Genomic DNA, 57,671 nt, shown 5'->3' with positions numbered 1-57,671 from the left:
GCGGAATGACTGCGCTACGAAGCACCAAGACACACATGCATTCTGATTTCTCGCCAAGAGCGGCCGGCGAGGATCCGCCACAACGCAATACACCGAAATGGTGGCTGGCCCCGGCCGTCATTATTCTTTTACCAGTCCTGGGATCGTTCACCGCGTGGGTATCCCTGATCGGTTGGTGTGCGGCTGGTAAGTGTCCGGCCGGCTCACTGCTGAATTTGCGCGGATTTCTTGAACCTGCCCCTTTCACCATTGCCGGCGTGACGTTGCTTGCGGTTTGGTACGGCAGCGTTGTGGTGCTCGCAACGATCGGTTGGCGGTTGGGACTGGGCACAACGCCGGCGCGAGAGTTCGTCGAGCGAACCACCAGCACGAACTTCGAGCGGCGCTACTTTTTCCTCGTCCTTGCAGTATCCACGATCGGCGTGGCGTATGCGTACTACCGAATCACCGCGGCGACATCCATTGTGGACGCTTTGACCACGCAGACCGGGAATGCCTTCACCGAGGCACTACCCGACTCGGCCGGAATCGCGACGCTTCGATACGCGACCATCCTCGCTGCGCCCATCAGCGTTTACCTCTGGCGAAAAAAGGTGCTCCATCCTGGATTAGTACTGTGGGCCGTTCTTCTCCTGGTGGCGAACTCGATGGTCGCCTCCCGCCTCTCGCTACTGATGGCGGTCGTGGTGTACGTCGTCTTACAGACAGCGGTACCCCGCAAATCCACAAGCGTGGACCGTAGATCTCTACGGCCTTGGCATATCGTCACTGCTGTAGCGATCATGTTCCTGATGCTCACCGCGCTCAACTACGTCCGGAACGGCAACTATTATCGCGATGCGGGAGTCTCGAACCCGGTCGCGATGAACCTCTATCAGTCCGGCGCCTATCTCGCTGTGCCGGCCCAGGTATCCATCGGCGTGTCGGATGCGATCATGCGCGGCACCTTCGACAAGCCAGGGAGTGTCGCCGCTTCCGTGTCCGCCGCGCTGCCCAGCTTTCTGGTCCCGGCGCATGAGGTCAGAGCAAAGGAGTCGCTTGGCGCAGACTCCTACGATTTTTCGGTCTCGTTTGCACCGAATTTCACAACCAACTCTGAATTCGCTGACATCTATACGGATTTCGGAGCGTGGGGATGGCTCTACACGCTCCTGCTGTTTCCACTGGCCGGCTACGTTTTCGGCCGGTTCCTGACATACGGTCCGGTGATCGCCGGATCGGCAGGAGTTATCGCCTACTGTTTTGCCGAGGTATGGCGGATTCAGCTACTTACGCAAGGAATTACCGTTTTCCTGGTCCTCCTGACGCTCGTCTGCGTGTTCGTGGCGGCGCGAGGACAGTCTCCCGGCAAGCTGGAAGACATGGTTTCGAGAGGAAATGTGAAGTCAAGTGACTGACAAGTTTGCGGGGACTACCTACCGACCGGGCAATGTGGGCAACGAATGGCTCCGCTCAGCGGTTGGCGCAGTTCGCAACCGATGGATCATCCTGCTTGTATGCGCGCTGTTCGGGGGCTTCCTGGGAGCGATCTTGACCAGTGTGCAGTCGCCGAGCTACGAATCGTCCGCGGTGATCTACCAGACGCCTCACTTCGGCGATACCGACGGTACAAGTCGTCAGCGTACTGAGGCGTACACGAAGTTGCTGAGCTCCGATTTCCTCATCGAAACCGCTCTGGCGAACACTGGATTGGAGATGTCGAACTCTGACGTGCGCGAAATGACCACGGCCAGTGCCAATGTCGGAAGCGCGATCCTGACGGTGACCGTGCGCGCGGAGGACGCCGATACCTCGGCGGAGCTGGCTAATGCTCTAGCGCAGGCACTTCCCGGTGCGGTTGCTGTTTTGGACGGGAGCACACCTGCACAACCTGCCCCGGATCAGTCGGAAACCGTGGTTCCGGACCCAGTGCGATTGTCGGTGATCAGCCCGGCGGTGCCCGACGACGCTGAGGGCGGACCGCAGTATGTGCGCAATACCGCACTCGGTGTGATCGCCGGGCTTTTGGTGGGGTTGCTCTACACATATCTGCGCAGTCACATGAGCCGGAAAGTTCAGGATGTCGCCGCTCTCGGCAAGTTTCTGTCCGGGCCGGTGCTGGCCGGCATTCCTGCGGACAAAGCGTTGGAAACCGGTGTTGTCGACTTCTCGGGAGAGAGCCCTGCCGCAGAGGCATTCCGCCGTCTCCGCACCGTGATCGCCGACCACGAACCCGGTCGGGGCGAATGCCGAACCATCATCATTTCGAGTGCAGTCACCGGCGACGGTAAGACAGCGGTCGCGCTGAACCTCGCAATCGCTCTCGCGGAGAGCGGCAATGAGGTCGTATTCGTCGATGCCGCAGGAAGAGACGAAGCGAATGTGCGCTCCGGACGCCACTCTGATCATGGAAAGAACGCATCACCAGCCGGTCTGATCGATTACCTACACAATGGTGACGACATCGACCGATACATCTCTGCGAGTTGGCATCCGAAGCTCTCGTTCATCCCGGCGGGACGCACCGCGCCCGGCAAGTCCGAACTACTCGGGAGCACTCGGATGCGCAACGGACTCGCAGATCTCGCTGCTCGCGCAAACTACGTCATCGTCGATACCGCACCGATGGCTGACAGATCGGACGCCCTTGTGCTGGGACGCTGGGCCGACGGTGTCCTGCTCGTGGCGCGATCTGACCATACGAGGTACGCCGAACTGGGTGCCGTCATCGAACATTTGTCGTTGGCCGAATTACGAGTCTGGGGCGTCGTACTTAACGACTCCCCGAGGCCACTGGCACGCAGCGCACGCAAACGCGGCGCACGATTGTCAGCGGCAAAGCTGCTCACACGCGAGTCCCGCCCGATCAAAACAAACGTCTGACAGAAAACCGAGCGGCATCGAATTGGTCATCGGCAGGCGACGAAGACCGGCTCTCCCTTCGGCGGAGTGGTTGTCACGGTACCAACGCTCACTTCCGGGTTCGTAGGCGTGCCACCGACACAACTGTCACTGAAGATCAAAACCGGTAGCCACGACGAGGGCGCTTGCTCCCACACCAAATCCGCAGCAACCACTGTCCCGGATGAGCCCTGGAACACGGCGAATGGTCCGCCGGCTTCGGAACCGAGCGGCGGACCCGTCACAGTCACATTGAGCTGATCTATCGTGAACTGTGCCGAGTTGTCGGCTGAGAACGCCACCGCAGACTTCGCCGTCGTGATGGAGACGGTTCCCAGTGAAACATCTTGGGTCCTCTGCAAGCCGACAGCTCCGGTACCCGGACCTATTTCGCTGTCGATCACCGTGCAATCATTCAGCAGAATCCCGGTAACGGGCGGGGTTGCAATAGATTCCACGAGAACCGACCAGTAAAGACAGTTGTTGACGGCAACGCCCGTTACCTCTAGGTCGAACCGGCTGAAAGTGTCGCCAGTCGACCCGTTCGGTCTTGCGAGTACGTGCAGCCCTGTATGAGAATCCTCAACGGTGATCCCATCTAGCTGCACGCCGCGCGATGCCACGTAGTGCCACCCGGCGCCCGAGTCCGGCGATGCCGAGTCGACTATGACACCTGCGCCGTTCGATATCCCATCGACCACTACTGCAGCTACCGTTGATCGATTTACCCCGGCCAAACGCACTCCGTTTGCCGCGCCGCCCGACACTTGGACATCGGTGACATCGAAGTCGGTGTTCGACCACTCGGTCAACGCAGGGAAGGAAAAGGTCTCGGAAGCGCTGTCGAACTGGGCTTCTCGAGAGTAGTAAGTCACCAGTGCCAAACCGTCGTCACCAGTGTTCGTTGCTGAATACCTTTCGACGGTTCCGCGTCGGCACGCGTTGAAATGGAGTCCGTCGGCCATGGTGTTCTCGACGTGAAGTCCGTCAACAGTGATGTCGGAAACGCCCATCATGATCACACCTGCCTGCGGGCTCGACTCGACTCTGCAGTTGCTCAGCGTCACCCAACTAGCCGGCCTGCCCGAGCCGGTCCAACCATCGGGGACTGCCGACGTGTCCGATGCGTAACCCACGACCCTGATACCGTCGCCCATCGACCGCAGCGCCGGGTGGCTTGCCCACCGCACCGCGACGTCGCGAAGAGATACGCGCTCCAGCGGACCACGCAGCACGACGCCGTGACTCGTGCCGGCACCGTTGTCGTCCAGGTTGTCCATCAGAAGTTCGGCACCGGTGTCGAAGTCGATCGAAACGTCAGAGATCCCCACTATCGAGATCGCCGCCCCGCTTGCTGGATGACGCTGAGCAAAGCGGTACTGACCGGACGGAAAAAGTAAGACGTCCCCGGATTTCAGTTCGGCGACGGCATTGCCGATAGCAATCGAGTCATCTTGTGTCCCATCACCAACCGCACCGAAATCGCGGACATCGATGATGTCACCACCATTCACTGCGCGGCGAACGGCGTTGAAGGGTTCTGGCAGAGCGGCAGGGAGTGCCAACGCTGCCGGAACTATTCCGAGAAATTTGCGGCGCGACAGCGCCGACGACCAGTTAGCCATTGGGTGCCTCACTCAGGAAGGAACATATCTTCTCGGCAGTAGCTGTCGACACGATCTCGGACTGGCGCTGCTTGACGTGCAACTCTCCGCGATGGCTCAACGACGCTCTGGCGTCTTGATTGTCGCAGTACGTTTTCACGAGTTCGGCCAAGGCTTCGGAATCGTGCGGATCGAAATACTCTGCTCCGTCGCCGCATGTTTCCCTCAACACCGCGATGTCAGAGGCCAGTACAGCGGTACGCGACGCCATTGCCTCCAGCGGCGGAAGACCGGCGCCTTCGAAAAGTGAAGGCATCACTAACAAATCCGCCTGAGCCACCAGAGCGCGCAGACTCTCGAATGGAAGACGGCCAGTCAACTGCACACGTTCACCCAGGCTTGCCACAAGCTGGTTGATTCGGTCGTCGAGTGTTCTGAGTGATTCATCGCCACCGGCTATCACCAGTGTGTGTGGGATGGAATCCGAGATCGTCGCAAATGCGTCCAGAAGTACCGGCAAGTTCTTGTGCCGCTTGATATTTCCGACATACAAAATATAGGGGCGTTCAATTGGCGACGACGCCGAGTCAGCTTCAGAGAACCACACGTCGTCTACAGGGATCGGCGTCACCAGTACCTCGGATGAGGGTGCGATGGCAGCCATAGAACGGGCTGTTACCTCGGACGGGGTGAAAATCGTTGCGGCCCGACGTGCGCTGAGTTTCAGCATTGTCCACGCGTACGCGTTCTTTGCGCGATTCTGGTCGCTCAGCTTCTTGTCTTCGATATGGAGGGTGTCATGCACCGTGGAGAAGTATCGAACGTCCCGATTACGAGGAGACGTTAGTGCAAAAGGAAAGGGGTAGTGCGGAACCCACAGTGCCTGCGGACGGGTTGCCGACAATGCGCGACGCCACACGCGCTGTTCACGCATTGAATACATTCGGGCATCCGCAGGATCCGCGAAAATCACACGGGTTTCTTCGCGTGTGTCAGGTGCCGCGTTTCGATCAGCGAGGACGGCCAGCCTGAATCCACGCTCTTTGAGCACCTGTTCGAGCACAGGAATTTGCGTCCTGATGTAGGTGCCGATACCACTCTGACGAATGTGTCGGGCATCGAACAACAGATCAACCGACTCGCCATCGCGGCTCGCCTGACCGGCACGGGGAGTATCCATAAGTGAATTGTTGCAGGTCCGTCAATTTGATGGACACAATGACGCCCTGTCAAATGTCCGATTTCGTAGATGAAATGGTACCTTCAGCACGAAGGAACTGATCTTGTCGGATCACCGGCATTTTCAGGTACATTCACGGCAGCAAATAGCGACTTCGGCTGGGTATCAACAAAGCTCGGTCGGCTGGACCACCAGATATAAGGGCAGACACCAAATAACTGTCACACGTCGAGGGAGTCTCGAAGCAAACATGAAGGAACCCAAATTAGCGATAGTGCACGAGCGATTCACCGAGATCGCGGGTTCCGAACATGTGGTTGAGCAACTGTCCTTGACCTGGCCGCACGCAGCCGTCCACGTGCCTCTCGCCCGGCCTGCAGGCATACCAGCAGGACTTTCATCCCCTCCTGTGACCACCTGGGTCGACGGTGCCTACCGAATGCTGGGAAGGTCTTCTTACGCACCGCTGATGCCGCTGCTGCCCAGCGCTTTTCGCGGCATGAAACTGGAAGAGGTCGATGCGGTAGTGGTGAGCCACCATGCATTCGCCACACAAGCGGCCTTCGCCACCGACGCCCCGGTGATCGCATACGTACACAGCCCGGCGCGCTGGGCCTGGGATCCAGCCTTTCGCGCGCAAGAGTCGGGAGGCGCAGCTGGCGCTGCCGTGCTCGCAGCATTGGCGCATGTCGCGCGACGCGGCGAGCTGAAAGCTGTGAGTCGACTCGACCAGGTAGTCGCGAACTCGACCGAGGTTGCCGACCGGATTCAACGCTGGTGGGGCAGAGAAGCAGTGGTGGTGCATCCACCCGTGGACACCCATGAATTCACGCCTGATTTCTCGATCGAACGGGAAGATTTCTTTCTTCTCGCCGGACGCATGGTGCCTTACAAACGGCCAGACCTTGCGATTAGGGCCGCACGGCAGTCGGGTAAGAAACTCATCGTTGTGGGCGATGGCCGATGGATGGACGTCTGCAAGCAGCTAGCTGCCGAGGACACCATCTTTGTCGGGCGAGTCCCCCACGACCAACTACTGGATCTTTACCGGCGGGCACGAGCCCTGCTGATGCCCGGTGTCGAGGACTTCGGCATCGTCCCGGTCGAGGCGATGGCCACCGGAACCCCGGTGATCGCTTTGGGCGAAGGCGGGGCGCTCGACACAGTTATCCCAGGCAAGTCCGGTGTTCTCGTGTCCCCTGGCGACGACACGAAGGTGGTCAGTGGTCTCGCAGAAGCAATGGAGACCTTCGATCCAAACGATTTCGATGCAAAGGTAATCCGCGCATGGGCCGAGACCTTTTCGCAGAAGGTCTTCGGAGAGAAGATGACCAGAGTGGTTAACGGCGTTCTGAGTAGCCGGTGACTCAAGCGATCGAAAATACCCAGCGTCGGCTATTACTCCGACTGGCGTTCTAGTTTCTTGAGATTTCGTCAATACGTCATCCGCATTGAGAAGACAACACGGCAAGAGGTGGGTTCGGGTATTCCCAATCTATCCGGCGCACAAGCATGGCCAAGCGGCATCATGGCTATCGATTCCCCCACCCTCGCGCAGACGATGAGCTGGATCTGTCATCGCATCTGGGAGGAAGCAGTACCCGTCACCGCGCACGACCAGCCATGGGGAAACCCTGGGACCCCATTTTGCACCTGATGAACTCCGGCATGACGATGGAATCAGCATCAACCGCACTCGGGATGACCGCCCGAACCGGGCGCCGCCGAGTCGCCGACGCGATGTGAACCACTACGGCGTCGTCAGCCACTTCTCCCTCGGCGCCGCCTGGAGCGCATCACACCACCGCCAACACACCGGCACGTAGCAACCGGCGACGTCCGAAACAGCATTGTCCTTCGACCCACGTAACAGGTTGGAAAGCAACGTCGTTGAGGATGCACACTCGATCAACCGCGAACAGTCGGCGAAGGTGGGACTGTTTCCAAATCGGTGTTTCGGCCCGACTAGCTGAGTGAACGCTCAGGCGAGTAGGTGCCGAGATGACGCCGCTGGAAGATGGGACGAAGAAGAGGGCCGAGTCCTCCGCGGAAGCTGCGGCGGCTGCCGAGCTGGTCAGGCTGGCGAAGGAGCTGGGGCTGTCGCTAACCGGTCTCGCTACTCTCGTGGACGGTCAAACCCCCGACCCAGGAAGCCCAGGGGCCGGGGGTTAGTCGATCGTCATCCGCATTGAGCACACAACACGGAGACCCACCATCGGTGCCGAGCTGCCCCCTCATGACTAACCCCGCACTTTCACGGTAGGCCGCCTAAGGACAGATCGCTCGTCTCACCGAAAATTTTGTAATGTGTTTGCAATCCAAATACCTGGGGTAAAGGGTTTGAAGGTCGGGACACGCAGATCCGAGAGTGAACACGGACCTTGGATCGCGCGACTTAGGCTCCCGGCGGTTGAGCACACAGCCGCCAGGAGCCGCCTGCTGGTATTCGCTGAACTGACAAGGCCTCCAGTCCTTTACGCAAGAGTGGACTCATCGCCAGTGCCGATACCGCGATTCGCGTCTGCGCCTTCGGGGCCCGACGGGCTCACTAGGCGATGGTCGTTCCGTCGGGCCAAAACGGTTATGCCCACGCTGTTCGCTCTATAAACCCGAAGAGACCCGCCGAGGTGTCTGCGCGTTCACCCCGGCGGGTCGGCGCGCCTGAACTGTCGGGGACCGACGCGCTCGGATTGGCCCATCAGGCGACCGGCCAGGGCCGAAGCCTGTGAGTCAATGTGTGTCGGATCCGTGGAAGGCGCGACATTCTCCGATCGCTCGCCCGCCGATTCGACACCTCGAACATATTCCGCATGCACGAATCAATCGTGCAGATTGCGCAGAAATCCACCAAATGGACGAAACGGCCTCTCCTTGCCCCATACAACGGCTGGGGTCAGGCCCGTTCGGCGCTGGCGTTGGGGACCCGGCCTGGCCATGTTGTGACCGGGTCCCGTCGAACGCCACTCATGCTGAGCACACAACACGAATGACCAACAACATGTCAGATTCGACCCCTCGATTGAATCCGACCCATCGAACGTATTCCGCAAGCATCAGGCAAACACGCAGATCGGACAAAAATCCACCAAACGTACGAAGATGGCCCCAACCTCAGGGGGAGATCAGAGCCAATCTTGACGTTGCAGGGAAAGGGTCGAACCCCGAACACGGACAGACGGAGGGCTGGCCCTGCGCGGCTGAACTGACTACTCAGAATCGCCGCAGCAAAGAAATGCTATCCAATTCTGTTGTTACGCAAACCCCGCGCCTCAGTCGTTCGTGACCGCTGATTCATCCGCGGAATAACCCGGCGCATTCTCTCCGAGACGGCCGCGGACAATCATCCCAGCGCTCAACGATCGACCCTGGTTCACGACACCTACGGGGCATTGTTCTTCACCTTGTGGCCATCCCTCACCTGCACAGCCCCCGATTGGGCCTTCGTCAACAACGATCAAGAAGGAAATCGCATCCACACATGCACGTCGACATCGAGGGCGCCACACGCATCGCCCGCCTCGCCGCAGAATTCGACTGGACCTAGGCCGTCGACGACCTCGAACTTTTCTGCGCACAAGCTGGATGGGAGTTCGTTGAATTGGATCAAACCGGCGCCTCGATTCGGACCGGCCTCCGTGTCGATCGGCCCGAATCGATAATGTTCGGGCGTAACCGTTCGATGCACTACATCTCGATGCACCACATCTCAACTTACGTCTCGGACGTGGCAGATGACGCCACGCCCATGACAGTGGTGCGCCCGCTGCTGGACGAAGGGTTCACGAACCTCGATACGGCATTTACCGCACTCCTGGGGACAGTCACGAGCGCCGAAAGCGGTCATTTCACTGCACCTGAGTGTCAGTGCGATCTACCTAGTTTTGAAGAGTCCGAAGTATCAGGCATGGGTGGATGAACCCGAACCGGAGGACGAGGACGAGGACTAGGACTAGGACTAGGACTAACGATCGAGGTCGGCGAGATCGACCGCAACGGGATACCTGTTTGTGCGTCGAACGCGACTATGGAATCGAGGCCGAGTCCGTCCGGTGGCATCGCGAATTCCCATGCCGGGCGCCCGTTCACCTCCACTGCATCGCCGATCGTGTCCGGTGGGAGTAGATCGGTGAACCGTGTGGACGGCCACAAGAGATGGACGAGGAGGAGTTGTTCAAGGTAGATCTCGAGGCTGTATCCGCTGCTTCGTCGTTGGAGTGTTCCGTCGGCGCGGAACCATGTCTGCTGTTGCCGGTTCTGCAGATACAGCGTTCCCTGCTGGTCTGCCAGACGGATGCAGCTGCGCGGTTTGTATCAAATTTCGAGTTGAGCGCCGGGACGGCCACGAGATCGTGTCTTGGTGATGACGGCATGCAGCGGGGTTCGATCCGCGTCCCAGTAGCGGTGCGCGACTGCGCTCCACGATGACGGCTTGTTGTCCTCCGGGAGGGTGTGGGGGTCGGGGGAGGTAGGTTGTCGTTCCCTGGGGACGACGGCGACGGTGAAGACGCCCGCCTCGAACACCGCAGCGGGTGCGGCTACGCCAGTGATCCGTTCCGCCAGGGCGAAGGCGCCTTCCACTGCATGCTCGCCAGGGTCACTGCTCGCGTCGTCGTCGATGCCGATGCCGCCGACATCGAGAATCAGGTCCACGAGCCGTTCGTCCCCGATCACCGGGTTGGAACCGAAAAGTTCGACATGGGCGACCCGTTCGCCGTTGGGCCACCAGACGAATTCGCTGTCGGCGTTCACACTGAGGTAGTGCGAGACGACCTCACGATCGGGGAGCAGTGGCAGCATCAGCTCATCGGTGACAGCGAATGTCCCGCCGTTGAGCTGCAGCAAGAAGGTGTTCTCCTCGTCCACCAAGGCGACGGCAACCACATCGCTCGGACCGGGGACTTCGGATTGTTCCGCGAGGTCAAGTGCCACCCCGCTGAGTTCTGCGATACCGATCGCTTCCGTCGCGTGTGCAGCGCCGAGCGTGTCCAACACCTGCGCGGGGGTGCGGCCGGGGACGGCGGCGACGCCATACCCGAGAGCGAGACTGCCGTCCCGATACGGTTGGAGCCAGGAGTAATCGCGGTAGGTAGGCACAGCTCTACAGTTTCACGGATCGCTTCATCAGGCAGCGAACGCCGAAGTGCCTGCGGTATGCGAAATGCGCAACGTACTGCCGAAACCGAAGGCGGTCTGCACTCGAACATGACAGGTACTCGAACGAGAAGTTGCCCAATGCGCGATGAGGTTAGCGACCGAGTTGGTTCTCGAAGCTCCAAACATGGCTGCACCGAATATCATTCGCAGACAAAGAGGTCTTCAGGCTCACTGAAATCAGAGAAAGAGCGGCGAGCCGTGTGAGGTGTTCCCCACTCGGACATCGGGTTTGAGAATGATATCGATCGCGTACTGTCCACGCGCAGCTCGTTGCACCGTGTGCACGTCACTCCAGCGGAGGTAGCCGAGATAGGCGCGGCCGAGTTCCATCAGCATCCCGTCGTCATCGATCGATATGCGGAACGCGCCGAGGTACCGCAGCGAGATGACGGGGCTCACTGCGAGGGAGAACGCGCTCATCACCATCCACCAGTTGGTGTTGAAGGAACCGATCACCAGATCGGTTCGGCCGGTACCAGTGTCGGCGCGGCCGGCGTAGTTCAGGCCGATGCCGAGGAACAGCAATCCCAGGCCGAGCATCGCCAACCACAGCCAGCCCGCCGCAGCCCACTGCCGCGCTGCCGTGAGAGTGAACGTTCCGCCGCCGCCGCCGACCACGCCGGACACATCTGCCGCTCTCGGACGCAGCGCCGCCACGGTCAACATGGAAACACCGGCGAGGACGCCGCACAGCGCCCCGGTGATACCGAGTGCGTACCGGGCGGTGGAGGTGGCCTCCTACATCACGATCGCCCCGACGCCGACGATAACGCTCATGATCATCACGCCCAGGAAGGCGACGAAACCCCATCGCCGCTCCCACTGCGCATACAGCGCCTCCGGGAGATCCTCGTACAGATCAGTCATGGCACGGCTCCTTCGTCGGGGCGTGTTCCTCGAACCCCAGGTTTGTCGTATCGGTTCACGGGCCGTTTGTTCCGATCGATGATTCGTGTCAGCCACAGCATGTAGACGTAGTCGAATCCGTTGGGGTGCTTCTTCATCAGGAAAGGAGTCCACAGCCACGCCATCCATACCGCGAGGAAACCACCCAACACCAGGTAGGCAAGGATCGACCGCTGCGTATCAGCGAGCCACAGGAAAACGATCGCCGCTACCCACGAAGACCAGTAGATCAATCCGGCGTGGCGACTGTGCATCACCGGCGGCGTCGAGACGATCATCGCCATCACGGCCGCGGCACCAGCCGCCACGGCGAAGAACGTGGTCATCGCGGCAACTCGAATTGTCCTGCAATTCCGGTACGCGCGCTCATCGATTTCCGGTCTTGCCGCGGTGTGGTGAGGAAAAATCATGGGGGACATCGAAATCGACCGCGTTGTAGCGTGTACCCCGCGATTCGTCCGTCGGCGAGACGTCCGCAGGGAGTACGGTGTAGTCGATCGGCGCCTTCTCATCCGCCATGCCTGTCGATCCTTTCAATTCATCACCCGCGAAGGATGTTTCGCCGATTCGACTAGCCCAGTCAGGGACGGGTGTAGCCCTTCTCCTTCAGCAACTGCTCAGCCCGCCCGTACCCGGCATCAGCCGAAGCTGTCATCCAACGCCGACCCTTCTCCGTGTCCCCACTTGCCAGATACGACGCCGACAGCAGATACATCGCTTCACCGCTACCCGCCGCGGCTGACTTCTCCAACCACACCCGCGCCCGGCCATGCACACGCGCCTTGATGAAATGCCTGCCCAAATGATTCGTCGCCCGGACGTGACCGGCACTGGCAGCCTTCTCCAACCACGCGAGCCCGGTGCGTTGGTCGGTATCGAGAAGCTGCGCACCGACTTCGGACATCGCGGCCGTGCTTGTACATTGCGTCCGGATCACCTGCCTGTGCTGCGGTGCGGGTCGCCTCAGGGTCGTCGCTGACCATCATCATCGGAAGCCGAAGGATCATGTCGTGAGCGCGCCTGTCTCCGGCATTGTTTGCTGCCTCGAACCACGTTCTCGCGGCGACGAAGTCATCTGCTCGCATCGAGATAAGTCCCATCCAGAACATCGAGATGGAGCTACCGGCCTCCGCTGCACGGGTGAACCACACTGCGCCGCCGCCGAAATCGTCACGCGAACACATCACTAAGGCCACAGTAGTCATGGCGCCGACGTCGCCCGCTTCGGCGCTGCGAGTCACCAAGTCGAGCCGCTCGTCAGTGAAAGCGGTGGTGTCTGGGAATGTCAGCTCACCGATCAAGTCGAACATGGTCGCCGCCCTTTCAGAGAATCTTGATGGTGCTGTGAAGCTGTTCGACGTCGTCGATCAGTTGCTGGTCGGCGTCGTCCGATGTCGAGGTGGTCAAGACGACGATCGCCAATCCCTTGCCGTCGGTGCGGGGGACTACTACGCCTGTCGACTTCGAGCGGCTCCAGACGCCTTCGAACTGTTCCTGGCTGGACTCGATGATCATGGCCTCGTATCCACCTACTGTGGTGGGCCGTATTGACCTGTCGGCGCCTGAGGCCGGTGCGGTCATGGCATCGACTTCCATCTGCAGGAAATCGGCAGCGCTGAGATCGGGGTCAGGCGCGTTCTTCGCAGAGAATCCTGCGAAGTACATCGTTCCGAGCACGGTAGCCGTCTTCGGCGTGTGGAGGGTGAGTATGTCGTCGATACCGGGGAGAGTCATCCCTCCCGGCGTCCAGCCGTCAGGTTTGACGACAGACCATTTCGGTGGTCCGACTTCTTTTGGTTCGCTGACGAATTCGATACCTCGGTAACTCTGTGTGTCCGACTCCGAGATAGCGGAGGACACGCTTTCGTTGCTGCTGCAGCCTGCCATGACGGGAAGGAACACTGTCGCACTGAGCACCAACGCCGCGAGTGCTTTCTTCATCGTGGACTCCTCGTCGTGGCTGCACCACGCCGCGCATTGCACAACGTGTAACCCGGATTGTCGGGTTCTGGACATCCAGTCAACGATATCCTGCAAACAAGTAGCAACCGGCGCTACTTACTTGAGAGTCAGATCACAAGAATCGGAGATTCGACAACGGAGAACGCGTCAGCGTTCTCGGGAATACGTTGCCTCTGAAGAACCCACTCCCCACCCTGATGGCGATCGCTATGCCCCCCATGTCACCCCTCAGATATCCCGGCAAGTCCGTCAATCTGCGGCCATGCGATGGGAGTCGTTCCGGCAGGGCAGCTCCCGCTTCAGCGCTACGAAGATCTATCACACCAGTCGTGAACCTTTCGGTAGCCTGATCTCCCGTCGTTCGGTGGGCAGGCTTGCCGCGGCACGGATGCCGCGGATGTCATCGGCAGTCAACGGCGCGGACAGATCGCGCTGGATGACCACGGTGCCGTCCCGATACGGAAATGCCTCCACGGTGGGCGGGAGCTGGGTTTCGTCGACGGGGAACTCTTGACCCAAATAGGTGCAGCTGCCGATCGTCGCACCGCCGGGCACGTACCTCTGAAGCCGCGACTCAGCTCGCCGGTAGAGGACCGCTGTGGGGGCGTCCCAGATATCAGTCAGCCCTTGAACGAGGTTCAATGCCAGTGTGATCCGAGATTCGTCGGCGAAAGTGCAGATGAAACTTCCCGTCCCTGAAGTGCCCCCGAAACCGGCCACCACGTGAATATCGCCGGCATTCGAGTACAGGCTTAGGTGTTGTGGGAGCGAGAGTGGATACATTCCACCGGTGGCGTGGCGTGATCGCCGCTTCTCGATCAATGAGGCTTCGATCGATTCTTCCGTCGGCGGCACCAGGATCTGCCGAACGTTCGAGGCGAGTATCTGCTCGACCGTCGCCTCGGGGGGGAGATCGTCGCCTACCGACTGATAGAGGTCGACACCGAAGACCGGGTCGATGTCGCGAAGTAACTGCAGCGAACGAACAACGAGAGCGGCGGTGACACTTTCGGATGCTGGCAGCCCCTCAGGCGAGATGGCTCTCAAGGTCAGTCCGTCCGTCATGGTTCGGCGCAGTGATGTCGACGGCATTTCCACTTCTTTCCCGTCGCGGATCAGGCGAATCGTTCGCTGATCTGCGGGTCGTAGAGTCGGTAGCCGAGTGAATGCATCGCGCCGATGATCTCGTTGGCATGCTCGCCTTGGGAGCTGTAGCCGATGAACTCGACCAACTGCTCACCAATGGACACGTCATAGGCCGGCGTTCCTTCGGGGTCAGTCCCGGGCGGGCGCAGGAACTGCCCGTCCCACATCCAGCCTGGGAGATCCTCCGCAAACGCCCGCAAGACACGGTCCCGGTCCACCACGTCGACACTATTGACAGGTTGCTCGTCGTTCAGACGCGTGTAGACGCTGCCGGGGTCGAGACCATCGCCTCCGGCCCAGAACGCCAGGTTGCAGCTCATGGCGCCTAGTATGCCTGCTGCTGACCGTCGGGGCGGTGCTGTCGAGAGGGCCGTCATATCCTTCTGACGTGAACGCGATGAATCTTCCAGGTGCCGGACAGCGGGTTGTCCGTATCGAGGTCGGTCACGCCCTACAATTCGAAACTGACGCGCACGTTCGATACTTCGTCGAGGAGAACCCCGTGCTCACCCTTCCCGACGACACCGAAGTCACCATCAGCCTTCCGGCACCTGCATCCGCATCCGGGACAGACATCGCAACGGAACTGACCGGCGCGACAATCGAACTCGGCACCTGCACCGCAGACGGATCACTCGTCGTATTGTTCGACTCCGGGGCCGTACTGTCGGTGCCACCGTCGCCGGATTTCGAAAGTTGGAACGTCTCCGCGCCAGGGAACGTGCTCGTCGTCTCGACACCCGGTGGCACGATCGCAGCGTGGAACTGGCCCAGCACCGACTGACATGGCTATCCGTGAAACCGGGACCGACGCCCGAGCACTACTCCCAAGACCATAAATTTGTCGCACAATTCATCCCCGCAGGAACCTTCCCGGCCACCAATCGCGAGGACAAGACACATGGCTCCGGACAACCCGCACGATCCTTCACCCGAATCGCCAGATCCTCACACTCTGATCCTCGAAGTAGCCGACGACTACGTTCACGGCCGAATATCCCTGCATGCCTTGACGACCGACTACGAATCGATCGTCGACAAGTACGAGTACGAACAACGCGATCGCCACGAAGACCTACGCTGGGCATGGCTGCAGATCGAAATCATGAACGCTCTACGACACGATGACCCGAGCCGCGAACCGCAAGACGAGGACGAAGTGCGCGAAACCATCGACGGCTTCGTGACCACATTCCAGTCGATCCATTCCGCCCGAGCCGTCGCCGATAGCGCTGGCAATCAGCAGGTTCGATCGACCGCAGGTCCATCGATGATCCTCACGATCAAAGCCACAGATGGTGTCTGGCTCAACCGGGAGTGAGCTATGGACTGCCGTCATGATGCTTCCGTTGCCAGGCCCACTCGCCTGCAAGGGGACTCGGGGAATGATCTGGACAGACGGTTGCGGGTGCAGCCCGCAGAATGAGCGCAAGACGTCGACGGTGGACCGACTGGATTGTGTATGCGCGCACTCCGCAGGCTGCTTGCGGAACTGTACCCGGAGATGACTCCCTCTAATCGCTGCTGTTCGCAGTGGCAGTCGGCGGCCGAGCGCAGACGGCGATGCGCTTCGACGTCCTTCGGCTCAGGAAGGGCGCGTAATTCTCGGTTGTTTCCGGTTGGAAACAACCGCAGTTCGCAACAGATGACGGCCGGTGGCGGAATCCACCCAGGGGCAGGCCGACACGGGTGTATGAGAAACGAACCTCATCACACCTGATTGCGCATCAGCTTTAAATGTCGTGTCGTATCAAACAGCTCGAATTAGTGCGCAGCGTCGAAGGCGTCGAGGATCTCCGCTTTGACCCGTCCTCTCGGAGCCACGTCGTAGCCGTTCTTGACTGCCCAGTCCCGGATTGCCTGCAACTGCTCTTTCGAGCGACCGGAACCGGTAACCTTCTCCGTCACATCAGCTTTACCGGTGCGGCGCGCTTTTCCGACTTTCTCCGCCACCTTCACGAAAGGTTCGAGGGCGGCGTTGAACTTGTCGACGTTCGTCGGCCGCAGATCGATCAGATAGTCCGACCCCTGATACGAGAATTGGATGCGCTCGCCGAACCCGTCGTCGATCGGCTTACCGTCGAGATCGTCGATAAGTTGGCGAATAACTCTCTCAGCCATGCAACATCGTCTCCAATTCAAGAGAAATTTCTCCAATGACCGGGTAACCCTAGCAACCCTTGTGTCGGCACCGAGACGACCTTGAGGCGCCGAGAACTACCCATGCCCGCCGCGACAGCACCGCACGGCCGGCCAGGGAGACAATGGTGCTTTACTCAAAGTATGGGCTGGTCAGTGCGGAGATGGTTTCAATGGAGACAGCGGCCGGCAGCACCACAGGAGTCGGGACAGGTACAGGTCGAGACGCATGAGGTTCCCACCGCGCACACGCAGGTCTACGAGCGTCAAACCATAGTGTGGGAGCAGGCGAAAGCCGAGTTCGATTCCCGCACATGGCCCTTCCTAATCGTGTGCGATGTGTCGCAGTGGGCGCGTACCTGACTCCCCGTCGGCATTGAAGACGCCTCGCCGGCGGAACGGGAGGCCGCGTACGTGCGCGGCGAGCCCCTATATATTCCGTTCGCGCCATCTGTTGAGCTTGCCGAGGTGGTGATCGCAATAGCTGTCGAAGACGGCATCGCGCTTCTCCCCTCACCGGGATGACTGACGAGCACCTACGTGCATCGAGACCCCACCACCGAGCTGGAGACTGCAAGGGGCTACGGACTGAAAGTCGCGGACAGCGCAGTGCTGGAGACCCAATCTGCCGCCCGCGTGATCTGCGAAGGGAAACTGGGTAATTCGAATGGTTCCCCGCAGCACGGCGCGGCCGCGATCGAGCGAATAGTCAACCAAGTCATCGACACCTTCGCTCACGTGCGGCCCTTCCTCCACTACGCCTGGGACAAGGACCACCAACCCTGCCGGTGACCACGACGGCAATGAGTGGCCGAGAAGCACGCCGGTCAATGCCGAACACCGACACTCAACTCGACGTCGCAGATGGAGGAAGAATGGATATGGCGCATGTTGCGAGATTTGTCGCCGCACCCGAGTTGATCGCACTCGACGACCTCACAATGCAGGACCGCCGACACCTACCGGAGCACTGGCTGCACGCACTCGCCGGGGACCGTGCGTCGCGCGTAGCGGAAGTCTTGAAGCGGTGGAACCACTTCGGGCGACCGAACATGTCCGACACCTACACGACGATCACCGCCTGTCTCGTCGATGTCGCCTTGCTGAGATCTCAGGGTGAGTGGTTTCTCCTGTACCGGATGACAGCCGCCGACGGCGATGACATGTACTACCTCGGTGGCCGGCCGGTCACCGAGAACGACGACGTTCCTGCAGTGTGGCACCACTTTCCGGCAAGCCTCACGCAGTTCTACGCTCGCCTTCACAACGGCTGGTACTACATCGCTGGAAGGACGGTCGGGCCTTTGCCACTGCGCGAGATGTTTCGCATCGACGTCGTCGAATGGGGAATCCTGGACGGTCTCTCCCCCGACGAGTACCCCGATCCCTCGCGCTGCGTCGCAACGTTCCGCTCCGGCGGCGGCGGATACCTCTGCCTGTACATCGACGGGGACGCCGCCAGAGGGGTGGTGTGGTCGTCAGACGAGCCCCCCGTACCTCGTCGACTACTCCACCTACCTCGACATCTGGACCAACGTCGGACTCTGCGCGTAGAACCACACCTCTCCCCGACAAATCTAGGGGCACCCATATCGGTAACCATCGAATAACCCTCTCGGAGGTCACCTGAACTTGGCGGGCCACGCAGTCCGCAAAGTGCTGGGCAGGTCTTTAGAACACGAACACTTTCAGTCCTGTGTGATTTCACTCTCGAACTGTGCAAAATGATTGCTGAATATTCACGCAGGGGCGTTGACTGTCGGTAACGAAACCCCGCGGCCCTCGACCGGCCGCACCGGGGCGATCGCCGACAGAAGGAGCCCGCACATGTCGTGTGAACCCCATGTCCGCACAACAGCAGCCACGCCCGGCGGCGGAACGGCAATCGGATCGAGTCGCCGTAGCGGACCCCGTCAGCGCTGCACCTCCATCGCATTCCCCCGCATCCTCTGAATTCCCTACGGGCACCGACGAAATGGCTACCTCGCATCCCGGTCGACTGTGCCGCTCCGCAGAACGCGTCGTCGAAACAGTCGTGGAAATCGTCGTCGACGACGTCGGCGGTGTCATCGGATCGCTGTTCCGTTGACAATGAACATGATTGGACTCTGCCGTGGCCGTGCCTCAACTTTTCCTACTCACCGCCGTCGGCACCGGGTTAGTCTCTTTGGCGCTCCAGGTCACGTCACTGGCTTTCGCCGGACACCGGAGGCTCACCAGTGCCGCCACCAGTACCGCAGTGATCGCATTCACGCTTCTGATGCTCGGCTTGCTGATCTGAAAACCACGCGAGAGTGCCCAGCAACGTGCCGTCTGTGACAAACAGACTCGCCACCGACGACTCCCATGAAGCCGAGCTATCCCCCGACCCCCCAGCGAATGGAGAAACAGCCGTGCTGATCATCGCCGGGGCGGTAGCTCTGCTCATCTACGCCGTTCGCAGAAGCTCCCGTCAAACGTATCGCCCCTCGATACCCGATCGGTGGCCCGACCTCCCGCCCGCGCTGCCTCTCGATCTATCGCCTGGGGGCGATTCACAGCCTTCCGCTTTGCCTCCGAGTCATGAGCCCCGTACGACGCCGGTGCCGGAGTTCATTGCAGCCAGAATCAGGGAAGGATCATTCGAAGGTATTCGGTGCCCCCACTGCAATCGACAAGATTTGACGGTAGAGGTATTTCCCTTCGACGATCCCTTTTTCCACACGGACGGGAGCGTCATCTACGAACTGTGGTGTCCGACATGTATGTGGATAGATCTGGCGCAAGGCCCACCGGATCCAACAGCTCCACAGGCCGACGACCACTAAACCGAGGTTGCAGCAGAAAATGGCTCACCAGGAGGGGCAAATCTCGAGTCCAAGAACTATCCCCTCGACATGCGCTTGACCCTCACTGTAACGTTCGACGCCGACGCCGACGCGTCATAGATCTGCTTGACCTCCGACAGGGCGAACGGAGATGCTGTACGCCAGTAGCACGTCGACTGTGAAGGTTCTGACGGTCAGATCATCCTCGACTACGACTGCAAAGCACGGCTTCTCGGTATCGAACTACTCCGAGCCACGGACATCCTGCACGTGTCCGCGCTCCCCAAGACCAATGCCGCGTTTGAGTCCCCGGAGACCCGCCTCTAGCCCTTGACAGGTCTGCCCGATCCATTCTGAGATCAGGACGACCACGGCGCGAGGGCATCTAAGCGACTAGACCCGTGAAATATACTGCTTCAATGTATTTCGCTATTGAAATAGATTGTCAAACACAGGAAATCAGGGCGGTCTCGTTCACGAGCACTCAGCGATTGCCGACTTCGTCGAGATCACGATGTGGGCAACAAACGCAACGACGGCGCCCACCGGATTCTGGGCAATGCACGAAATTGCATCGGCCTTATTTTCAGTCCCCTGTCAATGACGTGACGCCTGATCGAATGATCGACCGGTACTGCAGGTCCCAGTTCCACCGCGAGCCGAACCGCCGACGTAGGCGTCCGGCGTAGAGGCGATCGCGCCGATTCGGATTGTTGATCAAGGCATAGCGCTCCTCAGTCTTGATTGACCTGCCGTCACGTTCCCCACTGCTACTTTCGGTCTCACTGACTTCGCAGCACCGCGCGCCCCACCTGAGCCAGACCCTCGATCGCCACCCGAACATCAGGAGCATCGAATCGTCTCCTTCATTCGTTTCCGCATCGGCCCTTCGCGTTCTGTTCTCTACCAAATTCTTTCAGACATGCAGGTCAACCAGACAGTCGCAACGCCCACGGCCAATGTCGCAGACAGAAACCGCCGTAAATGGTTGGCTAGCAACGTCTTAACGACGGATATGACGTTGCAATACTCGATAGGGTCCTCGACATCTCGACGAATTTTGGTTAGCAGACCTGACAATTCCGCCCTCTTGCCCGGATCTGTCTCCCACCCGGGATCGTTGGCTGTTCTTCGCATAGTTGTTACACAACCGACGAATCGGTATCGAGAGCCCCGATACCCTGTCTGAATCCCCCTGATTGCCCGACAGCACAGATAATGCACCCCGACCAGACTCATGAGTCGACCACGTGTCTCCCGCCCAAGCCCGCCTCCGCAGGGAGCTCCGTCGTATCCTTCCGACGTGAACGCGATGAATCTTCCAAGCGCCGGGCACCGGGTTGTGCGCGCCGAGGTCGGTCACGCCCTACAGTTCGAAACTGACGCGCACGTTCGATACTTCGTCGAGGAGAACCCCGTGCTCACCCGCCCCGACGACATCGAGGTCACGATCGACCTTCCGGCACCTGCTTCCGGGGGGGAAGACATTGCGCCGGAACTGATCGGCACGACGATCGAACTCAGCACCTGCGCTGCAGACGGATCACTCGTCGTGCTGTTCGACAGCGGTGCCGTGCTGTCCGGTGCCACCGTCGTCGGACTTCGAAGGGTGGAACGTCTCGGCACCAGGGAACGTGCTCGTGGTCTCGACCCCTGGGGCGCTGTCGCGGCGTGGAACTGGCTCAGGTTCGGTTGAGTTGGCCATCCATGAGCGCCGCCCCCAACACAGACGACAGACGCGACAGCACTGCGTATCTTCACTGGGCGTGGCTACAGATCGAAATCACGAACGCTCTGCAGCACGGTGGCCGAGCCGCACCGCTAGACGACAAAAAGATCCGGGGCACTGCTGACGGCTTCGTGACAACAAATTCTCCGTCTCAACAGGTCGGCGTATCGCAAGTGATGAAATGATGCGCGGCTGTGGAGGCATGGACTGGGAGCAAGGCCATAGATTCAGCATGGATCCAAGAGATCCCAATCTGGGAACTGTATCGGCCGTACAGAATCGTTACGAGAAGTCGACTCTCATACCGTCACAGTCTGCACCGCGGCGATCACCCGCTGGCTCCGCGCACCGGACTTGTGAAACACGACTAGGAGACACTTACCGTGAAAACCTAGACCCGGTGGGCGTCCACGCTAAAGTTGACGAATACGCTGAGGATCAAGCAGACAACTCGGAGGATTGCGCCTTGGTGGAGAGACTGATTCAACAGTGTGTCGACGATCTCGACGGGATGCCTGTCGCCCATGAGGCCAACGAGAGAATTGAATTCTCCTTCCGCGGAACGGATTACGTGATCGATCTGAGGCCCGCCAATGCGGAAAAGTTGAAAGCCGTTCTCCGGCAATACATCGCTTGTGCACAACGGATCGACACCAGGGCTGTCGACGCAGAATCCAGAGGTGTCGAAGAGCCCCTCGATTTCGGACGTACCCAGCAGCAACTGCAGGCCGTACTCAGCTGGGCAAAGATACATAACTATGCAGTGTCCCCATCCGGAGGGATCACGAAGCAAATCATTCAGGCGTTCAATGCCGCGCACCGACGATCTTCATTCGACGGTAGAATCGCAGGTGGAGCGGGACAAGCACCCGGATAGGTGCGGCCTCACCACCGATGCAGATCGACAGCATTCTCCAGGTCCCACCTCCACTCTTGCTGGGTTTCATTAAAGAGCGCACATCGGGCGAACGGCAAACGCCAGATAAAGCGGTATCCGTAAACACTTGGACGGTGCATTACACTCACTGGATTTTGGTTTGCGTCCAGCCTCTCCCACATCCATCCGGCAGGACCGAACCAACCCTCCCCTACCTGACTGACTCTGAGTCGCACCGCCGGGTTCGGAGACTTTGATGTGCCCGACTTCCACGATGCCACCATGTTATCCGCCCGAGTTCCGGCGGAAAGTACTCGATCTGTTCATGAAGTATCCGAAACTGGACGGGCGACGTGGCACCGAGCGCAGGACCGAGATCGAGGGAGCGCCCCGACTTAGCGATCACCAGAGGATTACCAGCCCGCCAACACAGCCGTCAAGGAGAAGACACGGGCAAGAGGCCGCAATTCAGTACTGAAGTCGCCGAAAAAAAACGAAAGTTGCCCCACGCCCGAACGGGCGTGGGGCAACTTCTCATCGAGCATTGCGCGGCTGCATGTTCAGCGCACGCTGGAGGTCACATCAACTCGGCGTGCAACACCAGCGCCGCCAATCATGGGTGCAGGTTCGCCGCACCACCGTTCGGCGTCAGAACCGAACCGATATTCGAGTCGGTTCGCGGGTTGACATCCGTTGCCAAGCACATCGTCGGGGCGTACTGAGTTCCGAACAATGACGCCTTCGACAGGAACGTCATGTAGTTCTTCGGGTTTGCGTACTTCCCGGCATCACCGTCGGTATTGATGTAAACCGCCGGGTTGGAGGAAGTCGTGACAACCTGAACCGAAGGCAGCGTGAAGGTCGCGCCGGCAAGCGCAGTCAAACCCGCATCAGAGGTATTCGAGCCGCCCGGACTCGCGCCCGCAATCGTTGTTCCGACTCCGCCATTGAGGGAAAGATACGACCCCGCAGCGTCCGCAGCACCACTTGTGTTGACTCGAGTGACTACCGGAGTGCCACTGAATCCACTCCCCGTCCCGGAGACAATGGACGCAGACGTGAAGGTCGCCGGATCGATCTTGAATACGAGGTTCAACCGATTCAGATTGATGACCGTGGCACCGCCACCACTGGTCGGAACAGTCTGCGAGCCTGGCTGAATCGTGTAGGTGCCCGGCGTCGACGACGAGTGCGCAACCGACATGGAGTGAGCCTGAAGCGGCTGGTGAACATTGCCGGCAATGAGCGAAACGGGATCACCCATGCAAGCATTGTTGTAATTCGTCGTCACATTGTGGGCCGACGCCGGCACAGTTGCCGCCAATACCAACCCACACGCTGCCGCAGAGATCGCAGCAGCAGTTCCGGCACGCCGAGCGAGAGATACAGTCATTTTGAACCTTTTCTTTCGTTGAGAAACGATTGACGTTCAACAAGATGAAATGTCGCAAACGATTTCGAATCGCGACATCATCGCAAAGAAAATCTCCTCCTCCCTACGCGTAGACAGAACGAACTCGGATACAGCGCCATTCCGGGGAGACGTATCCCGGAGGCAAGACAGATTCGAATACCGTTGCAGGACAGTCCGAGAGTAGATTTCAGCTCAGCAAAGTCCACACATGGTCGGCGGTAGAAGATCGATATAGGGGTAAGCCTCCGCAGCGATGCAGAAATATCACATCCTGCGTCCAGTGCCGGCGAGAATTCTCGCATCCCGAAACCCTAGAACAGGTACCAGTTTTCTCACTTTGCCGACAAAGTCAAGGAAAGGCGAGAAGTTTCATACTTTAGACGCAACGCCAGGGCCCTTCGCCTCCACTGGAAGTCGGAAAACCGGTCGAGCAGTCGAAAAAATCTGGCGGACAATGTAAATAGATTGGCTCCACGAAAGGTCGATTCTCTCCGCGCTCGTGTTGCCACGTGACCAATCGCGAGATCGCGCGACTCAACCTCGCTACCCGGCCATCCGTTAGTACTTTAGGACGATAGTTTGCGAATTTCGCCCGAAATGTCCGAAATCGGATACTCTTCTGCCACAAGCAATCCGAGCAACACGGGGATTCGGACGTGGCACGAATTGACTACCAGCCGCAGGGGGACTGACCGGGAGGTTGACCGTTGGACCTGCGATACGTCGCCTTCGCGCGTGCCGACCCGCATTACTACGACCGGATCAGAACAGCCGCTCGCGCTGATTCAGCGCCCAACCAGCACTTCACTCCCGACAGGTCAGTGGATTGATCGCTCTGGCGGCGCGGTCCCCGAGACGGACCGTGGAACTACCCGTCGCCGTTGGTCCCGAACGAGGGGGTCAGGCCCGCGGAACGAATCCTATTAGTGAATGCTCTGGACGTGAACTGAACACCACGGTCGGCGTGCACAATCCCCCGGGGAGGCGGCATCCGATTCTTGATCGCCATATCCAAGGCATTCCATACCAGCGTCGAGTCTTGGCAGTTATCGATCGACCAGCCGACGATCTTGCGGCTGAACGTGTCGAATACCGCGCAGCAGTGCACTTTTCTTTCACGGGTCGGATGTTCGGTAATGCCATTGACCCACAACATATTTGGCGCAAGATGCTGAAACTTCCAGTGCACGAGATCATCCGCCGCCGCGACGCCCTTCAACCGTTTGACCTTCGCTGGACCAGGCAAGCCGACGATGCCGGCGATCCCCATGAGTTCGAGACGAGGTTTTCGCTGACCACCATGTCCATACTGCGCGTGAGCTCCGCCGGCAAACGTCGAGACCCGTAGATCTGTCCGAGGATGTGAGGACTTCTCCGATCAGCCCGGTGAGCCACTGTCAGCGCATCCGTGACGGTGACATCGGCTGGATCTGTAGATGCAGTAGCCGGGGTTTGCTGACGCCAACAAGCCGGCAACAGCCCTTTACCGCGGCACGGCGTCGACGAGCATGTCGAACATCGGGTGAATCCTTCTGGGGTCGAGCGGTTCTCCCCGAACAGCGCCGCGGCAGTGCGGAAGATTTCGACTTCGGCTTGGACTTCGAGTTGTCGGATCCGCTTATTCGCTTTCGTCAACTGCGCTGATTCTGTTCTGGTGATGCTTGGCCGTTCGCCCCGGTCGACTTGATCTTGGCGAACCCACGTGTGGAGCGCGTCGGCGCTGATGCCGAGTTCGTATGCGGCGGCGGTGATCGGTTTGCCACCTCGGACGAGGGCTACGGCCCGGAATCGGAAGTCCGACGGATACGGTCGTGGCATGAATCGAAGCCTTGAGCGAGGCTCGATCTTCACACCGAAATGGGTAGAAAACTTTGAGCAGGTTGAGATGCCAATACCAATACTGGTGATTGCGTCGAGCTGTATCGTCTGACTCGAAGGTCAACTCACCGAATCGTGTCCTTGTGTGGATTTGTCGGTGGTCGTTGCTGGCCGTTCCTGGCTCGCCGCTGCAACGTGCGTCGAGCCGGGGTCATCCTCGATCTTCACGTCGTCACAGTCATCGATCATCTGGGGGCGACTGCTGGACGCTCCATTGCAGCGACAACAGTCACGGGTTACAAGGCTCTGCTGCATTGGTTTTCGTCGATTGGTCTGGTGGCTCGGATCGGAGTCGAAGGCACCGGTTCGTACCGCGTCGTCGTATGCTTCTGCGCAGCCAGGGTTTCGAGGTGGTCGAAGTGAACCAACTCAATCGGCAGATTCGCCGATTGCGAGGCAAGACCGATTCGATCGATGGGGAGGCGGCGGCGAGGGCCGTACATTCTGAAACCGCGAGTGCTGCCCGAGGCCACACGAAGGGACAATCGAATCGAGCCCGTCACTTCATGTCAGTTTGTCTGGGTTGCGAAATTGCTTACGGCACTAATCAATTCGCTACATAATGTCATCGTCAGCGCTCCTCGCGACTTGCGTGATAGTTCGAATCAATGACAACCGGAGCCTTGTTGCACCACTGTTCGACGTTGCGAGTCGGACAGGGCGCACCTGCTGATCCTCGGGAGGCGACCAAATCGACGCTTCGGTAGCTGTCCCGTCAGGTGATCACTCAGAGTAACGAAATGAACCGGCTCGAAGCGAACCCACCGATCTCGTCCGCCGAGTCAACCCTGCACTGCTCGCCGCACCGGTAGGCGTCGACAGTGCATCCGCACTCCTCCTCATTGCAGGCGGAAATCCCGAAAGACTACGCAGTGAAGCATCGTCCGCTGCCATGTGCGGGGTCTCTCCGATCGAGGCGTCCTCAGGAAAGCGCACTCGCCACCGCCTCAACCGCCGCGGAGATCGTCAAGCCAACAATGCGCTCTGACGGATCGCGATGATCCGCACCAGAAGCGACGTGCGAGAGCGCACCTACATCGCACGTCGACCAGTGGCAGGGAATCGCCGCCGGAGATTCAGCGACGCCTCAAACACCACATTGCCGTGAGATCTACATGTTGCCCGTCGATCCGCCGACCGCTCAGAGCACCGACGATCTTCGGCCGCTCCGACCTCACACAGGCCTGTCCTTGCAGTCCGTCGCCGATCATTTCAACGTCTCTCTGACGACGATCTCGCGGACAGAACGGGCCATCAAACCGAACTACGAGTTCGCATCACGCTTCCGTGCATAACTGAAAGAGTAACCTGCACAGGACACTTGACATCAATAGGAGGATCCAACCCGGCGGCAGTTCCGAACTGACAATGGACCTTATCCTCTCCCTTCAAGACCTTTCAGTCGCCGCTGGCAACGTCGGAGACGCCGGCCAACTCGAGCAGAACGAGTCAACTAGTTCGCTCAGTTTCTTCTGCCTCTGACCTCAGGCCGATACCTCGGATCAGATTCGGGGTATCTGCTCTTCCGAATTTTTGTCGGAACAGAAAATGCGGGCCGTCTCATCACCTATCGACGAGCCGACCCGCATTGTCAGGTTATTCCGCGCTGAACGAGGGAATCATCATGCTTCCCATCACCGCCAAGCCGCTGACATCTCGAAGCGAACCCAGAGCATTACTCAAGAAGGAAAAAAGCATTAGATACTCACCTCCTTAAGCCGCAAGCAGTCGGATCGGAAGGTCATCCCTTCACCCATCCGTCACTCGACAATGCAGTCAGCATTTCGAAGAAGCTGACGTGGATCGTTGACAGCGACCCGGTGAAAAGAACAAACACATCTTCCAAGGAACCCATTTTCGCCCTCCTGTCTATTTGAACGGATTGAACGGGACGTCGAGACCGAAGTCCACGGAGAGCGCGATAGGCATTGTGATGATGGACTTGAAAGCAGTCAGCATCATGGGCAAGAGGGCCGAAACCGAACCCAGATCAGATGAATTCATCTCACATCCCCCTATTCGCTCGAGATTCCAGTGAGCCCGTCGATGACGACCCCACCGGCATCGATTGACCCATAGGCGAAATTCAGAATCGCCTGCAAGAACGGAACTAACATTTCCCACTCCTTCGCAACGGACAGTCGCAGGTCGCCGACAAGAATTTCCGTCACCCGAAAGACGGAATCTGGGGCCGAGCGATCACGATGTGGGTGTAACCGTAGACAGTGTTTTAGAACTCGTGCCAGTTTTCGTGATTTATCTCAATTTTTCCGACTTAAGTCGTAGTTTCGGCGACTCAACAACGGGTGCGCTAGTACTTAAGTTCCACAGAAAACGTTCGACGTCTCCCATCAGGTTCACGCTCAGGACTATCCGAAATCTTCATCCAACGCGCAAAATCGCGGCCCTCCGCTGGAATTGCCCTCTCATCACGAATGATCACGCCGAAGCAACGTCGGCGAGGCACTTCCTCAAAGATTAAGACGGGATCCTGCTTCGAACGAGAGTTTGAATCAGCGTTCGTGGAAGTCGACGTAATCCGAAGGATTACAAGTACTTTGACAATCGTTGAACGACAACCAGTTACGAAGACAGAACAGGGATACCCATGAAACGAGGATTGTCGATCCTCGCGATCGTAGCCACCACTGCCGCCATCGCAAGTTGCAGTTCCACCCCCGATGCTGCCGGGGCCGTCGGCGAGCCGCAGACCGGCGGCCATCTCACGGTCGGCATCATCGCACCATGTGGGTTGGACAAGGCACAGACGTCTGGCTGCACTTTCACAAATGTCGAAATCGTCGACAATCTCACCGAGCAACTCCCGGACACCGGCGAAGTAGTGCCATGGTTGGCAAAATCCTGGGAAATCTCCGAAGACGGGACCTCGTACGTCTTCCATCTCTTGGATGGCGTGACATTCAGCAACGGAGAAACATTGGATGCCGCAGCCGTGAAGCTGAACTTCGACAACATCGTCGAACTCGGCAAGCAAGGCCGGGCTTTCCAGTCGTCTGCCTACCTACTGGGATATCAGGGATCGACCGTCATCGACCCCCATACGGTCCAGGTGAAATTCGACCAACCCAAAGCTGGTTTTCTGCAAGCCCTTTCAGAGAAACCTTTGGGCATCATCGCCCCCGAGACCATCACTACGAAAACACCGGAGGAGCGGCTCGCCCACGGAGTGATCGGCAGCGGCCCCTTCGTGATCAGCAATGTCGTACAGGACCAGAAGATCGAGGTGAAGCGGCGCGACGATTACCAGTGGTCGTCGCCGAAGAACGCTCACCAGGGGCCTGCGTATCTCGACGGAATCACTTTCCAAATCCTGCCCGAGAACGCAGTTCGCACCGGCGCCCTTCTCAGCGACCAGATTCAGGTTGCCACCACCGTCCCGGCGAATGACTCCGAGAACCTCTCCGGGCAAGGTTTCGACATCGCCTCGCGCTCGTCCGCGGGGGTCGTCTACACCTACTACGCCAACGTGAAAGACGGGGTGCTCCGCGACGAATCGGTCCGCCGTGCAATCCAATCCGGGCTCGACCGAAACGAGATCCACGACACGATCTTCGACCGATATCAGAAGGTCCCAACCAGCATCTTGTCGTCGACTCATCCGAACTTCACGGACTTGAGTGCCAATCTTGCCTACGATCCGGACCGAGCGAGGGAGATCCTCGACAGAGCTGGATGGGAGCCAGGACCCGGCAGCATACGAGAGAAGGACGGCCAGAAGCTATCCGTCAGTATCCAATTCAGCGCCTCTAGCGACAAGCCACTCCACGAACTTGCACAGCAGGAACTGAAGAAGATCGGTATCGAGCTTCGTATCGACCAGGTAACCGCCGCCGAATTAATCACCAACCGTAGTTCTGGGAGCTGGCAACTGCAGTACGGAAATCTCACGAGACCTGACCCCGACGTTCTGGTGTCATCCTTCGGTCCTGGATTCAGTCTGTACTTCACCGAGGACTACGACCCCGAACTGCAAAGTCTGCTGGCCGCGCAGAGCACTGAACTCGATCCGAGCAAGCGCAACGAACAGACCGCCGAAATACAGCGGATCATCGTCGAGAAGGGGTACGCGTTCCCCACCACCGAAGGCAGCCAGACACAAGCGGCCGGACCGAAGGTGCACGGGCTTGCCTTCCAAGCACCGTGGTGGCCGTCCTACGTGGATGCATGGATCGAGCAGTAGTGAACTCGAAATGACTGAGACTGATTCGCCCGCAATCACCGAAGTTCCCACCGCCGGCCACTTCGGTACATATCTTGCGCGGTCCGATGGCAACCAGATCTTCGGACTGCGCCCCAACCCGATCGACGGCGATCCGTCTTCGATCGGGTTGGGGGTGCCGTCCACACTCGCCGCGCCGTCGCGCCTGACAAGACCGCTGGTTCGCCGGAGCTACCTCCGACACGGGCCCGGAGATACACGGCGCGGTCTCGCCGCGCGCGGAAACGACCCATACGTACCAGTCAGCTGGGACACTGCTACCGAACTGGTTGCCAACGAAATTTCAAGGGTACGTGCCGAATACGGGAACGTCGCGATCTTCGGCGGCTCCTACGGATGGGGGTCTGCCGGACGATTCCACCACCCGCAATCGCAGATCCATCGCTTTCTCAATCTCGCCGGCGGATACACCGCGTCGGTGGAGTCCTACTCATCCGCCGCGATGCAGGTCATTCTCCGTCGAGTCGCCGGAGGATACGCAGGGGTCCTCGCATCGAATCCAACATGGGAAGAAGTGGCGCGGCATCGCAGTCTCGTTGTCGCCTTCGGCGGAATGGCGGCGCACAACAGCTCCGTGAACGGCGGAGGAATAGGTGTCCATCGCAATCTCGAGGACCAGTTGACCGCCCGCCGCGCGGGAGCAGAATTCATATTGATCTCTCCCGCCTCGGGCGACGCGCACCCGGGGCTCGAGGCAGAATGGCTTCCCTTGATCCCCGGCAGCGACGTAGCAGTCATGATGGCCCTGGCGTACGAGCTGGTTGTCTCCGGCAATCATGACCGGGAATTCCTCGATGCTCACACCGCGGGATGGCCTCAGTTCGAGGCGTACTTGCTCGGACACAGCGACGGCATACCCAAGACCCCGAAGTGGGCGGGGAGAATCTCAGGCATCGCGGCAACAACCATCGCCGACCTGGCGCGAAAGATCGTCGGCCGGAGAACGGTTTTCACCACTTCGTACTCGTTGCAACGAGCAGATCACGGCGAGCAAGCGCCCTGGATGGCACTGACGCTGGCCGCACTGACAGGAAATCTCGGGCTTCCCGGCGGCGGTTTCGGATGCGCGTTGGGCGCACTGCACCAAGTCGGAGTACCACAGAACGGATTCAAGCCCGCGTCCTTCGATCAGGGTGTTCGGCCGATCGACTCGTTTATCCCCGTTGCTCGAATCACCGACATGCTCGAGAAGCCGGGCGGCACGTTCGACTACGACGGTGGGAGGTACACATTTCCCGACACGAGGCTGATCTACTGGGCCGGAGGCAATCCGTTTCACCACCACCAAGATCTCAACCGACTCGTTCATGCGTGGCAGTCACCCGAGACGATCGTCGTTCACGAACACTTCGCCAATGCACTTGCACGACATGCAGATATAGTCCTACCTGCAGCGACCTGGCTGGAACGAAACGATTTTGCCGCCGGCGCCGACGACCACATATCCGCGATCGTCAAGGCTGCAGAACCGCCACCCGGCGTGCGCACCGACTACGAAATCTTCAGCGCAATAGCGAGGCGACTCGGGTTCGATGGAGAGTTCACCGAAAACCGCACCGCGGACGAATGGGTCCAAGAGCTGTATCGAAGGACTCGGAAGCGCTCCGCAGAGTCGGGTTTCCCGATCCCCGACTGGGACGAATTATGCCGCCGCGGAGTCATTCCAGCGCCGTCGATTCCAACGCCTCCAGGGCCTCTGCGTCTCCTGCGGGAGAGTCCCGAGGCGAACCCGCTCGCGACGCCGTCTGGCCTGGTCGAGATCTTTTCCGAGACGATCGATTCCTTCGGATACGATGATTGCCGCGGACACCCGACATGGTTCGAACCTCGTGAATGGCTGGGATCAACGGCGCAACGCGACTATCCGTTCCATCTTCTGTCCGGCCAACCGGAGAGACGCCTGCACTCGCAGTTCGACAACGGATCGCATTCACGCGCAGGAAAGATCCGCGAGCGAGAACCTATCCAAATCAATACAACGGACGCGGTCGAGCGCGGTATCGCCGACGGCGACATTGTTCGCGTGTACAACGAGCGAGGTCAGGTTCTCGCGGGCGCACAGTTGACGGAAACACTTCGCCGGTCTGTCGTTCGGCTGTCGACCGGGGCATGGTACGACCCGATCGCTCCCGGAGGCCTCGATGTCCACGGGAACCCGAATGTTCTGACAGCCGATCGAGGGACGTCGCGGCTCGCGCAGGGACCCAGTGCTCACAGTGCCCTCGTTCAAATCGAAAAGTACAACGAACCCCTGCCACCGATTCGGGTCTTCGAGTCGATGTGCGAAATCGAGAACGGAGCAGAAAACCCGATGTCGAGTAAATGATCGAAGGTCTCGTACCACCCACGCGGTTGATCTGTGGACACACTTCGGTTCCCACCACGACTAAGCGGTCCCTACGCGGGTGTTATCCGAGTGCCCGATGCGAAGGATTGCGCACAGCGGGGTTTTACGAGACACACGAGTGCCTCTAGTGACCACACGCGTCCAGCGCACGTTGCCCACCTCCGGGGCTACCCAGCCGCGCCGGAAGAGTCACTCTGGAATGCAAACCATCCTCGGCACGTGGGTCTTCGGTGACGAGCAGGCACCAATCAGAACAACGGTCTTGCTGCATGACCATCCGGAATCACTTGGGCTGGAACGAATTTCGGCCATATCACAAGAAGGCTACCGTATTATGCGGACCGCTCAGGCAGGGAAGCTCATACTCGGCCGTGAGTCCGGCGCACCCATCCGGTATCCGACGCCGCGAACCGACAGTACCCACGAGCGGGAGCCTAGTTTCGCCCGGATACTGCTGACGTGGGTATCGATAGTTCGCGATTCCCCGTGCCACTGAGTGCCCCATACGTCACGCATGATCTGTTCTCGGGTTGCCACTGAGGGGGCCCTTTCGATCAACAGAGCCAGCAGTCGATACTCCGTGTCGGTGACGTCGACGTCCTGCCCGTCGCATATCACTTCTCGTGTTCCACGGTGCAACGTCAGGCCGAAGTATTCGACCAGATCATCTGACGGCTCGGCGACTGCCTGCGCGTATCCCCGCCGCCGTGCGAACGCGTCGACACGCGCCGAAATCTCATAGAAGCTGCATGAGTCGGCCACACAGTCGTCAGCTCCTGCTTGAAGAGCAAGAACACGATCCAACTCGTCATCTGTTGTTGCCATGGCTACGATCGGGATGTTCGATCGTAGCCTCACGACTCGACAAAACTCGTATGGATCCATGTCTCGCAGATTCAGTTTCAACAGCATCAAGTCCGCGAAGGCAAGACTTTCGAAGGCTGCCCGGGCCGATCCGACCAGTTCTACTCGATGGCCCGCACGACGGAGTGTGCATTCATTGTCAACGACGGCCTCAGCGTCGACAGAGAGAATTGCCAAACGTGTACTGGCAAAGTCTATTCCGGCATTTCTTCCCTGGTCGCCACTTCGTTTCTCCGTCCCCCAGCCCGCACTCGGAACAACCATGAACCCCACCGATCGTTCAATAACGCTTCGGGCACTCGACAATTCACCTCGGGCATGGACAACGGTCGACGTCTGCCGAAAGAAGGGTGAACCAGAACTCGATGCTAGTGGCGCTGTGGACTCTCCACAATGGCAATACCTGGGCGGGTCGTACCTCTTGCTCTCGTTACCCTGGTGAGAAATTCGAATCATCCCGAACAAAACCCCAGACAGTCATGCCGGTGGATGGAAGTGGTGGGCCGGCATGACCGCGGAGAAACGAACTCAATTCGATTGCGATGCGCCATTCTGAGCGGGGAATGCGTAACGTCGAGCGCCGAAAACGATGATCAGTGAGGCGATGGCCAAAATTGCGCCCACCACAGGCAACGATCGTGCACCCCAAGTACTCAAAGCTACCCCTCCGGCCAGCCCACCTGCGGCCATTGCCCCGTTCCAGAGGGTGACCAGCATTGCTTGCGCTGCGTCGGCGCTGGCAGGTGAGTCGACGGCACCTGCCTTGGCAGCCGCCGTTTGCAGAACCGTCGGCGTACCTCCCCAACCCAACCCCCATGCGAGCGCGCCAATCCACACGAAGAGCGCCGGCAGCGAATCACCGCCGATCAGAATGATGAACGCAACGCTGATCAGTGCGGCACAAGCCAGAGATACCACCCGTAGCCGACTGTCGATATAGCGTCCGACTGCCCAAATACTCAGCAGGCATGCAACTCCGAAGGCCAGCAGTACGCCGTCGACGCTGTCGCCCAGCCCAGCCCAAGCGACATACTCGGCGATGTAGGCGTAGAGCACGGTGTGCCCGAGCACCAACACCAGCGTGACCAGCAGAACTGGCGACACACCCGGCACGCGAAGTGCTCCGATCATGGGTGGCCTTGATCCACGCTGAGTTTCGCCCGGATAGTCAGGCACACCCACCAGGATCCACACGGTCACCGCTACCGCCAACCCGGTGATGATCCCGAATGCGATGCGCCAGTCGAGAACCTGGCCGATGAATGTGCCTGCCGGTACGCCGAGCGCCAAAGCAATCGGTATTCCTACCATCGCGACGGCGATGGCGCGGCCTTCCTGTCCTGGGGCAAGACGGCGCGCGTATCCAGCCAGAAGGGCCCAAGCCAAACCGGCGGCTACGCCGGCGAGGAATCGAGCGGCGAGGCTGACCAAGTAGACGTCTGTGACAGCGGTAACGGTGTTCGCTACCGCGAACCCTGCCATGGCGAGCACCAATGTTGTTCGGCGGCTCCACGTCGCGGTCAACGCGGTTAGGGGTATTGCTGTGAGGAAGGTTCCGAGTGCATAAACGGTGACGGTTTGGCCTGCGGCGGAGGGACTTACACCGAGATCTCGGGCCAAAGCTGGCAACACACCTGCAGGAAGTGTCTCGGTCAGGCTCGTGATGAACGTCGCCGTTGCCAAGGCGAGCAGCGGAAGGATGGGTAATTTCGTTCTGGTCGGTGTCGTTGTTGAAGTCACCACGCTATGGTGAAACCCTCTCATTAGTGTGAGTGTCAAGGGGGACGTACATGCGTATCGGACAACTAGCCGAAGAAACCGGGACATCACGCCGGCTACTGCGCTATTACGAAGAGCAGCAACTGATTTTGCCTCACCGTGAGCGAAACGGGTATCGCGACTACGATCCGCGCAACGTAGATCGTGTGCTGCAAATACGCAGCTTGCTCGACGCGGGTTTGCCGACCCGCATCATCAAGCAAATTCTGCCGTGCTTGGACAAGCCTCGCACGATTCACTTTCGAGATGCGACCCCCGAGATGCTTGAACTACTCGAGCATGAGCGCGACAAACTGGACCGGCGGATTGATTGCCTCGCTCGAAATCGCGACGCCATGACCGAGTACCTTGACGACATTCGCCGCCTGCAGGGGTGCTCGACAGATGCGAGCGAGATGGGCGAAGAAGAGACGACTCACTCCCTTCGACCGAAGGTAGAAGCGGCGATGTTGTCACCGGGTCACAATCCTGCAGCAGTGCCGACCCTGTCGACGGCCTGACGCTCCAACCGCGCGATCAACGGATGCCCCCCTCTCACACTGGGCTGATTAGCGAATCGTAGAGCCCACCAGGCAGAGGCGAGATTCGAGCTGAGGACGATGCGTTCGTTGCCCTCAGCTGCGATCTCGGTCATCGCCGACAGCGTTCCCATACCGGTGCCGGTGAAGAGTAGAGGAATGCTTTTCGGCATCGGCGCCTTCCGAACTTCGCCGATAAGCGCATCGGTCGTGACCTGATATGGGTCGTACAGACCCTCAGGAGTTGCCGGCACAGACACGACGCCTTCGACTCTCAACCCCGCCTGTGACCAGAAACCGGCGGACGTCTCGGTGAGCCAAGGCTCGTAGGGAGAGACCAACGCAAGAGAAGACACACCCAGTCGTTCAAGAGCCCACAAGATGGCTTGCGTGCACGATTGAACGGGATACCCTGCACGCTCCGACATCTCGTCACACACCGCTCGATCCCCACCCGGACGCAGAAGATAGTGCGAAGCGCTGCACGCGACGACGGCGGCTTCCAATCGCAAATTACCGAAAGAAGCAAGCACGTCGGGTAATACACGGTTGTAGATATTCAGCATCTCACGCAGCCTCACATCGGGAGTGACGGGAAAGCGCGTCGCATAGACACCGAATCGATCGCCGAGCAAAGCGTTGAATTCCGGTTCAGCAGTAGGATTCTCGGGCGGTACGAGAAGGCCCAATCGTGTTGATGTCAGAAGATTCATAGGCTCAGATTACGACTGCGGCACACCAACGGCGACACTCTGAACACAATCCTCGAGAACACCGCAAATCACTACAAATCCCTGGCTCGCTTGACGTTTCTTCACAATTGTCGTTCCAATCCTGACGATTCAAAGGTTGTTGCATTCGTGAGATTCCGACATGCTCCTTTCAGCACATCTCAACGCCGTCCGAAAACGAGAAGCAAACTTCGTTATCCAGCAAGGACTTTGATCGACTACCAGAGAAGCCGACGAACACGAGGCGAAGCATGGCCGACATCGAACACCGCACAACACCGAGAGCGTCACCAAATATCTCCGATGCAACTCTTCGGGACTCCGCACACATGGCTGGTATCGAGTTCCGCCCGGAAGATGCCGCAAGAATCGCCGACCTCCTGGTCAAGACAGGCGTGAGCCTCGTAGAAGTGGGCATGATCTCGGGAACCGGATCCAAGGACGAGGACCTCATCGTCGCCACCCACGAGACGATCACACCTCAGCGAAGCATGACACTCGTCGTGGTGCGTGACCGCAAACAGGTTTCAACGGCACTCGACGAGGCCCAACGACTCGGTGTGCACCACGTCATGTACTCCATCCCGACATCACCAGAACACGCACAACTCAAGCTCGGTTCAGCCAGCGACAAATTTCTGCAGACCCTTCTACGGTCCGCAGTCACACAAGCTAAAGACCGCGGACTTCACGTCACGTTCAGCGGCGAGGATGGCGCTCGAACAACCCCCGGACGTCTTATCCCCTACGTCACAGCAGGTTTCGAAGCGGGCGCCGACCGTTTCAGACTCGCCGAGACCGTCGCGAACCTGTCCCCCTGGCAAATGGAATCGACCATCCGCAACCTCGCCGCGATCGACGGTTCGGAGATCGAGATTCACTCGCACAACATGCTCGGCCTCGCAGTCGCAAACTCACTGGCTGCGATTCGTGCTGGAGCACAATGGATATCAACCACGGTGGCGGGCATCGGTGAACGCGGCGGCAATGCCCCACTGGCGGAGGTGCTCACTTCATTACGGATCCTGCACGGCGACCATCGATTCAACCTCAGCCACCTGACCGAGCTGACCTCGGTGACTCTGGACGCTGCCGACCTCACGGCATTCCAGTCGGGCCCGACCACAGAACATGCATTCGCCTACGAACTACTGGGACAGCTTGTCCATCCCCAAGCCTACGAGACCCTTCCCCCCGAAAGCGTCGGCAATACAAGAGAACTCCGAGTACGCAGCCGCATCTCGACGGGACTTGTCAGCTGGGCCCTCGACGATTCGGGTGTCACTGTCGACATCGATGCATTCACTCGATGGTTGATCGAACGCCAAAGCGACAAGCGAGCGGCACTACTCGACCGAGACTCCATTCGCAAAGCCGCAGTGGACTTCTCGTCAGAGCAGACGGGGTGAACCCACCCCACCACCAAAAGTGCGCCACACCCACCAACCCTCCCACTGCATATGAATGGAGTCCCTCATGACGAATGCAACTATCGGCGCCACCTGCCCGGAATGCGAAACCGACCTCACCCTGCCACCGATCGTCGCAGGTGAGACCCTCGTCTGCCCCGAATGCATGCTCACACTCCGGGTCGAGGGCGTAACAAACGGTCACCCGACGTTGGAGATGGTCGAGGTCCAACTCCGCGACTGGGGTCAGTGATGCCCGACATCGCGATCGTCGCCGACCGATTGGGGTGGGAGGAACGCAGCCTGATCGAGCGAGGCGCATCGTTCGGCTTCCGCGTGAGCTGGGTGAATGATGAAGACCTCTGCCTGGGGCATCCCGGCAACCCAGCCCTCGCAAAGTTCGACATAGCGCTCATACGTAGCCGCAGCTACACCCGGGGAGGGCTGATCGCGAGCCTGGCAGAGGCGAACGGAACCCGGGTCTTGAACACATCGCACGCGATCCATACTTGTGAGAACAAAGCTGCACTCCGCGCTTTGCTCGACCGAGCGAAGGTTCCGGTCCTGGATTACCGACTTGTACTGTCCCGCAAAGATTTCACCAAGGCAGTGGACGAACTGCAAGTGCCGGTCGTACTCAAGCCGGTCTTCGGCGGAATGGGTAAGCGGGTGACTTTGATCCGTCACGCGGATTCCGCGCAGTCGGTCTACGACTACGTGGAAGACCTTGGTCATGCGTTCGAGCAAGCGTGCCTTGTCGAACCCTACCTCGGAGGTACTTCGGTGCGCTGCCTCGTGGTCGGCAGGGATCTCGTCGGCGTTGCCGAATTCGCAAGCGCAGGTAAGGACTGGAGGTCCAACGCAGCACTCGGCAACGAAAATCGTGCCCTCGACCATGATCCTGAACTCGTGAAGATCGTCGACAGCGTCGTTTCCGAACTCGGTGAAGGAATTTACGGCGTAGATCTGTTCCGAACCCAGAACGGCTACGTAGTCAACGAAGTCAACCATGCCCCCGCGTTTCGAGCGGTCGCTACGGCGACCGGCACGGATGTCCCCTCGACGATACTCGGTTACTTACAGGAGCTCCTCCAATGATTCGTGCCGGAATAGTCGGCGCCTCGGGGATCGCCGGTGGCGAACTCGCACGGCTGATCCTCGAGCACCCCGACTTCGAATTGTCGTTTCTCGGCGGATCGGCCTCCGCAGGAAAACGTCTCGCCGAACTACACCCAGGCCTGCGTGTGGACGCGGGAGTTGCCGTGCAACAGATTACCGATGACATCGTTGGCAGCGTCGATGTTCTCTTCCTCGCAACACCCGCTCCCGTGTCAGCTGAACTCGCAGCCCGATACGGAGATCGCATACCGGTGATCGTCGACCTGAGCGGTGCATTCCGTATCTCGAGCCCGGAGATCCACACCCGGTGGTACCCCAAGGTCACACGGAATCCCGAACTCACTGCTCGCTTCGTATACGGGGTACCAGAACTGGTGCGAGAACGTCTCACCGATGCATCACTGATATCTCTACCCGGATGCTACGCAACGGCTCTCACGCTAGGGCTCGCACCACTCGTACTCGGCCTGGGCCTCGAACTACGCACCGTCGTCGTCGACGGCAAGAGCGGATCGAGCGGCGGCGGCCTCCAGTACGGGGCCTCACACCTGCACCCGTACCGCAGCGGTGCGATCACACCGTACGCACCAACCGGTCACCGTCACGCTGCAGAGGTCGGAGAATTCCTCAAGCGAAACGGCGGGGGAACCATCAATTCCCTCACCATGTCAGCCTACGGCGTCTCACACGTACGAGGCCTCCTCACCAGTACCTACGCCTTCACTGACACGGCGATCGATCAACGCGAACTCCAACGCGCCTATCTACGCTTCTACAAAGGCGAACAGTTCGTCCGCGTCCGGCGGCATGACGAAACATTGATACCCATGCCAGACCCCCAGGCAGTTCTCGGATCAAACTATTGCGACGTAACCGTGTTGGTAGACGACGACGGCGACCGCATCATCGTCCTATCCGCCCTCGACAATCTGATCAAAGGCGCTGCAGGACAAGCCGTGCAGGCCGCCAATATCAGATTCGCACTTCCGGAAGGCACCGGCCTGAAGGCCATGCCGCTGGTGCCGGCATGACCGACACAGCCAACAAGGCACGCCCCGTCGTGATCAAGCTCGGTGGCAGTTGCCTCGCGAACCTGGCAGAAGAATGGTGGGGCGACCTCGCAGATCTGGCACACGATCGTCCTGCAGTCCTCGTGCACGGCTGGTCAAAACAACTCCGCTCCCACGACCCAAGGCACCGGTCCGAATCAGCGATCCTGCGAGACCGATACGGCAATCAAAGCCGATGGACCACCGACGAGGTAATCCACGACATCAAAACCGTCAGTACCGAAGTCGCCGCTGGAGTCCGCGACCGCCTGGGCCGACGCGGAGTGAACGTGAGCCGAGCACTCGGCAGTGACGGACTGGTACACGCCGGCGAAGCCGAACGCTGGTGGTGGCGAGGAAAGGAACTCGTCGAACTGGACAACCGAGTCGGACCAATCGAACGAGTCGACATCTCCCCTCTCCGCGACGTGCGCCCAGGCCACGTCTACCTGGTAACCCCACTCGCACGCAACACCCGAGGCATCGAAGTCAACACCGACGCAGACCGCGCCGCAGCCGCAGTCGCTGCCGCTATCGGCGCCAGCGATCTCATTCTCGTGACCGACGTCGCTCACCTCCTCATCGACGGACGAGCTGTCCACCACATCACCAGAACGGCCGCAGCCAACTTCCGCGACAAGGGGGCAACGGGCGGAATGCGCAAAAAACTACGCGCCGCCACCGAAGCACTCGACCAGGGAGTCGATCGTGTAACTCTCGGAAGCGCAACAGTTTCGGACCTACTGCACGCACGAACCGGAACCACCATCGTCGCGAACACGGAGGTGAACGCATGAGTAAGCCCCGCGTGCTCGTCGTCGACAACGGAACTCTGTCACTCAAGCAACTTCGCGCGAAACTCGAAGAGCTAGGGTCAGAGACGGTCGCCGTCGACGCGACCTCTGTGCCGCGACACCTCGACCGAGAATTTCAAGCAGTCGTCCTCAGCGGCACCAAAGTACGAGCATACGAGCGCGACCACTACCGACGGCTGGTAGACCTCGTCACCACCGGCACCGACGTTCCCGTGCTCGGCATCTGCGGTGGAATGCAATTACTCGCCGTCGCGGCAGGCGCGCGCTTGGCCGAAGGACCACAGCGAGTAGGGGGCTACACGGTCTCAGTCGATCCCGACGAACCGCTCTTCTCCTATGTCGACGCCACCGTCACTGTCTTCCACCGCCACACCTTGTATCTCGAGGAAGCACCCCCCGGATTTCGGTCGATCGGTCACTCCGAACACGCCCCAGTCGAGTTCCTCCGATCAGAAGACGGGCGCATCTTCGGGTCTCAAGCGCATCTGGAATTCCGAACAGACGGCACGAACATCCTGCGGGGATTTTCGCAGATCTATCAATGACAACACCCATCAGCAAACGAAGCCGAGGTCGAACAGTGACAACAACGATCGTGGACGCGGCCGCGCCCGCATTTTCAGTGCACCTCAACGGAGCAGACGAACCACTCCAAGGGTGGGTCGTCGTCGACTCACTGGTCGACGGGCTGGCTATGGGCGGCGTCCGGATGACAACGACCGTCGACTACGAGGAGGTCTGCGGTCTCGCACGTGACATGACCGACAAATTCACCCTAGCCGGACTGCGAATAGGCGGCGCGAAGGGCGGCATCGTCTCGGACGGCACCGATCGTCAAACTACATTCCGCACCTTCGGACGCACCGTCAAACCGCTGCTGCACGGCGGAATTCACCTCGGAATCGATCTCGGAGTCACACCTGCAGATCGTGCCGTCTTCTTCGAATCCGCGGGATACGATCCTCGATACCGACTAGGAGCACCAGACATTCCGATCGACTGGCGGACCTACTACGAACCTCTCATCGACGTAACCGGATATGGCGTGGCGATCGGTGCGCTGACCGCCCTCGAAGCAAAAGGGCACAAGGGGCCCGCTCGCGTCGTCATCCAGGGGTTCGGCGCGGTCGGTCGATCCGTCGCCCAATTTCTGGAATCGAAAGGCCACATCGTCACCGGCGTCGCCGACATCCTGGGGACAGTGAGCGCCAACGAGCTATCGACGGCCGAATTGATCGCCGCCACCGACGCCCACGGCCGTATCGACCGATCACAATTATCAATCGAAACAACGCAGTCAACGGACCTTGACGCGTGGCTCGACGTAGAGGCAGATCTTCTCGTTCTCGCTGCCCAGAAGCACGCTCTGACAGCGGAAAATGTAACCCGCCTACGTGCAGGGATCGTTGTCGAGGGCGCCAATTTGGCTTCCACCACAGAAGGCCGCGAAGCCGCAGCACGGGAAGGCGTCCTCCTGGTGCCTGGTGTCATCGCGAACATCGGGGGCGCGGGTGCGGCCGCCCTTGCCGTCACTCGTGTCGTCCCCTTCGATCTACCCGCCGACGCCCGCAAACAATGGGTATTCGATTGGGTTGCAGAGAGAGTGCGCCGCAACACGAGAGATCTCTTCGACCTTTCAGCCGTCTCGCCTTCGACGGCGCTCGACGACTTGCTGACACATCGCAGAAAGGAGCGCCAGTGACCACCACACCAGACCTGCTCCCCGCCACGGAGTCCACCACCGAGTTCCACACACGTGGATGGTGGCGCAAGGAGACATTCGGCGACGATCTACAGCGGCAGGCACGGCTGCAACCGAACCGTCTCGCGGTTGCAGCGCGGCGAATCGGCCAGTCCCGCACCGACACGCTGGACTACTCCGAATTGGCCGAAACTAGTGAACGCTTCGCCCACGCCCTCGTCGGACTCGGCGTCAACCCTGGCGATGTCGTTGCAGTCCAGCTCCAAAACCGTTGGGAAATGGTGCCTCTCATCTTCGCCTGCATTCGAGTTGGAGCTGTGATCTGCCCTGTCGCCCCTGTGTGCCCGGAAGACGAGCTTCGTCACCGATTAACTCTTACCGAGGCGAACGTATTGGTAACCGCAGCAGGACTACCCACCCCATCCGCGGCGACACTTGCATCGTCCCTCAGAAGAGACATTGCCACCCTCGACCACATCGTCGTGATCGACGCACACTCCTCGTCCACTGACATCATCGACTTTCACGAACAATTTCAAAAACCAACCGACGAGTCAGACAGCGCAGATCTCGACGGACGAGCGCGATCAGCTGACGAACCATTCGTCGTCTTGTTCACCTCGGGCACGACTGGACTCTCGAAGGGTGTTGTACACAGCCAGAACTCAGTACATTCCGCCATCAGCGGGTATGTCGACGCATTCGACGCCGACGAGAGCTGGATCGCGGCGGTCTCCACGCCACTCGTCCATTACTCGGGCTTTGCGCAGGGCGTGCTGGCCAGCGTGCTTGTGGGCGGCACCGTCGTTTTCCAAGATCTCCGGCGCAACGAACTTCTTCTCGATCTCGTCGAGAAATACGGTGCCACAGTACTTTACGGTCCCCCAGCTACTGTCAATGAAGTTGCACTTTCGCAGCTGACCCGACAACGAGACACCCACTCCTTGCGGCACGTCATCGTGGGGTCAGCACCCGTATTGCCATCGCTCGTCCATAGAGTCCAAGAAACACTGGGCGCGCGCGTGTATTCACTGTGGGGGCTCTCGGAAAACGGCCCGGTGACGATGACCCGCCCCGAAGATCCTGTCGGCTGGGCAGCACAAAGCAATGGTCGGCCGATCGACGCGATGCAAACCCGACTCATCAGTACCGGCGCGGACGGAAACATCAGCCAGGTGGGCAGACTTCAGGTCAAGGGTGCGTCGCTGGCCCTGGGGTACTTCAAACGCGACAAGGACTTCCAGAAGGAGATCGACGCCGCGGGATGGTTCGATACCGGTGACCTTGCACAGAGCGACGGCAGAGGTGGCATCCGCATCCTCGGACGCACCCGCGATGCGATCGTCAAAGACGGCGAAATCGCCCCTCTCGTAGAGCTCGAAGAAGCGATCGGCGAACACCCCAAGGCCGTGGAGGCCGCACTCGTCGGAGTACCGACCGGCAAAGACGCAAATGGTCTGGCCATCGTCGCTGCAGTGGTACCTGCCAGCACCTACGGCCCAAATGTGGACGAGATTCGAACACATCTGCTAGAGGCCGGCTACCCCTCCGCCTTTGTCCCCGACCGAGTGGAGGTGCTCTCCGCGCTACCCAAGACGCTGACAGGCAAAGTGCGCAAAGCCGCACTGCGCGAACAGTTCAGCATTATCGCAAAGAACCCGCCGGAATCGGACCGCTGATGTCCCAAGCACGACCAGTTGCCATGTCGCCGACGCTTGCAGCGGACGAGTTACTCGCCCGGCGAACGCGCGAAGGAAAGTTCGTATTGTCGATGGCGAGCGGCGAGATCGGTTTACCCGTTCATCCAGAACTTTCGCTCCAACTAGCCTATGCAGCGGCTATGGGCTCGTACGGGCCGGTCGCCGGAAGCGAACTCCTCAGATCTGCTGCAGCTGGCTATTGGGCCCGCAGAGGGTTGGAGATCGATGCAGAACTAGTGGTGGCAGGTCCTGGATCGAAATCGCTCCTTTACGCCTTGATGCTCGCAATCGGCGGCGACGTCATCATCGCCGTTCCGAGCTGGGTCTCCTATGCAGCCCAGACGGCACTCGCCGGGGCACGGGCGCTGCCAGTCCCCATCGTTGCGGGAAACGGGGGCGTTCCCGACCCCGATCAGCTCCGCGACGCCGTCGCCCAGGCTCGCAAAGAAGGCAGAAACCCACGAATCATCGTCGTCACTGTCCCCGACAACCCCACCGGGACAATCGCATCCGACGGCATCCTTCGTCGACTCGCAGTAATCGCACGAGAGCTCGATCTAATCATCATCTCCGATGAGATCTACGGCGATCTCGTCTACGACAACGCTGCTGTCACCTCCCCAGCCCGTCACGCGCCGGAACGCACGATCATCACCACCGGGCTGACGAAGAATCTAGCCCTTGGCGGCTGGCGCACAGGCGTCGCACGACTACCCGACAGCAAGGTCGGTCGCAGCATCCACACACGTCTGCTCGCCGTCGCGAGCCAGATTTGGTCGACTCCCCCAGCACCCATCCAGGCCGCAGCGGCATACGCCTTCGCCGAACCGCCCGGGGTCATCAAGCGTATCGAAGCGAGCAACCGGCTGCACAAAACCGTAGTCCGAGCAGTTGCCGAACAGCTCATCGCCGCAGGCGCCAAGGTCCGACCCATCACTGCCACCTGTTACCTCTACCCGGACTTCGAACCGTTGCGGCACGAACTTTCGACGACGCACGCAATCAACGACAGCGATGCGCTCGCGCAAACAATCTTGGAGAAATACGGGATCGGTTCGATACCTGCCAGCGCATTCGGAGAGTCGCCACACGCACTGAGAATTCGACTAGCGACCAGTCGCCTCTACGGCGACACAGCCGAGCAACAGACCACAGCTTTGACCGCAACCTCTCCACTCGACCTTCCTTGGATTCGGGATTCCATAGCCAGAATCGGCGACGCCGTACATGAACTCACCGGCGCCCTGCACTAACCACCACACGCATGAAAACAGCAACGCACAAGGAGCCCACCATGACCTCTTCACACCCATCCACAGTGTTCGAAGCGACCTACCGCGGTGAACCCCATGTCGGATTCGGGCGAGCAGACACCTCCGCTGGCCTGGTAAATCTGTACCGCAGCAAAGACGGCCTGCTGGCACAGTCCATCGTGAACACCGACGGGTCGGCCGATGCCATCCGAGACATAATCGCCGCCGGCCACAATCCAATCGTCGTTGCCGGCGACGATCCCGAACTTCGACTGCGTCCTCCCCTGCTCACCGGCACCAACGGCAACGCACTGTTGAGCGGCTTCATGGGAACTCACAAGAAAAAGTGGGACGGCAAGTCAGCTCCCGACAACGGCGAGTTCACCCCTCCCAAGTGGTTCTTCAAGGGATTCGGTGACTGGATTCGCCTACCAGGAGACGACCTGAATGTCCCCGCCGAACCGCTGGCACTCATCGAAGAACCCGAAGTGGTCTTGGTATACATCAACGACGCGGAAGGAACACCGCACTACGCTGGATACACATTCGGAAACGACCTGTGCGACATCGGACTTCATCGTCGCGACCCCGGATACAACCCATACTGCAAACTGTGCGACACGGTCGTCGTACCGCTGCTGTTTCTCGGGGAACCACCCACAACTGTCAACGGACAGGTCAACATCGTGCGCAATGGCCAAACTGCGTGGCAGGGTGAATTCAACTGCGGCACCGACGCCTTGTACTACCGCGTTTCCGACATGGTCGAGCATTTGTTCTCATTCCCCGCACTGAGGCGACCCGGCCTGGTTAACTACGTTCTCCTCGGAGCCGACGAGGCGAGCTTTCACGATGGGTTCTCGATCGTCGACGGCGATAGGGTCGACATTCACGTACGCAGTCATGACGTTCGCTTCGAGAACACAGTTACCTATGCAGCGAGCCCTGCATTGTCTGCGGCGTCAGCCTGAATTCGGATGCCACCTCCACAGGAAGGAATTCGTTCGTTGACAATCGGTAGAACAAAACAAATTCACCTCGGGGCCCAGTTGCCAGGCATCCACAACGTCACCGTGTGGTCGGATCCGCACTCGCACAGCCAGATTGATTTCTACTCATTCGCATCGTTGGCGCGGACAGCCGAGCGTGGGAAATTTGATTTCTTCTTCCTCGCCGAAGGACTGCGCCTACGCGAGCACAAAGGCCAGTTCTACGACCTCGATGTCGTAGGCAGACCCGACAACCTCACAATCCTTGCTGCACTGGCATCGGCCACAACGCACCTAGGGCTGTCGGCGACAGTAAATGCCACGTTCAACGAGCCGTACGACGTCGCCCGTCGACTCGCCACACTGGACCATCTGAGCGAGGGCCGGGCAGGGTGGAACATTGTGACCAGCCACGACGCCTTCACCGGAGCAAACTTTCGGCGCGGCGGATTTCTCGACGAAAATGACAGGTACGAACGCGCTGCGGAGTTTCTCACCGCGGCACGCACCTTATGGGACAGCTGGTCCGAATTCGACGTCCTCGCCGACGCGCACGCCGGACAGTTCGTCCACGCCGGCGTAGGTGAATACTCCTACCAAGGAGGGCATTTCAATATCTCAGGACGCTTTTCCACTCCCCGGTCACCGCAAGGACACCCGGTGATAATCCAAGCCGGAGACTCCGAATCCGGTCGGCAATTCGCCGCAGCCGAAGCAGACGTCATCTTCAGCAAGTACAACAGGATAGACAAGGCACGCGAATTCTATGCCGACGTCAAAAAACGACTCGCTTACCACGGTCGCTCACGCGAAGATCTGAAGATTATCCCGACGGCAACCGTAGTGATCGCCGATACCGACCAAGAAGCGACAGAACTCGCCGACGAGATCACCCGGTCCCAGGTCAGCCCGCAAACCGCCATTGCCCACCTAGAAGCTGTCTGGGGTCGAGACCTGTCCGACTACGACCCCAACGGGCCGCTCCCGAAGATCGAACCCGATCCCAACTCCGTCTTACTGGAGGGACATTCGGTCTTTCGCGGAGACCGCGCAGCTATCGTACAGCAGTGGCGGGCACTTTCGGACAGCCGCGGTGGTCTGAGCATTCGAGACCTGGCCATCGAAAACCACGGCGGCCAGACATTCGTCGGTAGCGCTCGAACAGTCGCCGACTCGATCAACGAATTCGTACAAACCGACGGAGCCGACGGTTTCGTACTCGTACCCACAACCACCCCCGGCGGCCTCGACCGTTTTGTAGACGAGGTTGTACCGATCCTGCAAGAAAAGGGAGTCTATCGCGAGGACTACACGGACACTTCGCTCCGCAACCACCTCGGACTGTCCTCCTCTTCCCCGCGAGGAACCACTGACACTGAAGTCCTCAACCAGGAGAAGCATTGAGAAAGAGCAATATTCATCTAGGTTTGGCCCTACAAGGCGCTGGATGGCACCCCGCAGCATGGCGCGAACCCGACGCTCGGCCGCACGATCTGTTCACCGCACCATACTGGGCCGACCTGGCGATCGAGGCGGAGCAAGCCCTCCTTGACTTCGTCACCATCGAGGACACACTTGGACTACAAACTGCCACCATCCATCGCCCGGATACCCGAACCGACCAAGTTCGCGGTGACCTCGATGCTGTCCTCCTCGCCGCACGCCTAGGACCGCTTACCCGTCACATCGGCCTGATCCCCACCGCAAATGTGACCCACACCGAGCCCTTTCACCTCGCAACAGCAATCGCCACGCTCGACTACGCCAGCTCCGGACGCGCCGGATGGCGACCACAGATCTCCGCTCGTGCATCCGACGCCGCACACTTCGGGCGCCGCGTCACACCTCAATTGACAGACAACGACGTGCTGGCACCAGAACGAATCGCTGCTCGGCTGCGGCCACTGTTCGACGAAGCACGCGACGTGGTCGAAGTCGCCCGCCGATTGTGGGACAGCTGGGAAGACGACGCAGAAATCCGCGACACGACGTCCGGGAGATTCATCGATCACGCCAAGCTGCATCACATCAATTTCGAAGGTGAACACTTCTCGGTCAAGGGACCGGCGATCACCCCGCGCCCACCTCAAGGACAGCCTGTAGTAGCCAGTCTCGCCCACGCGGACATTCCATACGAATTCGCCACCGCCGCAAGCGACGTCGTATTCGTGACGCCCGCAGACCGTACACAAGCAGCCACAACAATCGCGGAGGTTGCCGCAACCGCATCCCGGACCGGCCGCGATACCACAACGCGGCCGCTCCGAATATTCGCAGACCTCGTCGTTGTCATCGACGACGAACCAGGCTTGGCAGCAAGCAGAAAGGAGCGACTCGACACCAACGCGGGCAACCCGCTGACCTCAGACGCGGCTATCTTCGTAGGCACATCATCCGAACTCGCAGATCTGTTACTCGATTGGCACGAAGCAGGATTCGACGGATTCCGATTGCGGCCGGCCGTCTTGCCTCACGATCTGATCGCTATCACACGCAAACTGGTACCCGAATTACAGCGACGGGGACTGTTTCGCGAACACTACTCGGCAACAACACTCCGCGGGCACCTCGGACTCTCCCGCCCTAAAAGTCGCTTCGCCGTGGCCTGAAACCAGCGATTCCCCAACCTTCCCACATCTGCTTGGCCACCTGCACGTTCCACGCCTGGCACGTGGGTGTCCACGCTGCAGGCTGTTTCTCGATCTAAACCCTGGAATCTACTGTTTGAGTTAGGTTTTGGTTGGCCAGCAGCGTGCAGGATCGAGGGTTCAGTGGGCAGTCGGGAGTTCGACGGCGCCGTTTTCGAGGAGAACGTGTGCGTCGATCATCTGACCGCCCCGTTCGACGTAACCCATCAGGTTCGCTCCGGACCCCCAGCCGAGCAGTCGCTGTACCTCTTCGGAAAGATCAAGCAGTTTTTCACGCGGGATTGACAGGTATTGGTTCTCTTCCTGACGTAAGCAGGCGAGGTCGAATGCCATCGTCAAGCCGGTCCGTGGCGCTTCGGACGAGTTGTTACCGCCGCCGTGGTACGTAGAACCGGTCCAGATGAGGGCAGCACCGGCCCGCATCACGGTCGGCGCCGCTTCGGCTTGTTTCGGGCCTCGTTGGTCGTCCCACCGATGGCTTCCGGGTATGACGAGGGTGCCGCCGTTTTCTGCTGTGAAATCGCTGACCGCCACCATGATCTGCAGTCGGCCCTCGCGTCCGTAGTCGGGGTGGCGCCACAGAAAGCTCGTGTCGTCTCGATGGAGACGCTGGGCACCCTGCCCTGGGTGGATTTCGATTGCCTGGGTGACACCGATCTGGATATCGGGCGTGATTTCGATCTGGTCGTCTCCGACCCAGACGGACAGGGGCACCTGAAGGATTTTCTTGGCGGCTCCGTAGTAGAGCGGGTGGAGCGCGATCTGGGGCATGAGGTCGATCCGACCGAAGAGCCCTCCTGCTCTTCGGGTTTGGGTTCCGGCGAAAAATTCGTCTTCTCCGTAGCCGGTGCTTTCGAGGACGGGGCCGAGTTGGGTGCGCAGTTCGTCGAGCTGGGGGGTGTCGAGAAAGTCTTCGACGATGACTCCGCCGTCGCGGTGGATCACGTCGACGATCTCGTCGACTGTTGTTGTCGAGGGTAGGGCGGTGAGGTGGTTGGCCATGGTTGTCATAAGTGTCTCCTTAGATTGCGGATTGAGAGTTGGCGGAGAGTGTTTCGACTTGAGCGAAGATGCCCTTGTCCCCGTGCCCGGCGGCGCATGCACGTTGTAAGTTGTCGAGATTCGCCGTCATCAGAGCGGCGCGTTGGCCTGCTCGCTGCATCGATTGTTGCCAGGCTTCTACTGCGGCTGCGTAGACGTTCAAGGTTGCCTGATCGGTCTCGTACTCTCCGGATTCGAACGCTTTGAGTGCTTCGTGAAGGAGTTCGAGAAGTTTGTCGGTCCACAGGTGCAAACTGTGGCGCATCTCCGCGATCGCGACGTCCTCGGACCGCACGTACGCTGCTGCTTCGTGGAAGGCACCGAGCGCGACGTTGAAGAAGGCGCCTGCCATGGCCGCGTCGATCACGTTGGCGGCACCGGGACGGGCTCCGACATATCGTGATTGGGCGGCGATGGGTGTCAGAAGGCTCTGGACGTCCTCCCACACGTCCTCGTCTCCGGAATAGTTGATCCCTGAGCTTTCGGTTCCGATGTCCTCCGGGTATGCAGCTATGGCTCCGTCGAGGTACCGGGCGCCTCGCCCTGCGATCCACTCGGCGAACTGGTTCGCTTCCTCCGGCGTACCGGTTGCGGTGTTGACGATGATTTTTCCGTCAATCGAATCTGCTTCTGTCACGACATCTTTGGCGATCTCGTAGTTCAGGAGACTGATGACGATTAGCGGACTGGCCGCAATCGCAGATTGTGGAGATTCGGCGACTGTAGCTCCAACCGCAGCGAGGGGTAACGCTCTGTCGGCGGTTCGATTCCACACCGTCACCTTCGTCCCGTTGCGTATGAGCGCCTGGGCGAGGGCTGTTCCCATCAAGCCGGTGCCGAGTATTGATACGTCCATGTTGTTCATCCTTTGCCTGTCGTCAGTGCGTGGAAGTCGGACTTTCGGAATAGCCTGGTGCGCAACCAGTATTCGATTGTGCTGGCCGGCCACAGGGTGTCGATTCGACCGTCAGCGGATTGATACCAGCTGTCGCAGCCACCCGATGCCCACACTGTTCGGCGCATGCGTTCTTGGGTGGCGTCGTAGCTGCGTATCTGGACGGTGCGATCGAGTTCGAGGGCAGAAACCCTTTTTCGGCGCATGTGCTGCACTGCCGACGCGATGTATCTGGCTTGTGCTTCGATCATGAAGATGATCGAGTTGTGACCGAGTCCGGTATTCGGGCCGTTGAGGAACCACAGGTTCGGGAACCCAGCGGATGCAAGCCCGAGCTTTGTTGCGGCGCCCTCGCGCCAACTGTCGGAGAGTTCGACTCCTTCGCGGCCGAATACTTTCATCGGTGCCAGGAAGCTGGTTGCCTGGAATCCGGTCGCGAAGATCAGGGTGTCGACTTCGTGTTCTGTTCCCTCTGAGTCAATGATCGAATGCGGGCGGATCTCGGAAATCCCCGAGGTGTTCAAGTGCACATTTTCCCGTTGGAGCGCGGGGTACCAGTCGTCGGATATCAGGCGACGTTTACAGCCAGGATCGTAATTTGGGGTGACCTTCTGCCTCAAGTCCGAATCCGGCACTTGCTGTTGAAGATTGGCGAGCGCCTGGGATCGGTACTGTTCGACGAGTTTGCGATTTCCGAGGAAGGCGCTGGCGAGCTTTTCGAATGCCCAGTAGGTCCGCCATCGCAGCCACCGTTGACGATAAGGACGCCGTGAGAAACTTTCGCGGGTGGCGGGCGACAGCGCGGCATCACCACGTGGCATGACCCAGTTGGGTGATCGCTGAAATACATGCAGGGTCTCGGTGCGCGGGGCGATTTCGGGGACGAACTGGATCGCACTGGCACCGGAACCTATCACCGCGACACGCCTTCCCGACATGTCGAGGTCATGCCGCCACTGGGCGGAGTGGAATGCGGCACCCTCGAATGACTCTAGTCCGGGTAGTTGCGGGATGTACGGATTACTCAAGCCCCCTGAGCCGTTGACGACAACGGCCGCCGTCACTGATTCGCCGGATGCGAACTGGATGTTCCACCGGAGCCGGTCCTCGTCGAACCGCATTTCGGAGACCTCGACACCGAAGCGGATGTGCGGCAGCAAATCATACTGCGCAGCAACAGATCTGAGATAGTCGAGCAGTTCCGACCATGGCGGGAAGATACGGGTCCAGTTCGGGTTCTGAGCAAAGGAGTAGGAATACAACACGCTGGGCACATCGCATGCTGCCCCTGGGTATGTGTTGTCGCGCCAGGTTCCGCCGACATCGTCGGCGCGTTCGTACAGGACGAAGTCGTCGATGCCCTTCTTCTTCAGTTCGATCGCCATGCACAGCCCGGAAAACCCGGTTCCGATGATCGCGATGTGGCCGTCGTTGACCCGTGATGACATGTGCTGTGCCTTTGTTCAGAGATGGATCCACGTCGACTTCGTCGACGTGAATTTGTCGAGTGCATGGATGCTCTTGTCCACACTGTGGCCTGAGAGTTTGCGACCGCCGAAGGGGACGGAGAGATCCCCTTCCTCGTAGCAGTTCACCCAGACGAGACCTGCGTCGATTTCGCGCGTGAGCCGGTGGGCTCGTGTGAGATTCGACGTCCACACCCCCGCTCCGAGACCGAACGGTGTGGCGTTGGCCAACCTGACGGCGTCAGCGTCGTCAGTGAAACGGGTGACTGCGAGGATCGGTCCGAAAACTTCTTCGAGGAACAGGCGGTGCTCGGCCTGAACATCGGTGAACACGATCGGATCCAGGTACGCCCCCGAACCTGCTCGTTCCTGCAGCGAACCGTGGGCGAGCGTTGCGCCTTCTGTGTGAGCAGTTCTCGCGTGTTCGAGGACGTCCGCGCGATGCGCCCGACTCGCGACGGGCCCGATGTGGGTATCAGGATCGAAAGGGTCACCGACAGTGCAGCGCTTGATTTCCGAAATCACCTCGGCGACGAATTGATCCGCGATCGTTTCCTCGACCAACAAGCGAGCACCTGCAGTGCACATCTGTCCGGCGTTGAAGGTAATTGCCCATGCCACGGTGCGCGCTGCAACGGCGAGGTCCGGAGCATCGGCGAATACCAACTGTGGGCTCTTGCCGCCGAGTTCGAGATGTACGGGTTTCGCATTCGACTCACCCGCGTAGATCAGCAGTTGTTTGCCGACATCCGGTGATCCGGTGAAGGTGAGACAGTCGACGCCGTTGTGGCGAGCAAGGGCAGCTCCGGCCTGTCCACCGCTGCCTGTGACAACTTGCAGTACGCCGTCGGGAAGTCCTGCAGCCGAACCCAGCTGAGCCAAGCGAAGCAAGGACAACGGTGACTGTGTAGCGGGCTTGATGACCATGCTGTTGCCTGCAAGCAACGCAGGGGCGATCTTCCAACTACTGAGCGTGAGTGGGAAGTTCCATGGGGTGATCGCCGCGACCACCCCCACCGGCTCACGGCTCACCAACGCGACCGCATCGATCAGGCCGCGCGGCGACTCGTCGTAGAGTTTGTCAGCCAGTTCTCCATACCAGCGGAAGGTGTTCTCGACGGCGCGCAGCTCGATATCCCGTGCCACCTGGATCGGCTTACCCATCTCGAGTGTGATGAGCGCAGCGAGTTCGTCGCGGTGCGCGTAGACGAGCTCTGCCCACCGCTGCAGTACCGCGCCACGCTCGCGCGCACTGATCCTCGCCCACCGGCCATCGAGAAACGCCGCGCGGGCACCCTCGGCTGCTCTGTCGACGTCGGCGTCACTGGCCAGCGGGACACTGGTTACGACGGTGTCGTTGTGCGGGGATACAACATGGTGGCGCTCACTCCCGTCGCCGTTGAACCATTGACCGTTCAGCCACATCGCCGATGGCGCTTCGATCGACGTCGCGAATTGTGTCCATTCCTCGCGGGTGTTCATCGGCGTTCCGTTTCCGAGTAGAGGGTCGGCATCTTTTCCGTTTCTGGGAGGAGCAGCTTGCCGGCATGAATCGGTGGGACGCGGCCTGCCCATGGGACGGCTTCCTCGAGTTGCGCGGCCACGGCAAGCAACAGATCGTCACGGCCGGGAGCTGCGGCGAGCTGCACTCCGATCGGCAGTCCGTCACACATTCCTGTGGGGATGGAGATAGCCGGTTGGCCGGTGACGTTGTAGATGGCAGTAAAGGGCGAGTACTGCGCCAAGGTGTCCACCCACTCGCCGGCGGTGATACCACGCCGGTTGGAGTCGAGCTCGCCGACGTGCCAGGCGGTCGTCGGTGTGGTGGGCGTGAGAGTGAGGTCGAAGAATTCGAAGAAGCTCGCCGTGCCACGGGTCAGGAGATTCTGGTAGCGGCGGGCGCGGGCGATGTCCGCCCATTTCACGGTGAATCCGTGACGAACCATGGCGGCAGTCGAGCTCTCCAGCGAGGAGTACATGTCCTCGATCGCGCCTGCTCCGGTCAGTGCGCGCACGGACTCTGCGATCGACGCAGACCAGAAAGTGAGATTGAGATCCCGAAACAGTTCGGAGTCAACATCTGGTGCCGCATTTTCGACGTGACCGCCGAACTGTTCGAGCAAGCGTGCGATGCGCATCACCTCGGCTGTCACGGCGGGGTCCGCAGCGTGACGACTGCCAGGTGATTCGGTCGACACAGCGATCCGGAGGCCTTTCGGTCGCCGGCCGACTGCTCGGCTGTAGTGGCCGGGGCTTCGACGCGGCTGAAAGTACCGGTCCCCCGGTGCGCTGCCGTGCACTACGTCCATCAACGCGGCGGCGTCGCGGACTGTCCGGGTGACCGCGAACTCAGTCGTGAGGCCGAAGAGCGGTTCATCCGAATCCGGGCCGGGTGGAACGAGCCCGCGGGTCGGTTTGAGTCCCACCACCCCGCACAGTGCGGCAGGGATTCGTATGGATCCGCCGGCGTCGTTGGCGTGCGCCCACGGCAAGGCCCCGGCGGCAACGAGCGCCGCGGAGCCACCGCTGGATCCACCGGCGACTCGCTGCGGGTTCCAGGGGTTGCGGGTAGGACCGTTCACTGCCGATTCCGTCGTTGCGCTGAATCCGAATTCTGGTGTGGCAGTGCGACAGGTCACGGATAGTCCGGCAGCGCGCCACCTACCCATCAGGTCGGAGTCACGTGTGGCGATATAGCCTGCGGTTGCTGCGCTACCGTTCTCGTTCGGTATTCCCGCCGCAGTGCACAGGAGATCTTTGAGCGCGAACGGAACTCCGCTGAAAGGACCGGATGTGGAATACGCCGGTGGTGGGTCGAGTGGAGGACCGACGGTGGCACCGAGGTGCGTGTCGACGTGGGAGATTGCAGCTAGTGCGGCTTCGCGCACTTCAGCGGGGGTGACTTCTTTCCGGTCGAGTCGGCATTTCAGGGCCGTGGCGTCCATGTCCGAGTATTCATGCAACTCCATCGAGCACTTCCTTTCGTGCGAGAGCGACCTGGACCAACCATGCGAAGACGGGGTCCTTCCGGCGCCATTCCGGATGCCATTGGACGCCGACGATCGGTCTCCCGCGCATCTCCACCGCTTCGACGACACCGTCCGGAGCCCACCCACTGGGAGTGAGGTCAGGGCCGAGCCGGTCCACTGCTTGGTGGTGCAAGGAGTTGACCTCTACGTGTGCGCCGTATATCTCGAACACCGTCGAATCAGTGGCGGTCCGTACGGGGTGGGTCTCCTCGGCTATGCCCAGTCCTGGTGACTTGTGGTTGATGTCTATGGTCGGAAGATCAGGCACGAGCGTGCCTCCCAATGCCACATTCAGCATCTGCATCCCGCGACAGACACCGAGCAGTGGAGTATCGAGTTCTACTGCACCCGATATTAATTCGATCTCATACGCATCTCGACGCGGGTCACTGTCCGGATCGGTGGGCGCGGCGTCGATACCCAGTGTTTCGGGGTGAACATCCTGCCCACCAGAGATGACTATTCCGTCGAGCCGCTCAATCAGGTCGATTCCGCTTGCTTCATAGGGAATTTGGACGACAAGGGCGCCTTCGGACGACAGCCGGGTGGGAAAATCGGAGTAGTGCATGTCGAACTCGAGATGGCGGTACCGAGGTTCGACGGCCAGGCGTTCCGCGCTCGAGCGCCGACCGGTCACTCCGATCAATGGGCGACGCGCACGCTCAGGCGAATTCGACGACGACACGATTCACCCCTCCTTCACGAAGCGCTGCGATTCCTGTGTTGATCTCGTCGAAGGGGACTCGCAACGAGATCATCTCGTCGAGTTCGAGTCGGCCCTGGACGTACAGCTCGGCCAATCGCGGAATATCGGTCGGGAATTGGTTCGACCCGAGGAGGGAGCCTTGCAAACGCTTCTCCTGGAAAAACAATTCCGACGCTGTGATCCGCAGCGGCTCGTCATCAGGAACCATGCCGAGGACCGTGGCCACTCCGCCGGGAGCGAGCATCGAGAATGCCTGCTCGACAGTGACTCTGCGGCCGATCGCCTCGAATGAGTAGTCCACCCCACCCGGACACAACGCGCGTACGGCGTCGACGGGTTCGATCTCAGCCGCGTTCACTGACGCAGTCGCCCCGACTCGAAGAGCCTGATCGATACTTCGCTGGTCCACATCGATTGCGATGATCCGGGCCGCGCCAGCTAGCCGGGCGCCCTGAATTACCGAAAGCCCCACGCCTCCACAACCGATGACGGCAACCGACGCCCCTGGTTCGATGCGAGCACTGTGCCAGACCGCCCCGACGCCGGTGATGGTGGCGCACCCGAGCAAACTCGCGCGATCGAGAGGTACCGAATCGTCGACGCGGACGACGCTGTTCTCGTGCACGAGCATCTGTTCGGCGAATCCGCCGATGCCACCCATTCGTCCCACTTCGCGCCCGGCCTTGGTCGTCAACGCCGGCTGGGGCCGCGAGCGGAGGCGGGAATGATTGGAGCAGAGGGTGAGTCGACCTGCAATGCAGTATCGGCATCGGCCACAAAAAGCTGTCATGCACGTCACGACGTGGTCGCCCGGCGCTACAGCCGTGACGTCTGACCCAACCGATTCGACGATGCCCGATGCCTCGTGACCAAGCACCTCCGGAAGTTCTGTTCGCCAGAGCGCGTCCACGTAGTGCAGATCGGTATGACACAGCCCGACGGCTGCTGTACGTATGCGAACTTCGCGAGGTCCGGCCACGTCGATGTCGAGTTCTTCGAACTCGAGCCGACCAGGGGCAGCGTTCAGTATTGCTGCTTTCATCTTCAGACCTGTCCTCGTTGTCAGACGTGCTCGAAGTAGCGTTCGAGCTCCCAGTCGGAGACTCCTGCGGCCGGGTCTCCCCCAGTGGTGAAGAACTGCAACCATTCCCACCGGCGGGTGCCGATCCAGTACTCCACCAGCTCTCGCCCCAAAACCTCCGTCAGGTTTACATCGCCACTCAATTCCGCGATCGCTCGAGAAAGGCTGGCTGGCAACTTCGGGGTTCCCGGCGGCAATCCCCAGGCCATGACGGTGCATTCGGGGCCAGGATCGCTGTGATCGCGCAGACCGATCAGACCGCCGGCAAGGAACGATGCCATCGACAGATAGATGTTCACGTCCGCCGACGGGACGCGATACTCGACTCGAGAGAGCTTCTCGGTCGTGCAGACGGCTCGAACGGCCGCGCTCTTGTTGTCAACACCCCACGTGACGGTGGTGGGAGGTCCGTCGAATTCTGCGATTCTGCGGTATGAGTTCACGGTCGGATACTGGAAAGAACTGGCCGCCGCCATTGTGTCGAGGACGCCGCCGATGAAGTTCCGCATCGTCTCCGACGGGCGCGAGGGCTCAACTTCATCGAAGAAGGCGTTCCGTCCGTCCTGTTGAAGCGAAAGGTTGATGTGAGCGCCCTGCCCGAACTGGTCCGGCGA

Annotated in this window: 55 protein-coding genes and 1 pseudogene; 29 read left to right on the top strand and 27 right to left on the bottom strand. The window is 59.9% G+C overall.

What is annotated here, in order from left to right; genetic code table 11:
* Positions 1–257 precede the first annotated feature (257 nt).
* Positions 258–1,397: a hypothetical protein gene (locus ACFT1A_RS26330; protein WP_378449386.1), complete on the top strand. Its 1,140-nt coding sequence runs from the start codon at positions 258–260 to the stop codon at positions 1,395–1,397.
* Positions 1,390–2,862, top strand: coding sequence for an AAA family ATPase (locus ACFT1A_RS26325; protein WP_378449385.1), 1,473 nt, complete (start codon positions 1,390–1,392; stop codon positions 2,860–2,862). Before ACFT1A_RS26330 ends, ACFT1A_RS26325 begins: the two co-directional genes overlap by 8 nt.
* Positions 2,863–2,888: 26 nt before the next feature.
* On the opposite strand, the gene ACFT1A_RS26320 is transcribed toward ACFT1A_RS26325, so the two are convergent.
* Positions 2,889–4,505, bottom strand: coding sequence for a glycosyl hydrolase family 28-related protein (locus tag ACFT1A_RS26320; protein ID WP_378449384.1), 1,617 nt, complete (start codon positions 4,503–4,505; stop codon positions 2,889–2,891).
* Entirely contained in the window at positions 4,498–5,664 is a 1,167-nt protein-coding gene (locus ACFT1A_RS26315) for a glycosyltransferase family 4 protein (RefSeq protein WP_378449383.1), read from the bottom strand. The genes ACFT1A_RS26320 and ACFT1A_RS26315 overlap by 8 nt, the downstream gene beginning before the upstream one ends.
* A 250-nt stretch (positions 5,665–5,914) precedes the next feature.
* Here ACFT1A_RS26315 and ACFT1A_RS26310 point away from each other — a divergent pair, with 250 nt between their 5' ends.
* Positions 5,915–7,030 (top strand): glycosyltransferase, encoded by a 1,116-nt coding sequence (locus tag ACFT1A_RS26310; protein ID WP_378449382.1) that lies wholly within the window; start codon positions 5,915–5,917, stop codon positions 7,028–7,030.
* A 2,232-nt stretch (positions 7,031–9,262) separates the two neighbouring features.
* The gene (locus tag ACFT1A_RS26305; protein ID WP_378449381.1) at positions 9,263–9,580 is read left to right on the top strand and encodes a hypothetical protein; all 318 of its coding nucleotides are present in this window, start codon (positions 9,263–9,265) and stop codon (positions 9,578–9,580) included.
* 395 nt (positions 9,581–9,975) lie between these two features.
* On the opposite strand, the gene ACFT1A_RS26300 is transcribed toward ACFT1A_RS26305, so the two are convergent.
* From ACFT1A_RS26300 to ACFT1A_RS26260, 9 genes are all read right to left on the bottom strand, one after another.
* Complete coding sequence (locus ACFT1A_RS26300; RefSeq protein WP_378449380.1) at positions 9,976–10,758, bottom strand: DUF6461 domain-containing protein; 783 nt, start codon at positions 10,756–10,758, stop codon at positions 9,976–9,978.
* Positions 10,759–10,995: 237 nt separating this feature from the next.
* Complete coding sequence (locus tag ACFT1A_RS26295; RefSeq protein ID WP_378449379.1) at positions 10,996–11,484, bottom strand: hypothetical protein; 489 nt, start codon at positions 11,482–11,484, stop codon at positions 10,996–10,998.
* A 72-nt stretch (positions 11,485–11,556) separates the two neighbouring features.
* Positions 11,557–11,685 (bottom strand): hypothetical protein, encoded by a 129-nt coding sequence (locus ACFT1A_RS26290; RefSeq protein WP_378449378.1) that lies wholly within the window; start codon positions 11,683–11,685, stop codon positions 11,557–11,559.
* A complete protein-coding gene (locus ACFT1A_RS26285) occupies positions 11,682–12,050 on the bottom strand; it encodes a hypothetical protein (RefSeq protein WP_378449377.1) in 369 nt (122 codons plus the stop codon). Before ACFT1A_RS26285 ends, ACFT1A_RS26290 begins: the two co-directional genes overlap by 4 nt.
* Before the next feature lie 40 nt (positions 12,051–12,090).
* The gene (locus ACFT1A_RS26280) at positions 12,091–12,243 is read right to left on the bottom strand and encodes a hypothetical protein (protein ID WP_378449376.1); all 153 of its coding nucleotides are present in this window, start codon (positions 12,241–12,243) and stop codon (positions 12,091–12,093) included.
* A 61-nt stretch (positions 12,244–12,304) separates the two neighbouring features.
* Entirely contained in the window at positions 12,305–12,628 is a 324-nt protein-coding gene (locus ACFT1A_RS26275) for a hypothetical protein (protein WP_378449375.1), read from the bottom strand.
* A gap of 419 nt (positions 12,629–13,047) precedes the next feature.
* Positions 13,048–13,665 (bottom strand): hypothetical protein, encoded by a 618-nt coding sequence (locus tag ACFT1A_RS26270; RefSeq protein ID WP_378449374.1) that lies wholly within the window; start codon positions 13,663–13,665, stop codon positions 13,048–13,050.
* A 339-nt stretch (positions 13,666–14,004) separates the two neighbouring features.
* A complete protein-coding gene (locus ACFT1A_RS26265) occupies positions 14,005–14,778 on the bottom strand; it encodes a hypothetical protein (RefSeq protein ID WP_378449373.1) in 774 nt (257 codons plus the stop codon).
* Between the two features lie 23 nt (positions 14,779–14,801).
* Complete coding sequence (locus tag ACFT1A_RS26260) at positions 14,802–15,152, bottom strand: hypothetical protein (RefSeq protein WP_378449372.1); 351 nt, start codon at positions 15,150–15,152, stop codon at positions 14,802–14,804.
* Between the two features lie 77 nt (positions 15,153–15,229).
* Between ACFT1A_RS26260 and ACFT1A_RS26255 the strand changes: the two genes are divergently transcribed.
* Both ACFT1A_RS26255 and ACFT1A_RS26250 read left to right on the top strand, forming a co-directional pair.
* Entirely contained in the window at positions 15,230–15,616 is a 387-nt protein-coding gene (locus ACFT1A_RS26255) for a DUF6188 family protein (protein ID WP_378449466.1), read from the top strand.
* 117 nt (positions 15,617–15,733) lie between these two features.
* Complete coding sequence (locus ACFT1A_RS26250; protein WP_378449371.1) at positions 15,734–16,153, top strand: hypothetical protein; 420 nt, start codon at positions 15,734–15,736, stop codon at positions 16,151–16,153.
* A gap of 443 nt (positions 16,154–16,596) precedes the next feature.
* Here the strand turns inward: ACFT1A_RS26250 and ACFT1A_RS26245 are convergent, their stop codons facing one another.
* A complete protein-coding gene (locus ACFT1A_RS26245) occupies positions 16,597–16,953 on the bottom strand; it encodes an Lsr2 family protein (protein WP_378449370.1) in 357 nt (118 codons plus the stop codon).
* Between the two features lie 558 nt (positions 16,954–17,511).
* Between ACFT1A_RS26245 and ACFT1A_RS26240 the strand changes: the two genes are divergently transcribed.
* From ACFT1A_RS26240 to ACFT1A_RS26215, 6 genes are all read left to right on the top strand, one after another.
* On the top strand, positions 17,512–17,763 hold the full coding sequence (locus tag ACFT1A_RS26240) for a hypothetical protein (protein WP_378449369.1): 252 nt from the start codon (positions 17,512–17,514) through the stop codon (positions 17,761–17,763).
* 83 nt (positions 17,764–17,846) lie between these two features.
* Positions 17,847–18,581 carry a hypothetical protein gene (locus tag ACFT1A_RS26235; protein WP_378449368.1) on the top strand — a complete coding sequence of 245 codons (735 nt, stop codon included), beginning with the start codon at positions 17,847–17,849 and terminating at the stop codon, positions 18,579–18,581.
* 217 nt (positions 18,582–18,798) lie between these two features.
* Positions 18,799–18,924, top strand: coding sequence for a hypothetical protein (locus ACFT1A_RS26230; RefSeq protein WP_378449367.1), 126 nt, complete (start codon positions 18,799–18,801; stop codon positions 18,922–18,924).
* Positions 18,925–19,084: 160 nt separating this feature from the next.
* Complete coding sequence (locus ACFT1A_RS26225) at positions 19,085–19,252, top strand: hypothetical protein (protein ID WP_378449366.1); 168 nt, start codon at positions 19,085–19,087, stop codon at positions 19,250–19,252.
* Positions 19,253–21,090: 1,838 nt separating this feature from the next.
* On the top strand, positions 21,091–21,474 hold the full coding sequence (locus ACFT1A_RS26220) for a DUF6188 family protein (protein ID WP_378449465.1): 384 nt from the start codon (positions 21,091–21,093) through the stop codon (positions 21,472–21,474).
* 433 nt (positions 21,475–21,907) lie between these two features.
* Positions 21,908–22,384, top strand: coding sequence for an Lsr2 family protein (locus ACFT1A_RS26215; RefSeq protein ID WP_378449365.1), 477 nt, complete (start codon positions 21,908–21,910; stop codon positions 22,382–22,384).
* Between the two features lie 613 nt (positions 22,385–22,997).
* On the opposite strand, the gene ACFT1A_RS26210 is transcribed toward ACFT1A_RS26215, so the two are convergent.
* The 3 genes from ACFT1A_RS26210 to ACFT1A_RS26200 all read right to left on the bottom strand — a co-directional run bounded on the left by ACFT1A_RS26210 (position 22,998) and on the right by ACFT1A_RS26200 (position 25,616).
* Positions 22,998–23,777, bottom strand: coding sequence for a hypothetical protein (locus tag ACFT1A_RS26210; RefSeq protein WP_378449364.1), 780 nt, complete (start codon positions 23,775–23,777; stop codon positions 22,998–23,000).
* 889 nt (positions 23,778–24,666) lie between these two features.
* Positions 24,667–25,068, bottom strand: coding sequence for a transposase (locus ACFT1A_RS26205; RefSeq protein ID WP_378449363.1), 402 nt, complete (start codon positions 25,066–25,068; stop codon positions 24,667–24,669).
* On the bottom strand, positions 25,014–25,616 hold the full coding sequence (locus ACFT1A_RS26200) for a transposase (protein WP_378449362.1): 603 nt from the start codon (positions 25,614–25,616) through the stop codon (positions 25,014–25,016). Before ACFT1A_RS26200 ends, ACFT1A_RS26205 begins: the two co-directional genes overlap by 55 nt.
* Before the next feature lie 135 nt (positions 25,617–25,751).
* On the opposite strand from ACFT1A_RS26200, the gene ACFT1A_RS26195 reads away from it, so the two are divergent.
* Together ACFT1A_RS26195 and ACFT1A_RS26190 are read left to right on the top strand one after the other, a co-directional pair.
* Positions 25,752–26,039, top strand: a complete 288-nt coding sequence (locus ACFT1A_RS26195) for a hypothetical protein (RefSeq protein WP_378449361.1) — start codon at positions 25,752–25,754, stop codon at positions 26,037–26,039.
* Positions 26,040–26,469: 430 nt separating this feature from the next.
* Positions 26,470–26,664, top strand: a complete 195-nt coding sequence (locus ACFT1A_RS26190; RefSeq protein ID WP_378449464.1) for a transposase — start codon at positions 26,470–26,472, stop codon at positions 26,662–26,664.
* Between the two features lie 881 nt (positions 26,665–27,545).
* On the opposite strand, the gene ACFT1A_RS26185 is transcribed toward ACFT1A_RS26190, so the two are convergent.
* Positions 27,546–27,680: a hypothetical protein gene (locus ACFT1A_RS26185; RefSeq protein WP_283306214.1), complete on the bottom strand. Its 135-nt coding sequence runs from the start codon at positions 27,678–27,680 to the stop codon at positions 27,546–27,548.
* A 604-nt stretch (positions 27,681–28,284) separates the two neighbouring features.
* On the opposite strand from ACFT1A_RS26185, the gene ACFT1A_RS26180 reads away from it, so the two are divergent.
* Both ACFT1A_RS26180 and ACFT1A_RS26175 read left to right on the top strand, forming a co-directional pair.
* On the top strand, positions 28,285–29,877 hold the full coding sequence (locus ACFT1A_RS26180; protein WP_378449360.1) for an ABC transporter substrate-binding protein: 1,593 nt from the start codon (positions 28,285–28,287) through the stop codon (positions 29,875–29,877).
* Positions 29,878–29,887: 10 nt separating this feature from the next.
* Positions 29,888–32,242, top strand: coding sequence for a molybdopterin-dependent oxidoreductase (locus ACFT1A_RS26175; protein WP_378449359.1), 2,355 nt, complete (start codon positions 29,888–29,890; stop codon positions 32,240–32,242).
* A 366-nt stretch (positions 32,243–32,608) separates the two neighbouring features.
* On the opposite strand, the gene ACFT1A_RS26170 is transcribed toward ACFT1A_RS26175, so the two are convergent.
* Together ACFT1A_RS26170 and ACFT1A_RS26165 are read right to left on the bottom strand one after the other, a co-directional pair.
* Complete coding sequence (locus ACFT1A_RS26170) at positions 32,609–33,391, bottom strand: response regulator transcription factor (RefSeq protein WP_378449358.1); 783 nt, start codon at positions 33,389–33,391, stop codon at positions 32,609–32,611.
* Positions 33,392–33,655: 264 nt separating this feature from the next.
* The gene (locus tag ACFT1A_RS26165) at positions 33,656–34,867 is read right to left on the bottom strand and encodes an MFS transporter (protein WP_378449357.1); all 1,212 of its coding nucleotides are present in this window, start codon (positions 34,865–34,867) and stop codon (positions 33,656–33,658) included.
* 50 nt (positions 34,868–34,917) lie between these two features.
* Here ACFT1A_RS26165 and ACFT1A_RS26160 point away from each other — a divergent pair, with 50 nt between their 5' ends.
* A complete protein-coding gene (locus ACFT1A_RS26160; protein ID WP_378449356.1) occupies positions 34,918–35,406 on the top strand; it encodes a MerR family transcriptional regulator in 489 nt (162 codons plus the stop codon).
* On the opposite strand, the gene ACFT1A_RS26155 is transcribed toward ACFT1A_RS26160, so the two are convergent.
* Positions 35,367–36,137: a hypothetical protein gene (locus ACFT1A_RS26155; protein WP_378449355.1), complete on the bottom strand. Its 771-nt coding sequence runs from the start codon at positions 36,135–36,137 to the stop codon at positions 35,367–35,369. The two genes, ACFT1A_RS26160 and ACFT1A_RS26155, sit on opposite strands and share 40 nt — an antisense overlap.
* Before the next feature lie 269 nt (positions 36,138–36,406).
* On the opposite strand from ACFT1A_RS26155, the gene ACFT1A_RS26150 reads away from it, so the two are divergent.
* From ACFT1A_RS26150 to ACFT1A_RS26095, 12 genes are all read left to right on the top strand, one after another.
* Complete coding sequence (locus tag ACFT1A_RS26150; protein ID WP_378449354.1) at positions 36,407–37,564, top strand: hypothetical protein; 1,158 nt, start codon at positions 36,407–36,409, stop codon at positions 37,562–37,564.
* A 67-nt stretch (positions 37,565–37,631) separates the two neighbouring features.
* Positions 37,632–37,817, top strand: a complete 186-nt coding sequence (locus ACFT1A_RS26145) for a hypothetical protein (RefSeq protein ID WP_378449353.1) — start codon at positions 37,632–37,634, stop codon at positions 37,815–37,817.
* Positions 37,817–38,662 (top strand): RimK family alpha-L-glutamate ligase, encoded by an 846-nt coding sequence (locus tag ACFT1A_RS26140; RefSeq protein WP_378449352.1) that lies wholly within the window; start codon positions 37,817–37,819, stop codon positions 38,660–38,662. Before ACFT1A_RS26145 ends, ACFT1A_RS26140 begins: the two co-directional genes overlap by 1 nt.
* Complete coding sequence (gene argC / locus ACFT1A_RS26135) at positions 38,659–39,714, top strand: N-acetyl-gamma-glutamyl-phosphate reductase (RefSeq protein WP_378449351.1); 1,056 nt, start codon at positions 38,659–38,661, stop codon at positions 39,712–39,714. The genes ACFT1A_RS26140 and argC overlap by 4 nt, the downstream gene beginning before the upstream one ends.
* Positions 39,711–40,529 (top strand): hypothetical protein, encoded by an 819-nt coding sequence (locus ACFT1A_RS26130; protein ID WP_378449350.1) that lies wholly within the window; start codon positions 39,711–39,713, stop codon positions 40,527–40,529. Before argC ends, ACFT1A_RS26130 begins: the two co-directional genes overlap by 4 nt.
* Positions 40,526–41,092 carry a type 1 glutamine amidotransferase gene (locus ACFT1A_RS26125; protein WP_378449349.1) on the top strand — a complete coding sequence of 189 codons (567 nt, stop codon included), beginning with the start codon at positions 40,526–40,528 and terminating at the stop codon, positions 41,090–41,092. Before ACFT1A_RS26130 ends, ACFT1A_RS26125 begins: the two co-directional genes overlap by 4 nt.
* A 35-nt stretch (positions 41,093–41,127) precedes the next feature.
* Positions 41,128–42,249: a Glu/Leu/Phe/Val dehydrogenase dimerization domain-containing protein gene (locus tag ACFT1A_RS26120; protein WP_378449348.1), complete on the top strand. Its 1,122-nt coding sequence runs from the start codon at positions 41,128–41,130 to the stop codon at positions 42,247–42,249.
* Positions 42,246–43,928 carry an AMP-binding protein gene (locus ACFT1A_RS26115; protein ID WP_378449347.1) on the top strand — a complete coding sequence of 561 codons (1,683 nt, stop codon included), beginning with the start codon at positions 42,246–42,248 and terminating at the stop codon, positions 43,926–43,928. Before ACFT1A_RS26120 ends, ACFT1A_RS26115 begins: the two co-directional genes overlap by 4 nt.
* The gene (locus tag ACFT1A_RS26110) at positions 43,928–45,202 is read left to right on the top strand and encodes a pyridoxal phosphate-dependent aminotransferase (protein WP_378449346.1); all 1,275 of its coding nucleotides are present in this window, start codon (positions 43,928–43,930) and stop codon (positions 45,200–45,202) included. Before ACFT1A_RS26115 ends, ACFT1A_RS26110 begins: the two co-directional genes overlap by 1 nt.
* 41 nt (positions 45,203–45,243) lie before the next feature.
* The gene (locus tag ACFT1A_RS26105) at positions 45,244–46,173 is read left to right on the top strand and encodes a hypothetical protein (RefSeq protein ID WP_378449345.1); all 930 of its coding nucleotides are present in this window, start codon (positions 45,244–45,246) and stop codon (positions 46,171–46,173) included.
* Between the two features lie 36 nt (positions 46,174–46,209).
* A complete protein-coding gene (locus tag ACFT1A_RS26100) occupies positions 46,210–47,595 on the top strand; it encodes an NtaA/DmoA family FMN-dependent monooxygenase (protein WP_378449344.1) in 1,386 nt (461 codons plus the stop codon).
* Complete coding sequence (locus ACFT1A_RS26095; RefSeq protein WP_378449343.1) at positions 47,592–48,800, top strand: LLM class flavin-dependent oxidoreductase; 1,209 nt, start codon at positions 47,592–47,594, stop codon at positions 48,798–48,800. The genes ACFT1A_RS26100 and ACFT1A_RS26095 overlap by 4 nt, the downstream gene beginning before the upstream one ends.
* 159 nt (positions 48,801–48,959) lie before the next feature.
* On the opposite strand, the gene ACFT1A_RS26090 is transcribed toward ACFT1A_RS26095, so the two are convergent.
* The 8 genes and pseudogenes from ACFT1A_RS26090 to ACFT1A_RS26055 form a co-directional block, all read right to left on the bottom strand.
* The gene (locus tag ACFT1A_RS26090; RefSeq protein WP_378449342.1) at positions 48,960–49,850 is read right to left on the bottom strand and encodes a phytanoyl-CoA dioxygenase family protein; all 891 of its coding nucleotides are present in this window, start codon (positions 49,848–49,850) and stop codon (positions 48,960–48,962) included.
* A gap of 10 nt (positions 49,851–49,860) precedes the next feature.
* Entirely contained in the window at positions 49,861–50,736 is an 876-nt protein-coding gene (locus tag ACFT1A_RS26085; RefSeq protein ID WP_378449341.1) for an NAD(P)-dependent oxidoreductase, read from the bottom strand.
* 5 nt (positions 50,737–50,741) lie between these two features.
* The gene (locus ACFT1A_RS26080) at positions 50,742–52,223 is read right to left on the bottom strand and encodes a flavin-containing monooxygenase (RefSeq protein WP_378449340.1); all 1,482 of its coding nucleotides are present in this window, start codon (positions 52,221–52,223) and stop codon (positions 50,742–50,744) included.
* A 15-nt stretch (positions 52,224–52,238) separates the two neighbouring features.
* Positions 52,239–53,723 carry an aldehyde dehydrogenase family protein gene (locus tag ACFT1A_RS26075; protein WP_378449339.1) on the bottom strand — a complete coding sequence of 495 codons (1,485 nt, stop codon included), beginning with the start codon at positions 53,721–53,723 and terminating at the stop codon, positions 52,239–52,241.
* A complete protein-coding gene (locus ACFT1A_RS26070; RefSeq protein ID WP_378449338.1) occupies positions 53,720–55,210 on the bottom strand; it encodes an amidase in 1,491 nt (496 codons plus the stop codon). Before ACFT1A_RS26070 ends, ACFT1A_RS26075 begins: the two co-directional genes overlap by 4 nt.
* Complete coding sequence (locus ACFT1A_RS26065; protein ID WP_378449337.1) at positions 55,197–55,955, bottom strand: gamma-glutamyl-gamma-aminobutyrate hydrolase family protein; 759 nt, start codon at positions 55,953–55,955, stop codon at positions 55,197–55,199. Before ACFT1A_RS26065 ends, ACFT1A_RS26070 begins: the two co-directional genes overlap by 14 nt.
* Positions 55,933–57,018 (bottom strand): Zn-dependent alcohol dehydrogenase, encoded by a 1,086-nt coding sequence (locus ACFT1A_RS26060; RefSeq protein ID WP_378449336.1) that lies wholly within the window; start codon positions 57,016–57,018, stop codon positions 55,933–55,935. The genes ACFT1A_RS26065 and ACFT1A_RS26060 overlap by 23 nt, the downstream gene beginning before the upstream one ends.
* A 20-nt stretch (positions 57,019–57,038) precedes the next feature.
* Positions 57,039–57,671 (bottom strand): annotated as a pseudogene (locus ACFT1A_RS26055) (glutamine synthetase); the annotation flags it as partial.

This window comes from Rhodococcus sp. NPDC057135, from assembly GCF_042670865.1.
Lineage (GTDB): Bacteria > Actinomycetota > Actinomycetes > Mycobacteriales > Mycobacteriaceae > Rhodococcus_F.
Note: the sequence above shows the minus strand (reverse complement) of the source record. Positions and strands in the feature narration are given on the sequence as shown.

Bases quoted from the DNA above. Each gene is read 5' to 3' on its own strand.
- ACFT1A_RS26320 (WP_378449384.1), bottom strand. From the start codon at position 4,505: ATGGCTAACTGGTCGTCGGCGCTGTCGCGCCGCAAATTTCTCGGAATA.
- ACFT1A_RS26315 (WP_378449383.1), bottom strand. From the start codon at position 5,664: ATGGATACTCCCCGTGCCGGTCAGGCGAGCCGCGATGGCGAGTCGGTT.
- ACFT1A_RS26310 (WP_378449382.1), top strand. From the start codon at position 5,915: ATGAAGGAACCCAAATTAGCGATAGTGCACGAGCGATTCACCGAGATC.
- ACFT1A_RS26295 (WP_378449379.1), bottom strand. From the start codon at position 11,484: ATGTTGACCGTGGCGGCGCTGCGTCCGAGAGCGGCAGATGTGTCCGGC.
- ACFT1A_RS26290 (WP_378449378.1), bottom strand. From the start codon at position 11,685: ATGACTGATCTGTACGAGGATCTCCCGGAGGCGCTGTATGCGCAGTGG.
- ACFT1A_RS26285 (WP_378449377.1), bottom strand. From the start codon at position 12,050: ATGACCACGTTCTTCGCCGTGGCGGCTGGTGCCGCGGCCGTGATGGCG.
- ACFT1A_RS26280 (WP_378449376.1), bottom strand. From the start codon at position 12,243: ATGGCGGATGAGAAGGCGCCGATCGACTACACCGTACTCCCTGCGGAC.
- ACFT1A_RS26275 (WP_378449375.1), bottom strand. From the start codon at position 12,628: ATGTCCGAAGTCGGTGCGCAGCTTCTCGATACCGACCAACGCACCGGG.
- ACFT1A_RS26270 (WP_378449374.1), bottom strand. From the start codon at position 13,665: ATGAAGAAAGCACTCGCGGCGTTGGTGCTCAGTGCGACAGTGTTCCTT.
- ACFT1A_RS26265 (WP_378449373.1), bottom strand. From the start codon at position 14,778: ATGCCGTCGACATCACTGCGCCGAACCATGACGGACGGACTGACCTTG.
- ACFT1A_RS26260 (WP_378449372.1), bottom strand. From the start codon at position 15,152: ATGAGCTGCAACCTGGCGTTCTGGGCCGGAGGCGATGGTCTCGACCCC.
- ACFT1A_RS26255 (WP_378449466.1), top strand. From the start codon at position 15,230: ATGAATCTTCCAGGTGCCGGACAGCGGGTTGTCCGTATCGAGGTCGGT.
- ACFT1A_RS26250 (WP_378449371.1), top strand. From the start codon at position 15,734: ATGGCTCCGGACAACCCGCACGATCCTTCACCCGAATCGCCAGATCCT.
- ACFT1A_RS26245 (WP_378449370.1), bottom strand. From the start codon at position 16,953: ATGGCTGAGAGAGTTATTCGCCAACTTATCGACGATCTCGACGGTAAG.
- ACFT1A_RS26235 (WP_378449368.1), top strand. From the start codon at position 17,847: ATGGATATGGCGCATGTTGCGAGATTTGTCGCCGCACCCGAGTTGATC.
- ACFT1A_RS26230 (WP_378449367.1), top strand. From the start codon at position 18,799: ATGTCGTGTGAACCCCATGTCCGCACAACAGCAGCCACGCCCGGCGGC.
- ACFT1A_RS26220 (WP_378449465.1), top strand. From the start codon at position 21,091: ATGAATCTTCCAAGCGCCGGGCACCGGGTTGTGCGCGCCGAGGTCGGT.
- ACFT1A_RS26210 (WP_378449364.1), bottom strand. From the start codon at position 23,777: ATGACTGTATCTCTCGCTCGGCGTGCCGGAACTGCTGCTGCGATCTCT.
- ACFT1A_RS26205 (WP_378449363.1), bottom strand. From the start codon at position 25,068: ATGGGGATCGCCGGCATCGTCGGCTTGCCTGGTCCAGCGAAGGTCAAA.
- ACFT1A_RS26200 (WP_378449362.1), bottom strand. From the start codon at position 25,616: ATGCCACGACCGTATCCGTCGGACTTCCGATTCCGGGCCGTAGCCCTC.
- ACFT1A_RS26185 (WP_283306214.1), bottom strand. From the start codon at position 27,680: ATGAATTCATCTGATCTGGGTTCGGTTTCGGCCCTCTTGCCCATGATG.
- ACFT1A_RS26180 (WP_378449360.1), top strand. From the start codon at position 28,285: ATGAAACGAGGATTGTCGATCCTCGCGATCGTAGCCACCACTGCCGCC.
- ACFT1A_RS26175 (WP_378449359.1), top strand. From the start codon at position 29,888: ATGACTGAGACTGATTCGCCCGCAATCACCGAAGTTCCCACCGCCGGC.
- ACFT1A_RS26170 (WP_378449358.1), bottom strand. From the start codon at position 33,391: ATGGTTGTTCCGAGTGCGGGCTGGGGGACGGAGAAACGAAGTGGCGAC.
- ACFT1A_RS26160 (WP_378449356.1), top strand. From the start codon at position 34,918: ATGCGTATCGGACAACTAGCCGAAGAAACCGGGACATCACGCCGGCTA.
- ACFT1A_RS26155 (WP_378449355.1), bottom strand. From the start codon at position 36,137: ATGAATCTTCTGACATCAACACGATTGGGCCTTCTCGTACCGCCCGAG.
- ACFT1A_RS26150 (WP_378449354.1), top strand. From the start codon at position 36,407: ATGGCCGACATCGAACACCGCACAACACCGAGAGCGTCACCAAATATC.
- ACFT1A_RS26145 (WP_378449353.1), top strand. From the start codon at position 37,632: ATGACGAATGCAACTATCGGCGCCACCTGCCCGGAATGCGAAACCGAC.
- ACFT1A_RS26140 (WP_378449352.1), top strand. From the start codon at position 37,817: ATGCCCGACATCGCGATCGTCGCCGACCGATTGGGGTGGGAGGAACGC.
- argC (WP_378449351.1), top strand. From the start codon at position 38,659: ATGATTCGTGCCGGAATAGTCGGCGCCTCGGGGATCGCCGGTGGCGAA.
- ACFT1A_RS26130 (WP_378449350.1), top strand. From the start codon at position 39,711: ATGACCGACACAGCCAACAAGGCACGCCCCGTCGTGATCAAGCTCGGT.
- ACFT1A_RS26125 (WP_378449349.1), top strand. From the start codon at position 40,526: ATGAGTAAGCCCCGCGTGCTCGTCGTCGACAACGGAACTCTGTCACTC.
- ACFT1A_RS26110 (WP_378449346.1), top strand. From the start codon at position 43,928: ATGTCCCAAGCACGACCAGTTGCCATGTCGCCGACGCTTGCAGCGGAC.
- ACFT1A_RS26105 (WP_378449345.1), top strand. From the start codon at position 45,244: ATGACCTCTTCACACCCATCCACAGTGTTCGAAGCGACCTACCGCGGT.
- ACFT1A_RS26090 (WP_378449342.1), bottom strand. From the start codon at position 49,850: ATGACAACCATGGCCAACCACCTCACCGCCCTACCCTCGACAACAACA.
- ACFT1A_RS26085 (WP_378449341.1), bottom strand. From the start codon at position 50,736: ATGGACGTATCAATACTCGGCACCGGCTTGATGGGAACAGCCCTCGCC.
- ACFT1A_RS26080 (WP_378449340.1), bottom strand. From the start codon at position 52,223: ATGTCATCACGGGTCAACGACGGCCACATCGCGATCATCGGAACCGGG.
- ACFT1A_RS26075 (WP_378449339.1), bottom strand. From the start codon at position 53,723: ATGAACACCCGCGAGGAATGGACACAATTCGCGACGTCGATCGAAGCG.
- ACFT1A_RS26070 (WP_378449338.1), bottom strand. From the start codon at position 55,210: ATGGAGTTGCATGAATACTCGGACATGGACGCCACGGCCCTGAAATGC.
- ACFT1A_RS26060 (WP_378449336.1), bottom strand. From the start codon at position 57,018: ATGAAAGCAGCAATACTGAACGCTGCCCCTGGTCGGCTCGAGTTCGAA.